The sequence below is a fragment of the Actinoplanes sp. TBRC 11911 genome (assembly GCF_012933445.1).
In the GTDB taxonomy this organism is placed as follows: Bacteria; Actinomycetota; Actinomycetes; order Mycobacteriales; family Micromonosporaceae; genus Actinoplanes.
Genome location: NZ_JABBNC010000052.1, coordinates 1 through 53,257, shown reverse-complemented (window position 1 = coordinate 53,257; position 53,257 = coordinate 1). Strand labels below are relative to the sequence as shown.

The 53,257-nt window shown below is 68.8% G+C and carries 59 protein-coding genes, 3 tRNA genes and 1 pseudogene; 26 read left to right on the top strand and 37 right to left on the bottom strand.

Annotation, left to right across the window (positions count from 1 at the left end):
- Nucleotides 1-479: 479 nt before the first annotated feature.
- Entirely contained in the window at nucleotides 480-1,322 is an 843-nt protein-coding gene (locus HH310_RS40915; protein WP_169181151.1) for a Rieske 2Fe-2S domain-containing protein, read from the bottom strand.
- Between the two features lie 61 nt (nucleotides 1,323-1,383).
- Here HH310_RS40915 and HH310_RS40910 point away from each other — a divergent pair, with 61 nt between their 5' ends.
- Nucleotides 1,384-1,803, top strand: a complete 420-nt coding sequence (locus HH310_RS40910) for an ATP-binding protein (RefSeq protein WP_169181150.1) — start codon at nucleotides 1,384-1,386, stop codon at nucleotides 1,801-1,803.
- Here HH310_RS40910 and HH310_RS40905 read toward each other — a convergent pair.
- Nucleotides 1,800-3,158: an NAD(P)/FAD-dependent oxidoreductase gene (locus HH310_RS40905; RefSeq protein ID WP_169181149.1), complete on the bottom strand. Its 1,359-nt coding sequence runs from the start codon at nucleotides 3,156-3,158 to the stop codon at nucleotides 1,800-1,802. The genes HH310_RS40910 and HH310_RS40905 overlap by 4 nt on opposite strands.
- 40 nt (nucleotides 3,159-3,198) lie before the next feature.
- Here HH310_RS40905 and HH310_RS40900 point away from each other — a divergent pair, with 40 nt between their 5' ends.
- Entirely contained in the window at nucleotides 3,199-4,227 is a 1,029-nt protein-coding gene (locus HH310_RS40900) for a serine hydrolase domain-containing protein (RefSeq protein ID WP_169181148.1), read from the top strand.
- A 146-nt stretch (nucleotides 4,228-4,373) separates the two neighbouring features.
- Here HH310_RS40900 and HH310_RS40895 read toward each other — a convergent pair whose 3' ends face one another.
- Nucleotides 4,374-5,690, bottom strand: coding sequence for a deoxyribodipyrimidine photo-lyase (locus HH310_RS40895; RefSeq protein ID WP_169181147.1), 1,317 nt, complete (start codon nucleotides 5,688-5,690; stop codon nucleotides 4,374-4,376).
- Complete coding sequence (locus HH310_RS40890) at nucleotides 5,690-6,583, bottom strand: phytoene/squalene synthase family protein (RefSeq protein WP_169181146.1); 894 nt, start codon at nucleotides 6,581-6,583, stop codon at nucleotides 5,690-5,692. Before HH310_RS40890 ends, HH310_RS40895 begins: the two co-directional genes overlap by 1 nt.
- A gap of 67 nt (nucleotides 6,584-6,650) precedes the next feature.
- On the opposite strand from HH310_RS40890, the gene HH310_RS40885 reads away from it, so the two are divergent.
- The 9 genes and pseudogenes from HH310_RS40885 to HH310_RS40850 all read left to right on the top strand — a co-directional run bounded on the left by HH310_RS40885 (nucleotide 6,651) and on the right by HH310_RS40850 (nucleotide 12,686).
- A complete protein-coding gene (locus HH310_RS40885) occupies nucleotides 6,651-7,796 on the top strand; it encodes a polyprenyl synthetase family protein (RefSeq protein ID WP_396027576.1) in 1,146 nt (381 codons plus the stop codon).
- A 19-nt stretch (nucleotides 7,797-7,815) separates the two neighbouring features.
- Nucleotides 7,816-9,297, top strand: coding sequence for a phytoene desaturase family protein (crtI, locus tag HH310_RS40880; RefSeq protein WP_169181145.1), 1,482 nt, complete (start codon nucleotides 7,816-7,818; stop codon nucleotides 9,295-9,297).
- Nucleotides 9,294-9,881 (top strand): isopentenyl-diphosphate Delta-isomerase, encoded by a 588-nt coding sequence (gene idi, locus HH310_RS40875; protein WP_169181144.1) that lies wholly within the window; start codon nucleotides 9,294-9,296, stop codon nucleotides 9,879-9,881. The genes crtI and idi overlap by 4 nt, the downstream gene beginning before the upstream one ends.
- Nucleotides 9,871-10,788, top strand: coding sequence for a MerR family transcriptional regulator (locus HH310_RS40870; RefSeq protein WP_169181143.1), 918 nt, complete (start codon nucleotides 9,871-9,873; stop codon nucleotides 10,786-10,788). The genes idi and HH310_RS40870 overlap by 11 nt, the downstream gene beginning before the upstream one ends.
- A gap of 153 nt (nucleotides 10,789-10,941) precedes the next feature.
- A tRNA-Glu gene (locus HH310_RS40865) sits at nucleotides 10,942-11,014 on the top strand.
- 59 nt (nucleotides 11,015-11,073) lie between these two features.
- A tRNA-Asp gene (locus tag HH310_RS40860) sits at nucleotides 11,074-11,147 on the top strand.
- A 14-nt stretch (nucleotides 11,148-11,161) separates the two neighbouring features.
- Nucleotides 11,162-11,238: transfer RNA gene (locus HH310_RS40855), tRNA-Phe, on the top strand.
- A pseudogene (locus HH310_RS45935) lies at nucleotides 11,229-11,516 on the top strand (hypothetical protein); the annotation flags it as partial. The gene HH310_RS40855 and the pseudogene HH310_RS45935, both read left to right, overlap by 10 nt.
- A gap of 213 nt (nucleotides 11,517-11,729) precedes the next feature.
- Complete coding sequence (locus HH310_RS40850) at nucleotides 11,730-12,686, top strand: hypothetical protein (protein ID WP_248294903.1); 957 nt, start codon at nucleotides 11,730-11,732, stop codon at nucleotides 12,684-12,686.
- A 271-nt stretch (nucleotides 12,687-12,957) separates the two neighbouring features.
- Here the strand turns inward: HH310_RS40850 and HH310_RS40845 are convergent, their stop codons facing one another.
- From HH310_RS40845 to HH310_RS40830, 4 genes are all read right to left on the bottom strand, one after another.
- Entirely contained in the window at nucleotides 12,958-13,236 is a 279-nt protein-coding gene (locus HH310_RS40845) for a hypothetical protein (protein WP_169181142.1), read from the bottom strand.
- A gap of 91 nt (nucleotides 13,237-13,327) precedes the next feature.
- A complete protein-coding gene (locus tag HH310_RS40840) occupies nucleotides 13,328-13,927 on the bottom strand; it encodes a hypothetical protein (RefSeq protein WP_169181141.1) in 600 nt (199 codons plus the stop codon).
- Nucleotides 13,912-14,136, bottom strand: a complete 225-nt coding sequence (locus HH310_RS40835) for a hypothetical protein (RefSeq protein ID WP_169181140.1) — start codon at nucleotides 14,134-14,136, stop codon at nucleotides 13,912-13,914. Before HH310_RS40835 ends, HH310_RS40840 begins: the two co-directional genes overlap by 16 nt.
- Before the next feature lie 161 nt (nucleotides 14,137-14,297).
- Nucleotides 14,298-14,861 carry a hypothetical protein gene (locus HH310_RS40830; protein WP_169181139.1) on the bottom strand — a complete coding sequence of 188 codons (564 nt, stop codon included), beginning with the start codon at nucleotides 14,859-14,861 and terminating at the stop codon, nucleotides 14,298-14,300.
- Between the two features lie 133 nt (nucleotides 14,862-14,994).
- Between HH310_RS40830 and HH310_RS40825 the strand changes: the two genes are divergently transcribed.
- The 4 genes from HH310_RS40825 to HH310_RS40810 all read left to right on the top strand — a co-directional run bounded on the left by HH310_RS40825 (nucleotide 14,995) and on the right by HH310_RS40810 (nucleotide 16,809).
- Nucleotides 14,995-15,231 carry a hypothetical protein gene (locus HH310_RS40825; protein ID WP_169181138.1) on the top strand — a complete coding sequence of 79 codons (237 nt, stop codon included), beginning with the start codon at nucleotides 14,995-14,997 and terminating at the stop codon, nucleotides 15,229-15,231.
- A 52-nt stretch (nucleotides 15,232-15,283) separates the two neighbouring features.
- Nucleotides 15,284-15,913: a DUF433 domain-containing protein gene (locus tag HH310_RS40820; protein WP_169181137.1), complete on the top strand. Its 630-nt coding sequence runs from the start codon at nucleotides 15,284-15,286 to the stop codon at nucleotides 15,911-15,913.
- Between the two features lie 2 nt (nucleotides 15,914-15,915).
- Nucleotides 15,916-16,272 (top strand): DUF5615 family PIN-like protein, encoded by a 357-nt coding sequence (locus HH310_RS40815; RefSeq protein WP_169181136.1) that lies wholly within the window; start codon nucleotides 15,916-15,918, stop codon nucleotides 16,270-16,272.
- Between the two features lie 78 nt (nucleotides 16,273-16,350).
- Nucleotides 16,351-16,809 carry a hotdog domain-containing protein gene (locus HH310_RS40810; protein WP_169181135.1) on the top strand — a complete coding sequence of 153 codons (459 nt, stop codon included), beginning with the start codon at nucleotides 16,351-16,353 and terminating at the stop codon, nucleotides 16,807-16,809.
- A 194-nt stretch (nucleotides 16,810-17,003) separates the two neighbouring features.
- On the opposite strand, the gene HH310_RS40805 is transcribed toward HH310_RS40810, so the two are convergent.
- A complete protein-coding gene (locus HH310_RS40805) occupies nucleotides 17,004-18,239 on the bottom strand; it encodes a styrene monooxygenase/indole monooxygenase family protein (RefSeq protein WP_169181155.1) in 1,236 nt (411 codons plus the stop codon).
- Between the two features lie 150 nt (nucleotides 18,240-18,389).
- Here HH310_RS40805 and HH310_RS40800 point away from each other — a divergent pair, with 150 nt between their 5' ends.
- The gene (locus tag HH310_RS40800; protein ID WP_211193268.1) at nucleotides 18,390-19,232 is read left to right on the top strand and encodes an alpha/beta hydrolase fold domain-containing protein; all 843 of its coding nucleotides are present in this window, start codon (nucleotides 18,390-18,392) and stop codon (nucleotides 19,230-19,232) included.
- Nucleotides 19,233-19,277: 45 nt separating this feature from the next.
- On the opposite strand, the gene HH310_RS40795 is transcribed toward HH310_RS40800, so the two are convergent.
- Genes HH310_RS40795 through HH310_RS40785 form a run of 3 tightly spaced genes read right to left on the bottom strand, consistent with a single transcriptional unit; the run spans nucleotide 19,278 to nucleotide 21,569 of the window.
- On the bottom strand, nucleotides 19,278-20,003 hold the full coding sequence (locus tag HH310_RS40795) for an NYN domain-containing protein (protein WP_169181134.1): 726 nt from the start codon (nucleotides 20,001-20,003) through the stop codon (nucleotides 19,278-19,280).
- A 10-nt stretch (nucleotides 20,004-20,013) separates the two neighbouring features.
- Nucleotides 20,014-21,210 carry an RNA polymerase sigma factor gene (locus tag HH310_RS40790; RefSeq protein WP_169181133.1) on the bottom strand — a complete coding sequence of 399 codons (1,197 nt, stop codon included), beginning with the start codon at nucleotides 21,208-21,210 and terminating at the stop codon, nucleotides 20,014-20,016.
- A complete protein-coding gene (locus HH310_RS40785) occupies nucleotides 21,198-21,569 on the bottom strand; it encodes a YciI family protein (RefSeq protein WP_169181132.1) in 372 nt (123 codons plus the stop codon). The genes HH310_RS40790 and HH310_RS40785 overlap by 13 nt, the downstream gene beginning before the upstream one ends.
- A gap of 99 nt (nucleotides 21,570-21,668) precedes the next feature.
- On the opposite strand from HH310_RS40785, the gene HH310_RS40780 reads away from it, so the two are divergent.
- On the top strand, nucleotides 21,669-22,100 hold the full coding sequence (locus tag HH310_RS40780) for a nuclear transport factor 2 family protein (protein ID WP_169181131.1): 432 nt from the start codon (nucleotides 21,669-21,671) through the stop codon (nucleotides 22,098-22,100).
- 274 nt (nucleotides 22,101-22,374) lie between these two features.
- Here HH310_RS40780 and HH310_RS40775 read toward each other — a convergent pair whose 3' ends face one another.
- The 5 genes from HH310_RS40775 to HH310_RS40755 form a co-directional block, all read right to left on the bottom strand.
- The gene (locus HH310_RS40775) at nucleotides 22,375-23,082 is read right to left on the bottom strand and encodes a hypothetical protein (RefSeq protein ID WP_169181130.1); all 708 of its coding nucleotides are present in this window, start codon (nucleotides 23,080-23,082) and stop codon (nucleotides 22,375-22,377) included.
- 171 nt (nucleotides 23,083-23,253) lie between these two features.
- Nucleotides 23,254-23,745, bottom strand: coding sequence for a hypothetical protein (locus HH310_RS40770; protein ID WP_169181129.1), 492 nt, complete (start codon nucleotides 23,743-23,745; stop codon nucleotides 23,254-23,256).
- Complete coding sequence (locus tag HH310_RS40765) at nucleotides 23,729-23,935, bottom strand: hypothetical protein (RefSeq protein ID WP_169181128.1); 207 nt, start codon at nucleotides 23,933-23,935, stop codon at nucleotides 23,729-23,731. Before HH310_RS40765 ends, HH310_RS40770 begins: the two co-directional genes overlap by 17 nt.
- Nucleotides 23,936-24,172: 237 nt before the next feature.
- Nucleotides 24,173-24,619: a hypothetical protein gene (locus tag HH310_RS40760; RefSeq protein ID WP_169181127.1), complete on the bottom strand. Its 447-nt coding sequence runs from the start codon at nucleotides 24,617-24,619 to the stop codon at nucleotides 24,173-24,175.
- Between the two features lie 81 nt (nucleotides 24,620-24,700).
- Nucleotides 24,701-25,354: an HAD family hydrolase gene (locus tag HH310_RS40755; RefSeq protein WP_169181126.1), complete on the bottom strand. Its 654-nt coding sequence runs from the start codon at nucleotides 25,352-25,354 to the stop codon at nucleotides 24,701-24,703.
- Between the two features lie 38 nt (nucleotides 25,355-25,392).
- Between HH310_RS40755 and HH310_RS40750 the strand changes: the two genes are divergently transcribed.
- Nucleotides 25,393-25,704, top strand: a complete 312-nt coding sequence (locus tag HH310_RS40750; RefSeq protein ID WP_169181125.1) for a hypothetical protein — start codon at nucleotides 25,393-25,395, stop codon at nucleotides 25,702-25,704.
- Here the strand turns inward: HH310_RS40750 and HH310_RS40745 are convergent, their stop codons facing one another.
- Both HH310_RS40745 and HH310_RS40740 read right to left on the bottom strand, forming a co-directional pair.
- Entirely contained in the window at nucleotides 25,705-26,094 is a 390-nt protein-coding gene (locus tag HH310_RS40745) for a hypothetical protein (protein WP_169181124.1), read from the bottom strand.
- 50 nt (nucleotides 26,095-26,144) lie between these two features.
- Nucleotides 26,145-26,564 (bottom strand): PaaI family thioesterase, encoded by a 420-nt coding sequence (locus tag HH310_RS40740; protein ID WP_169181123.1) that lies wholly within the window; start codon nucleotides 26,562-26,564, stop codon nucleotides 26,145-26,147.
- Nucleotides 26,565-26,655: 91 nt separating this feature from the next.
- On the opposite strand from HH310_RS40740, the gene HH310_RS40735 reads away from it, so the two are divergent.
- On the top strand, nucleotides 26,656-26,904 hold the full coding sequence (locus HH310_RS40735) for a hypothetical protein (protein WP_169181122.1): 249 nt from the start codon (nucleotides 26,656-26,658) through the stop codon (nucleotides 26,902-26,904).
- Here HH310_RS40735 and HH310_RS40730 read toward each other — a convergent pair.
- From HH310_RS40730 to HH310_RS40705, 6 genes are all read right to left on the bottom strand, one after another.
- A complete protein-coding gene (locus HH310_RS40730) occupies nucleotides 26,901-28,172 on the bottom strand; it encodes a PrsW family intramembrane metalloprotease (RefSeq protein ID WP_312034651.1) in 1,272 nt (423 codons plus the stop codon). The genes HH310_RS40735 and HH310_RS40730 overlap by 4 nt on opposite strands.
- Nucleotides 28,169-28,735: a hypothetical protein gene (locus HH310_RS40725; RefSeq protein WP_169181121.1), complete on the bottom strand. Its 567-nt coding sequence runs from the start codon at nucleotides 28,733-28,735 to the stop codon at nucleotides 28,169-28,171. The genes HH310_RS40730 and HH310_RS40725 overlap by 4 nt, the downstream gene beginning before the upstream one ends.
- Before the next feature lie 72 nt (nucleotides 28,736-28,807).
- A complete protein-coding gene (locus HH310_RS40720; protein WP_169181120.1) occupies nucleotides 28,808-29,374 on the bottom strand; it encodes an RNA 2'-phosphotransferase in 567 nt (188 codons plus the stop codon).
- Complete coding sequence (locus HH310_RS40715; protein ID WP_169181119.1) at nucleotides 29,371-30,147, bottom strand: bifunctional 2-polyprenyl-6-hydroxyphenol methylase/3-demethylubiquinol 3-O-methyltransferase UbiG; 777 nt, start codon at nucleotides 30,145-30,147, stop codon at nucleotides 29,371-29,373. The genes HH310_RS40720 and HH310_RS40715 overlap by 4 nt, the downstream gene beginning before the upstream one ends.
- A gap of 115 nt (nucleotides 30,148-30,262) precedes the next feature.
- On the bottom strand, nucleotides 30,263-30,472 hold the full coding sequence (locus HH310_RS40710) for a BldC family transcriptional regulator (RefSeq protein ID WP_014687221.1): 210 nt from the start codon (nucleotides 30,470-30,472) through the stop codon (nucleotides 30,263-30,265).
- Nucleotides 30,473-30,755: 283 nt separating this feature from the next.
- Complete coding sequence (locus HH310_RS40705) at nucleotides 30,756-31,595, bottom strand: hypothetical protein (protein WP_169181118.1); 840 nt, start codon at nucleotides 31,593-31,595, stop codon at nucleotides 30,756-30,758.
- Nucleotides 31,596-31,749: 154 nt separating this feature from the next.
- Between HH310_RS40705 and HH310_RS40700 the strand changes: the two genes are divergently transcribed.
- Together HH310_RS40700 and HH310_RS40695 are read left to right on the top strand one after the other, a co-directional pair.
- Nucleotides 31,750-32,826: a Glu/Leu/Phe/Val dehydrogenase gene (locus tag HH310_RS40700; RefSeq protein WP_169181117.1), complete on the top strand. Its 1,077-nt coding sequence runs from the start codon at nucleotides 31,750-31,752 to the stop codon at nucleotides 32,824-32,826.
- 182 nt (nucleotides 32,827-33,008) lie between these two features.
- Nucleotides 33,009-33,224, top strand: a complete 216-nt coding sequence (locus HH310_RS40695; protein WP_169181116.1) for a DUF3073 domain-containing protein — start codon at nucleotides 33,009-33,011, stop codon at nucleotides 33,222-33,224.
- Between the two features lie 127 nt (nucleotides 33,225-33,351).
- Here the strand turns inward: HH310_RS40695 and amcA are convergent, their stop codons facing one another.
- The 5 genes from amcA to HH310_RS40670 all read right to left on the bottom strand — a co-directional run bounded on the left by amcA (nucleotide 33,352) and on the right by HH310_RS40670 (nucleotide 38,056).
- Nucleotides 33,352-33,567: a multiple cyclophane-containing RiPP AmcA gene (gene amcA, locus HH310_RS40690; RefSeq protein ID WP_169181115.1), complete on the bottom strand. Its 216-nt coding sequence runs from the start codon at nucleotides 33,565-33,567 to the stop codon at nucleotides 33,352-33,354.
- The gene (gene amcB, locus HH310_RS40685; RefSeq protein WP_312034653.1) at nucleotides 33,536-34,639 is read right to left on the bottom strand and encodes a cyclophane-forming radical SAM peptide maturase AmcB; all 1,104 of its coding nucleotides are present in this window, start codon (nucleotides 34,637-34,639) and stop codon (nucleotides 33,536-33,538) included. Before amcB ends, amcA begins: the two co-directional genes overlap by 32 nt.
- A gap of 175 nt (nucleotides 34,640-34,814) precedes the next feature.
- A complete protein-coding gene (purM, locus tag HH310_RS40680; RefSeq protein WP_169181113.1) occupies nucleotides 34,815-35,963 on the bottom strand; it encodes a phosphoribosylformylglycinamidine cyclo-ligase in 1,149 nt (382 codons plus the stop codon).
- Between the two features lie 32 nt (nucleotides 35,964-35,995).
- Nucleotides 35,996-37,594, bottom strand: a complete 1,599-nt coding sequence (purF, locus tag HH310_RS40675; protein ID WP_169181112.1) for an amidophosphoribosyltransferase — start codon at nucleotides 37,592-37,594, stop codon at nucleotides 35,996-35,998.
- A gap of 87 nt (nucleotides 37,595-37,681) precedes the next feature.
- Nucleotides 37,682-38,056: a sterol carrier family protein gene (locus HH310_RS40670; protein WP_312034650.1), complete on the bottom strand. Its 375-nt coding sequence runs from the start codon at nucleotides 38,054-38,056 to the stop codon at nucleotides 37,682-37,684.
- A 235-nt stretch (nucleotides 38,057-38,291) separates the two neighbouring features.
- Between HH310_RS40670 and HH310_RS40665 the strand changes: the two genes are divergently transcribed.
- Complete coding sequence (locus tag HH310_RS40665; protein WP_169181110.1) at nucleotides 38,292-40,238, top strand: carboxypeptidase-like regulatory domain-containing protein; 1,947 nt, start codon at nucleotides 38,292-38,294, stop codon at nucleotides 40,236-40,238.
- A gap of 119 nt (nucleotides 40,239-40,357) precedes the next feature.
- Here HH310_RS40665 and purL read toward each other — a convergent pair whose 3' ends face one another.
- The 5 genes from purL to HH310_RS40640 form a co-directional block, all read right to left on the bottom strand.
- Entirely contained in the window at nucleotides 40,358-42,988 is a 2,631-nt protein-coding gene (purL, locus tag HH310_RS40660; protein ID WP_169181109.1) for a phosphoribosylformylglycinamidine synthase subunit PurL, read from the bottom strand.
- Complete coding sequence (purQ, locus tag HH310_RS40655) at nucleotides 42,985-43,695, bottom strand: phosphoribosylformylglycinamidine synthase subunit PurQ (RefSeq protein ID WP_169181152.1); 711 nt, start codon at nucleotides 43,693-43,695, stop codon at nucleotides 42,985-42,987. The genes purL and purQ overlap by 4 nt, the downstream gene beginning before the upstream one ends.
- Nucleotides 43,692-43,934 (bottom strand): phosphoribosylformylglycinamidine synthase subunit PurS, encoded by a 243-nt coding sequence (gene purS, locus HH310_RS40650; RefSeq protein ID WP_169181108.1) that lies wholly within the window; start codon nucleotides 43,932-43,934, stop codon nucleotides 43,692-43,694. The genes purQ and purS overlap by 4 nt, the downstream gene beginning before the upstream one ends.
- A gap of 335 nt (nucleotides 43,935-44,269) precedes the next feature.
- Nucleotides 44,270-45,691 carry an adenylosuccinate lyase gene (purB, locus tag HH310_RS40645; protein WP_169181107.1) on the bottom strand — a complete coding sequence of 474 codons (1,422 nt, stop codon included), beginning with the start codon at nucleotides 45,689-45,691 and terminating at the stop codon, nucleotides 44,270-44,272.
- Complete coding sequence (locus tag HH310_RS40640; protein WP_169181106.1) at nucleotides 45,688-46,950, bottom strand: MFS transporter; 1,263 nt, start codon at nucleotides 46,948-46,950, stop codon at nucleotides 45,688-45,690. The genes purB and HH310_RS40640 overlap by 4 nt, the downstream gene beginning before the upstream one ends.
- 97 nt (nucleotides 46,951-47,047) lie before the next feature.
- On the opposite strand from HH310_RS40640, the gene HH310_RS40635 reads away from it, so the two are divergent.
- Nucleotides 47,048-47,500 carry an SCP2 sterol-binding domain-containing protein gene (locus HH310_RS40635; RefSeq protein ID WP_169181105.1) on the top strand — a complete coding sequence of 151 codons (453 nt, stop codon included), beginning with the start codon at nucleotides 47,048-47,050 and terminating at the stop codon, nucleotides 47,498-47,500.
- Nucleotides 47,501-47,627: 127 nt separating this feature from the next.
- On the opposite strand, the gene purD is transcribed toward HH310_RS40635, so the two are convergent.
- On the bottom strand, nucleotides 47,628-48,869 hold the full coding sequence (gene purD / locus HH310_RS40630) for a phosphoribosylamine--glycine ligase (protein WP_169181104.1): 1,242 nt from the start codon (nucleotides 48,867-48,869) through the stop codon (nucleotides 47,628-47,630).
- Nucleotides 48,870-48,987: 118 nt separating this feature from the next.
- On the opposite strand from purD, the gene HH310_RS40625 reads away from it, so the two are divergent.
- On the top strand, nucleotides 48,988-50,280 hold the full coding sequence (locus HH310_RS40625; protein ID WP_169181103.1) for an adenylosuccinate synthase: 1,293 nt from the start codon (nucleotides 48,988-48,990) through the stop codon (nucleotides 50,278-50,280).
- Between the two features lie 2 nt (nucleotides 50,281-50,282).
- Nucleotides 50,283-51,248 carry a diacylglycerol kinase family protein gene (locus HH310_RS40620; RefSeq protein ID WP_169181102.1) on the top strand — a complete coding sequence of 322 codons (966 nt, stop codon included), beginning with the start codon at nucleotides 50,283-50,285 and terminating at the stop codon, nucleotides 51,246-51,248.
- A 53-nt stretch (nucleotides 51,249-51,301) separates the two neighbouring features.
- Here the strand turns inward: HH310_RS40620 and HH310_RS40615 are convergent, their stop codons facing one another.
- A complete protein-coding gene (locus HH310_RS40615; RefSeq protein ID WP_169181101.1) occupies nucleotides 51,302-51,724 on the bottom strand; it encodes a DUF3151 domain-containing protein in 423 nt (140 codons plus the stop codon).
- 71 nt (nucleotides 51,725-51,795) lie between these two features.
- Here HH310_RS40615 and HH310_RS40610 point away from each other — a divergent pair, with 71 nt between their 5' ends.
- Nucleotides 51,796-52,998: an LOG family protein gene (locus HH310_RS40610; protein ID WP_169181100.1), complete on the top strand. Its 1,203-nt coding sequence runs from the start codon at nucleotides 51,796-51,798 to the stop codon at nucleotides 52,996-52,998.
- Nucleotides 52,999-53,257 lie beyond the last annotated feature (259 nt).

Here is a 53,257-nt window from a genome sequence, read left to right as displayed (position 1 = left end):
GTGGAAAATCATCCCAGCAACAAAAAGTTGCCAAAGGAATCCAAGCCGGAATAAAACCGGCCCGGGGTAAAAATCATTCTTGGCACTGGCTTTACAAAGCACCCTGTTGAGTTCTCAAAGAACAACCACACACCGGAAACTCGCACCCTTTGTCGGGCCCGTGCCCCCGGGGCACTCGTTCAACATTACTAGGTCTTCCTGGCCGTGTCAACCGGTTTATCCCGGTTGGTGCCTCTCTGCCCTAGTACATCCCCCGGATCTAGGCGCGCAGCATTGCCGCGTTCCAAAACTCGAAGGATTTGGCAGGAACGGCCGTTTCGGATCTCTCCGCTGCCGCCCGTTTCCCTGCCGGCTCGCAAAACATTACAGGGTGGTTCCCCACCCTCCAAATCGGCCCCCACTCTCCGGCATCCCCGCAGGTCAGCCCCGCGACACCATGGCAAAGGCCGAGTGGATGCCGGAAAACGGTAGACGGAGGGTTACGGCTGACGAACCGAAACAGCCCCGTCAGCCACCCGAACCTCGAGCGTCGGCTGGTCACTCCCGGCCGGTCCGTGGATCACCCGGCCGTCGGAGAGCCGGAACGTGCTCCCATGCCACGGGCACACCACACAGGTCTCGGACCCGACCCCCACGACTTCTCCCTCACCGAGCGGCCCGGTCTCGTGCCCGCACCGCTCGATCATCGCGGTCAGGCGATCCCCCGCCCGGTAGAACAGCACGGACACGTCACCGACGCTGCGCACCGCGGGCTTCCCGTCCGAGAACGACGCCAACGGCCCCACCTCGGTCCACTCCTCCGGAATCCGGCCGAGCTCGGGCGCCGCCTGGTTGACCCCACCGCTCTGCGCGTACGCGAGATGCCCGCCGAGATACGCGGCCACCGACCCGACCGAGATGCCGGCATAGCTCAGAGCTTTCCCCGACCTCCCGCGAAGGCGCGCGACCAGCGACGCCGTACAGAGCCCCACCAGCACCGCGTTCGACGCCGCGTGCACCAGCCCGACCCGGCGCCGCGCGTGCGTCATCTCCGACCAGTCGGTCCAGCCGGCCGCGATCGCCGGAACCGAGCTGGCGACACCCACCGCGACCAGGACCGTCGACGACCGCCGCCGGCCCGGCAGCAGATCGAGGATCGCCGACGAGACGAACGCGCCGATCGGCAACTGGACGAGCCCCGGGTGCAGGGGATGCCCCAGCCACGTTCCGTGGAGCAGATCTCGCACCCTCTGCGGGCGTACGGCTGCGGAGATCGCCTTTTGCAGTGTGTCGCTGACGCCGTCGAGCGCCCGCGCCTCTTCCAACCGGCTGACTATCTGCATTTCTGACGTTTTCCCCCGGTCGGAACGGTGAAACGCCTGACTCGCTGGGTACAGGATCGGCATGGCGCGAGCTCAGGGACCGAGTCTGCGGGTGGCACATGGCGTCCGCGAACAGCGGCTCGACCTGCGGTTCAGCGCCGACGATCTTCTTGCGGTCCGGGGCGGGGTGGAGGCGTACGCGTCGGAGCTCGGTCCCCGGGAGCTGGTGGAAGACGTCGTGCTGGTGGTATACGAGCTCGCGACCAACGCCGTCCGGCACGGCGGCGGGTATGGCCGGCTGAACCTTTGGCGCGAGAACAACCGGTTTGTCCTCCGGGTGAGCGACGACGGTCCGGGGCTGGCCGATCCGCAGGCCGGAATGGAGCCGCCCGGGCCGAACATGTCGGGAGGGCGCGGGCTGTGGATTGCCCGGCGGCTGTCCGCCCTCAACATCGACACGGGCCCGTGCGGCACCACCGTGACCGCCGCGATGCCCAGCTAGAGCGACTTCAACGCCTCCCCGAACCCCCGGTGGAACGTCGGGTATGCCCAGATCGTGCTGAGCAACGTGGACACCGGGACCTCGGCGTGCACGGCGACCGAGATAGCTCCGATCATCTCGCCCCCGGCCGGTCCGGCGGTCGTTCCGCCGACCAGTACTCCGCGGTCGTGATCGGCGATGAGCTTGATGAATCCCTCGTTGCCCGGCCCGTGGATGAATCCGCGAGTGGTCGCCGTCAGCGGCACATACCCGACGCGTACGTCGATGCCCGCCGCCCGCGCCTCGGCCTCGGTGAGCCCCACCGCGCCGATTTCCGGATCGATGAACGTCACCCTGGGTCGCGCCCGGTAATCGGCCGCCGGGCCGCCTTCGCCGAGGATGTCGCGCACCGCGATGTCGGCTTCATACATAGCCATGTGGGTGAATACACCGTTCCCGGTGATGTCGCCGACCGCCCACACCTTTTCGCCGGCTCGCATCCATTCGTCAGTTCCGATGAAACGAGCGGTCGTGTCGATGCCGAGGTGCTCCAGGCCGAGGCCGCGCAGCCGGGCCGCGCGCCCGGCGCAGACCAGCAGTTTCTCGGCGCTGATCGTGGTGGAGTCGGCGAGCGTCACGGTGAAGCCGTCGTCGTACTCGACCTTGGCGGCGTGCACCCCCTTGTGGATCTCGATTCCGTCGGCCGCGAACACCTGCTCGGCGACCTGCGACGACTCGGGCTCCTCCATGGCCAGCAGCCGGCCCGACCCCTCAATGATCTTCACCTGTACGCCGAAACGGGCGAACACCTGCGCCAGCTCGCTTCCGATGGCCCCGCCGCCGAGCACGATCATCGATTCCGGCAGGGTGGCGGCCTCGACCGCGTCCCGGTTCGTCCAGTACGGGGTGCCGGCGAGTCCCTCGATCGGCGGGATCACGGCGTGCGTGCCGGTGGCGACCACGATGCCGCGCGTCGCCTCGAACGTCTGGTCGCCGACCTCGACCCGGCCCGGTCCGGTCACCTCGGCGGTGCCCCGTACGAAATGGCCGCCCTTGCCGGTGAATCGGTCGACCGCGACCTTGTCGTTCCAGTCGTCGGTCGCCTGTTCCCGGATCTTCTTCGCGACCGGTCCCCAGTCCGGACTCACCGTCGACGCGCCGGCCACCAGGGGGATGCGCCGCGCCTCGGCAAGCGCCGAGCCGGCCCGCACCATGATCTTGGTGGGAATGCATCCCCAGTACGGGCATTCGCCGCCGACCAGCGTGTTCTCCACCCCGACGACGTTGAGCCCGGCGACGGCCAGGCGCCCCGCGACCTCCTCGCCGCCCACGCCCAGACCCATGACCACCACGTCGACTTGCCGCGTCTCGCCCATGATGTACAGCTAAGCACCTGATCGGGTTACGGTGCGCCGCATGGAGGGCTTCATCGCAAAGGGTTTCGAAGGCGTCGGCGAGGCTTTCGCGGCCGAGCCCCGCGGCGGTTCCGCGTTGACCGTGCTGCGGCACGGCGAGCCCGTGGTGGAGGTGTGGGAGGGCTGGCGCGACGCCGGGCGGACCACACCCTGGGACGCGAACACGCTGGTCAATGTCTATTCGGTGGGCAAGCCGGTGATCGCGGCGGCGGTGCTGATTCTGGTCGCGCGCGGTGCGATCGTGCTGGACGCGCCGATGTCCAGCTATTGGCCGGAATTTCAAACCCCGGCCCGCGTACGCGACGTCGTGTCACACACTGCCGGACTTCCGGCGTTCCCGGTGCCGCGCCCGGCGTCCGCGTGGGCCGATTGGGACGGGCTGTGCGCCGATTTGGCCGCGGCCGAGCCGGAATGGGAGCCGGGCACCCTCGCCGCCGAGCACGCCCTGACCTACGGACATCTGCTCGGCGAGCTGATTCGACGGATGGACGGCCGCGAACCGGCACTGTTCGTCGCGAACGAGATCGGGCTCGATTTCGGCTTCGCGTTGTCGGACGCGGACATCGCCCGGTGTGCCGAGTTGGAATACGACGCCCCCGATTGGCCGGCCCGGATGCTCGGCGAACCGGATTCGGTGCACGCCCGGGCCGTCTCCAATCCGGCCGGCGCCCGTGATCTGGCCGTTCTGAACAGCTCCCGCTGGCGTAAGGCCGCGGTGCCCGCCGTCAATCTGCATTCCACCGCGACCGCGATCGCCCAGTTCTACGCGCGAGTCCTGGACGGCACCCTTCCCGAGCTCGCCGTACCGGCGTACGAGGGGATGGATCTGTTTCTGGAAACCGAGGTGACGTGGGGCCTCGGCGTGCAGATCGAGGAGGACGGCACGTGGGGCCAGGGCGGTCTGGGCGGCAACGCCGGCTGGGCGGATCCGGCGGCCGGCCTGGCGATCGCGTACGTGACGCGGCGGCTGGGCGATTTCGCCGCGGTGGATCGGATAGAAAACGCGCTCGGAAGTCTCATCTCCGGCTAGCGGCCGCCGATTCTGAACCCTCGCGGAAGAGGGATCACCCAAGGCGCCGTGAGGGGGCGAACGCGGGCAGGGCTGGTGCCCGTCGTCCTCGCGGCAGCCGGTCCGCGCCGCCCTTCATCGGGGCGGCGCGGATTCCTCCGTTCGCGTCACGGCCGCAGCCACACCGCCTCGTCACGATGTGATTCGAGCGGCGCCGGATAGTCGAGGCCCTTACGGACGTCGGCCGGCAGGCGCCACGGCTGGTGCACGGCGGCGCCCTCAATTCCCTTGAGCTCGGGTACGTAACGCCGGACGTACGCGCCGTCCGGATCGAAGCGCTGCGCCTGCCGGATCGGGTTGAAACGGCGGTACGGCTTGGTGTCGTTGCCGGTGCCGGCCACCCACTGCCAGTTCCCGGAATTGTTCGGGACGTCGCCGTCGAGCAGCCACCGGAAGAACCAGCGCAGACCGGGCCGCCAGTCGATGCCCAGATGTTTGGTGAGAAACGCCGCGGTGATCAGGCGTGCCCGGTTGTGCATCCAGCCTTCGGCGCGTAACTGGCGCATTCCGGCATCCACCACCGGAACCCCGGTGAGGCCGTCCTGCCAGTGCTTCAGACCGTCCGGGTCGTCGCGCCACTCCAGGTCACCGGATTTGCGATAGGCCGTCGTCGAGATCTGCGGGAAAGCCAGCGCGACCTGGTAATAGAAATCGCGCCAGCAGACCTGCCGCACGAAAGCTTCGTTCCCCGGTACGGCGTTGGCGAGCGACAACGGCGACAGGCACCCGAATCGCAGGTACGGGCTGAGCCGGCTGGTCGCGTCGGCGGGCAGATCGTCGTGGCCGTCGGCGTACCCGTCGTGGCGCCGGCGCCAGGCCGCGAGGCGTCGGCGGGCCTCGGTTTCGCCACCCTCGGCGGCGTCCGGCGAGTCGCCGTCGGGCAGGGCCGGAAGGCGCCCGGGCGAAACACCCTGCGGCATCGGGATTTTGCGCGGTGTCACCACCTCGTCGCGCCACTCGGCGGCATGCCACGCCCGGTAGTAGGGAGTGAAGACGCGATACGAATCGCCGCCGCCCGGTTTCAGCGCGCCCGGGTCGACGACGGTCAATCCCGGAAAGAGCTTGAGCGCGATGCGATGCCTGTCGCATTCGGCCCGCAGCCGTTGCTCACGCTTGCGGGCGTACGTGCTGACGTCGGCCGCCAGACCCACCATTGTCGCGTCCGTCTCGCCGGCCAGCCGAATCGTCTCGGCCACCGGATCGCCGGAGCGCAGCACCAGATCGGCGCCCTTCTCACGAAGCGTGGACCTCAGGTCGGCGAGGGACTGATGCAGGAAGCGGTTGCGGTTCGCGGACAGGCCGCCGAGCGCCGGGTCGAGGACGAACAGCGGCACCACCCGGTCGGCGTTCGCGCACGCGGCGGCGAGCGCGGGATTGTCGTGGACGCGCAGGTCGCGAGTGAACAGGACGATCGCCGTACGCATCAGGCGGCCACCCGGACCGGGGTCCCGGTGCGGGTCAGCAGGCTGCGCACGGCGACCGCGGCGCGCCGCCTGTTCGGCACCGTGGCGCGCCGGGTGAACACGTCGTAGCCGGCCGACTCGACCTCGTCGAGGATGCCCGCGTACAGCGCGAACGCGGTGCGCATGCAGGCCTGCGAGGCCGGGTCGAGCATCGTGATGCCGGGTGCCGCGGCCGCGTAGTGACCACGGGCGCGGCTCACCTCGTACCGGATGAGGGGTTTGACCTTGGGGTTGCCGGGGCGCAGGTCGTCGGGCGTCAGGTCGAATCGGGACAGATCGGCCAGCGGCAGGTAGACGCGGTCGCGCTCGAGATCCTCGGCGACGTCCCGGATGAAATTCGTCAGCTGGAAGGCGAGCCCCAGCTCACGGGCGGGCTCGCGGGCGGCGGCGGGGGTCGCGGAGCCCAGGATCGGCAGCATCATCGTGCCGATCACGGCGGCCGACCCCTCCATGTACGCCAGGAGGTCGTCGTACGTCTCGTACGTGGCGATCGTGAGGTCCATCTCCATGCTGCGCAGGAAGGTCGAGAAGTCGGCGACGTCGAGGTCGAACACCGCGATCGTGTGCAGCACCGCGGGCAGCAGCGGATCGTCGACCGGCTCACCGTGCAGTCCGGCGACGAACCGGTCCGACCACGCGGTCAGCCGAGTGGCCCGTTCCTCCGGCGAGAGCACCGCGGTCTGGTCCACGATCTCGTCGGCATACCTTGTGAACCCGTACAGCGCGTGCACGTGCCGGCGTTTCCACGCGGGCAGCAGCCTGGTCGCCAGATAGTAGGTGCGGCCGTGCCGTCGGTGCAGCTCACGGCAGCGTTCGTAGGAGGCATTGAGATCAGAGTCGTGGATATCAGCCATCGCTACCCTCCAGCGAAATCGACGCACGAATCGACGCAACTCTCGAACCTAGGGTACGGTACATCCCGTGGCTCAGAACACGCTTGAGGAAAACCGGCCGCCCGGGGCATCCCTGGCCGCCGCGACTCCGCGCGCGCTGCAAGACGCCATCGAGGGCACTCTGGCCGATTTCCTGGCCGCGCAGATTGCCGGCCTCGACGGCATCGACCCGGCCGTCGGCGGCTTCGCCCGCACCGCCCGTGACCTGGTCATGGCCGGTGGCAAACGGCTGCGGCCGACGTTCGCCTACTGGGGCTGGCGCGGCGTGGCCGGCCCGCGCGCACCGCTCGCACCGGTGCTGCCGGCGCTCGCCGCGCTCGAGCTGATGCACACGTTCGCGCTGATCCACGACGACGTGATGGACCGCTCGGCGACGCGGCGCGGGATGCCCACCGCGCACCGGGTCTTCACCGCACGGCACGTTCGTCGGGCCGGGCACGGCGATCCGGACCAGTTCGGTGCGGCGTCCGCGGTCCTCGTCGGTGACCTGTGCCTGGTGTGGGCCGACCAGTTGCTGGCCCGCGCCGAACTGCCCGCCACGACGCTGTTCGGCGTCCGGTCCTGGTATGACCGGATGCGCGTGGAAGCGGTCGCCGGGCAATATCTCGACGTGCTCGGCGAGACCGCGCCGCAGGAGTGGTCGCTCGAGCGGGCGCTGCTCGTCGCCCGCCACAAGACCGCAAGCTACACCGTGCAACGGCCCCTCCAGTTCGGCATGGCGCTCGCCGGTCGCGCGAAACCCGGCACCGAGGAGGCGTACGGGCGGTATGGGCTTTCCGTCGGCGAGGCCTTCCAGCTGCGTGACGACCTGCTGGGCGTGTTCGGCGACCCGGCGGTCACCGGCAAGCCGTTCGGCGACGACCTGCGCACCGGCAAACCCACCGCCCTCCTCATGATCGCCCGCCAGCGCGCGACCCCGGCGCAGCACGCCGAGCTGGCCATGGACCCCGCCGGAGCCGTCAACCCCGCCGACGGCTCCGGTGGGTTCAGCCCGGCTCAGATCGTGCGCCGCGCCCAGGTCATCGCGGAGACCGGCGCACCCGCCGCGATCGAGGCGATGATCTCGGAACGGGTTGCCGACGGGGTCGCCGCGATGGCCGAGGCCCCGATCGAGCAGGAGGCCCGCGCGGCCTTGATCGACCTCGCCGTCCGCGCCACCCACCGACCGGCATGATGGTGGCGGAGGTGCGCGGATGCGAAGCGTGACGGGACCGACCGAGCATGTGGTGATCGTCGGCGCCGGCCTGGGCGGCCTGGCCAGCGCGCTGCACCTGGCGGCGGCCGGCCGCCAGGTCACGGTCGTCGAGCGCGAGTCGGTGCCCGGCGGGCGGGCCGGTCGGCTCAGCCTGCGGGGGTACGAGTTCGACACCGGCCCGACCGTGCTGACCATGCCGTCGCTCATCGAGGAACCGCTGGCCGCGGTCGGCGAGAAGCTGTCCGACTGGCTGGAGCTGATCCCGCTCGACCCGGCATATCGGGCCTATTACCCGGATGGCTCTACCCTGGACGTGCTCACCGACACGGTCCGGATGGCCGGCGAGATCTCCCGCGTCTGCGGCCCCCGCGAGGCCGACGGATACCTTCGGTTCGTCGACTTCGCCCGGCGTCTCTGGCTGCTCGAGCGCGACCACTTCATCGCCCGCAATCTCGACTCGCCGATCGACCTGCTCAACCTCAACCTGCTGAAACTGCTGGGCATGGGCGGGTTCCGCCGGCTGCAACCGAAGATCAACGACTACTTCCGCGACCCCCGTACGCGTCGGATCTTCTCGTTCCAGGCGATGTACGCGGGGATGGCGCCGCACGACGCGCTGGCGATCTATGCGGTGATCGCGTATCTGGATTCGGTCGCCGGCGTCTTCTACCCGAAGGGCGGCATGCACGCGGTGCCGAAGGCGCTCGCCGGGGCGGCCGAGAAGCACGGGGTGGTCTTCCGCTACGACACCGAGGTCACCAAGGTCGAGACCCGCAACGGGCGCGCCACCGGGGTGATCACGGCCGGTGGCGAGCGCATCCCGGCCGACGCCGTGGTGCTCAACCCCGACCTGCCGATCGCGTATCGCGACCTCCTGCCGGCGACGAAACAGCGCCGGCTGCGGTTCTCGCCGTCATGTGTGGTTCTTCACATCGGCTCCACACATGCGTACGGAAAGATCGCTCATCACAACATCCACTTTGGTACGACCTGGCGTGCGACCTTCGACCAGGTGATCCGTAAAGGGCTGCTGATGAGTGACCCGTCCCTGCTGGTGACGAACCCCACACGCACCGATCCGGCCACCGCCCCACCCGGCCGGCACACCTACTACGTCCTGGCCCCCGTCCCCAACCTCGAAACCGGCCCGATGAACTGGCGCGGCGAGCTCGGCTCGCGCTACACGTCCGCCCTGGTCCGTACGCTGGAGAAGCGCGGATACGTGGGCTTCGGTGACGGCATCGAGGTCCAGCGCACCATCACGCCGGCCGACTGGGCCGATCAGGGCATGGCCGCGGGCACCCCGTTCGCGGCCGCGCACACCTTCGGGCAGACCGGCCCGTTCCGGCCCGCCACCCTGCACCCCACCCTGGAGAACGTGGTCTTCACCGGATCCGGGACGCAACCCGGCGTCGGGGTGCCGATGGTCCTGATCTCCGGAAAGCTGGCCGCCGCACGCATCACGGGGGAGTTATCGTGACCGACCGCGAATCGCAGAAGGTCGAGCTCGTCGACACGTCCGGACACCCGATGGGGTCGACGACGGTGGACGACGCACACCAGGCCCCGGGCCGCTTGCACCGCGCGTTCTCGGTGTTCCTGCGCGACCCCGACGGACGAGTGCTGATCCAGCAGCGGGCCGCGGTCAAGACCCGGTTCCCGCTGCGCTGGGCCAACTCCTGCTGCGGGCATCCCGGCCCCGGCGAGGAGGTGGCCGCCGCGGCCCGACAACGGCTCATCGAGGAGCTGGGCGTCACGAGTGTGCCGCCGCTGACCGAGGTGGGCGTGTATACGTATTTCGCGGAGGATCCGGCCACCGGGCGGGTCGAGCACGAGTACGACCACGTCCTGGTCGGCGAGATCCCGGCCGGGCTGACGTTACGACCCGACCCGGACGAGGTGGCCGGCACCCGATGGGTCACCGTTGCGGCCCTGTTGGGCGAAATGGCGCGCGACTCACGGGCGTACGCACCATGGTTGTTTGGCGTGACAACCCGCCTGGCCGAAGCAAGTCCTGGCGGTATGCCGCAAAGCGATGTGCCGGAGCGGTCGGGTGGCCGATGAGGGCCTGACGGCCGGGGCGGTGGCGCGGCGCCTCGGCGTCGCGGTCACCACACTGCGCACATGGCATCAGCGGTACGGGCTGGGGCCGAGTGAGCACGTGCCCGGTCATCACCGGCGCTACAACACCGAGGATCTCGACCGCCTCGAGGTGATGCGCCGGCTGACCAACCAGGGGGTCGCTCCCGCGGAGGCGGCCGCCTGGGCACGACGTACGCCGCCGCCGGCCGAGTTCGCCTTCGTGGGCGGCGGTTTCCTGGGTGGCGGGGCTCCGGCCGGTGGTGGTCACACCATCGCGCTCGGGCCCGCCACGCCGGCCGCCCGTGGTCTCGCCCGAGCCGCGATGCGGCTGGACGCCGGGGCGATGCGCGACATCCTCGAGACGGTCGTCGCCGAGCAGGGTGTGATCGGCGCCTGGAGCGACGTGATGATGCCGGTGCTGATCGGCATCGGCGAGCGCTACCACGCCACGAAACGCTTCATCGAGGTCGAGCACCTGGTCTCGCGGGCGGTGACCGAGGTGCTGGGCGCGATACCCCGGCCGGGTGACACCGCGCGCGTGCTGCTCGCCGCGGCCGACGAGGAACAGCACACCCTGCCGCTGGAGGCGCTGGCGGCTGCGCTGGCCGAGGCCGGGGTGCCCACCCGTTTCCTCGGCCCTCGGGTGCCGCCGCCGGCGCTGGCCGAGGCAATCGCGCGTACCGGCCCGGCCGTGGTCGTCGTCTGGTCGCAGCTGCCGTCCACCGGCGATCCCGGCCAGCTCATCCTCATTTCCGACCTCCCGCACCCGCCCCTGATGATCGCCGCGGCCGGCCCCGGCTGGCCCGGCCATCTGCCCGCCGCGGTGCTCCGGCTGTCCGCGCTGGACCAGGCCGTCGAAACGGTCCGCGTCGCGGTCACCCCGGCGTAGCTTCTCTTTGCCCTGGTCAGAGCCTCGCCACGGCGAAGGGGATACCGGTTTGAAGAGGCGGTGGCGGATCACGTATGCTTTCCAAGCCTCAAGCGGGGGCCCGGTTGGGGTCGACACTGGCGGGGATTGCAGACGTGCAATACTTGCGGAGTTGCCCTCATCGTCTAGTGGCCCAGGACGCCGCCCTTTCAAGGCGGTAGCACGGGTTCGAATCCCGTTGGGGGCACTGGTAAGTTAAGCGGCGTAAGTCGCGGAGCTACCAAGCAAGGCAGAGTTACAGAGCAAGGTCCTGTGGAGCAGTTGGAGTGCTCGCCGCCCTGTCAAGGCGGAGGTCGCGGGTTCAAGTCCCGTCAGGACCGCAACACAATTCCAAGGCCAGGTAGCTCAGTTGGTACGAGCGTCCGACTGAAAATCGGAAGGTCGGCGGTTCGACCCCGCCCCTGGCCACCAGGCAAAACGTTGGCCCCGGAGATCGCTCCGGGGCCTTTTTTGCTAGGGGGAATGCTAGGGACGGACTTACGCCCCACCTCGTCGCCGAAGCCGCACGACTGCCTCAGCGCTCGCGTCGCCGGCCTGCAACGCAGGCGCCCACATCGACAGACCACGCCCGGAGCGGGAGGCAGGGGAGCAGCGACCTCATCTCAGTCGGCGAGACGCCCGCGCCCGCTCAGGTCGCTGCCGCGTTCGGCATCGAGAAGGGCGCACCGGTGGTGACTCGCCACCAGTTGCTCAAGCTCGACGGCGAGCCGGCGGAGTTGGTCTGGACCTACTACCCGTATGCGCACCTTCAGGGTGGTGTTCACCGAGAACGAGCGACCCATCGAGGTCCAGGTGATGATCAAAGCTGGTCAGCTCTACGAGATCCAGTACGGCCTTCCCGAGAGCGGCGACTGACTAGCCAGAAGCGCGCGGTTAAGGCCGCGCCGAAAGGAAAGGCAACGATGCCGGAGACCTTCAACCGCCAGCTAATGCTGTTGGAATTGCTCTACGAGAATCCGATAGGCGCCGATGGATCGGTGCCAGCAGTCGTATCTCTTTTCAAGGAACGTCCCAGCGACGACGAGCTTCACAGTAACGTGATGACCCTCCGGGCTCTGCGAGACGATGGGCTTGTCGAGCTATTCGAAGCGATGGGATTTGATGGCGACTCGGCGTTTCTCACCGACGATGGTCGCCTTGCGGTTGAACGAATACGTGCCAAGCGAACAAACCCTGGCGCTCGCAGGTCGGCCGCAGAGAACGGGCTACTCATATACCTGCACAGACAGGACCCGAATGGAGTCGGCTGGACTCGTGTAGCGGACTTCCTAGCGGCTGACGACTCGATGTTTCTGGGTGTTCGGCTCCCTGAGGATCTTGTCTACCGAGTGGCCGAGCAACTGGTCAGGGTTGGCCTCGTCCAAGAGGGTATTACTGTTGCTGAACTCGGCGGAGCCCCGCTCACCGTACGCCTCACTAGAGACGGTCGAGAATGCGCTGAATCGGATGACGACGTGAAAGACTTCCTAGGGCACCGGGACCGGCCTGCGCCCTCACAGAACTTCACCATCAACGCCACGTCGGGGAATGCCTTCAACTGGGGTGCGAACGTCTCGCAATCCGTTACCACCACGACGGCGACCGGACTCGCCGGCGACGAGCTCAAGGCTCTAATCCAGGCGATCCTGGAGGCGGTGCCCGCGCTCGGGCTAACCGAGGAGGGGCGGCGAGAGGTTACTGCGAGCGCGCAAGCCGTTGAGGGCGAGCTTGTGCGGGCCGAGCCCGATCAGGGCATCGTACGTACGCATTTGCGCCGCATCCTTGAGGCTGTCAACGCGGAGGTTGGTTCGCAGTTGGGGCAGCTACTTGCCGCTCAGATCAAGCTACTGATGGCTGCGATGGGGTCGCCGATCGATTAGGCACCCCACGCGCCTCCGTCGTCATCTGGCGGACCCAGCTGTTCTGGTCGGGCTTGAACACCCGACGGAACTCGGCGATCTGCTCGCGGGTGAACTTGGGGCTGTCGGCGACGGCCAGCGCGACGAGCCGGTCTTCCAGCTCCTCCAGCGCGGCGGGGCTCAGGTCGCGTCTTCGATTGGTTGGCACCCACAGCTAACGACCGAACTTCGATGTGGACTCGACCGGCGATCGATCTCCGCCGTGATCGCAGCGTGACGCCCTGATACTGATCTACGTGATTGATTCAAGGTCGAGCACGCTCACGCTCGTCTTCGAATGTTCCGGCCTCGCCGAGTGCCGACGTGCGGCGTGCGCATTCTTTCGCTCGGCGTCACTTTGCTTCCCATGAGATCGGCCGGCATCCACCGCAACTGAGTCGGTCGGGGCCTGGAACTCCTCGTGTAGCGGCGCGAGCAGCCTCTGCAGCGTGTCGAACTGGGTGCTCGTGTACGCCGGTGCCTGGGCCGCGCAGTAGTCGAGCAGCTCCTGGGTTTCCGCGTCGATGGTCAAGATGCAGGATTCCTTGTGGTCGTTTCGCCTGGGACAACAGCCCAACGAGCGACCTGTGGATATCGCGCCGATGACGGACTGGCCCGGCGCCCTATGCCCACGCCACCCACGGGCCAGATGGCGGCGGCTCCACCTTCAGTCGCAACACCCAGTGCCCGCGCGATTCATGGCCAGTGGCCGCAATCGCCTCACCGCACTCGCACGTCCAGGGCTCACCGGGATCGTTGCTGATCGCAGGGAAGAACCGCATCTCCACCTCGGCGGGAGCCACCGTCTTGCCTGCTTCGAACAGCCAGGCGCGAATTTCGGTTCCGGCCGGAAGGGTGGTGCCCGGCGTCACCACCAGCGGGGATCTGCTGCCACCCTCGAATATCAGGTCGCCGTGCATCCTGTACGTGCGTGGCAGGGTGCCGACCAGGAATCGATCATTTTGCGCGACCCGCTTACTGGAGTCGGTGACGAAGTTGAACCAATCGGCCCGTGGCGCTAGGTCTCGATGATCGCGGGCCAACTCGACCCTGGCGACGCGCCCTGCGGCGTCGGCTGACCGCTTGGCGTGCCGGACCGACAGCCCAGCAACGACGAGACTGCCGACGCTGATAGCGGCAGCGCCGACAGCGACCCAAAGCCCAGCCACATCCGTATTGCTGGCATCTTCGGCCAGCCAATGCGCGATCACCGGTTCCAGCACTGGCAGTTGAAGGTGTGCCGACCGACGTAGTAGCGGCGCTCGCCGCGGTTCTCCATGCTGTTGGAGTCCATCGGTTGAATGGTCACAGCAGTCCCGCAACGCGGGCAGGCCGGCCGGATCGCCCGCACTTCGGCGTAGGTGTAGAGGTCGGTGGTGTTCTGACCGACGAGGTTGCCGGTATCAGGGTCAACGGTGATCCGTGCGGGCATCGGCGCACCATACAGACTGCGCGGCGATCATGCATGCAGCCATGCCGGTCTGATCTTCGGGTAGCTCCGCTTCGCTCAGATCGCCATCGACAGTGATAGCGCCGTGCCAACTCGAAGCCGGACCCCTGCATGGTCATCGACACCATGCAGGGGTCGGCACTTCACACGGCAGTGTGCGCTTCTTCCAGTCCCCGACTGTTCACGATCAAGCTCTGGATAACCTTCCGGCGTCCCCTGCCTGGCTGGTAGTTGAGCGTCCCGAATCCCTTGCGTGCCGGCGCTTTCAGGGTGGGGCGTCCGGTCTGGCCGACGTGCACCGTGTGGTTGCCGCTGACCGCGGCGACCTGCAGAGCGCGGCGCTGAGCGTCGGCGATCGGCGCGAGGTGGGCACCGGCGAGGGTGGCCCGTACCTGCCGCGCTTCGCCGGCCGGGACGGTGTCGAGGATCTGCTTCACCTCGGCCAGCAGCAGCTCGGACGGCTTGGCGGCGATGATGTCGTCCACGTGCGTGCCCTGGTGGGCGGCGAGGGCAATCCGACGGCACTCGGCCCACGCGGCCTTGGCGTTGTCGTACGCCCCGCAGAGTTCCTCGACGCGGTAGGTGCCCTGGTAGACGGTGACCGTCCAGGTGTACATCATCCGGCGGTAAGTGATGGTGAGGGCGCGTCCGCCCTGGCCGTAGGTGCCCGCGACGATGTCGGCGGCTTCGTTGATAGCGTTGTTCATTGGATCGGCTCCCTGGTGGATCAGGTTGTCGGTCTTGGCCCTGGCGGTGGTAGGACACTCGCTGGGGCTTCTTCGTTCGCGCTAAGAATCCTTAAAGGGTACCCCTTAGGGAATCAAGGGGTACCCTTTAAGGATGACCTACGAAGTGGCTGACCTCCCGATCGCCGAAGCAGACCGACTTGCTCGCCAGCAGGTCGAGCGCCACCGCCAAGAGATGAGTCGATGGCGTCAGATACGTGCAGCAAGGGTGGCCCAGGAGCGCAGAACCCGATCTGTCGGCGAGATCGCTGAGGCCATCGGCGTGACGCAACAGGTGGTGTATGAGTTGCTGCGGGAGGCCCGTACGCCCCCAGCGGGCCGACCGGAGTGATGGGGCGGTTGTTGGGTATCCCCGATGTCGCTGAATGTGTCAGGCTGCCATCATGCCCGCCGTTGACAGCCTGATTGCCTTCCCCGAGAAACGGGCCGCCGAAATTGCCGGCGTCAGCCTTAGCAAACTCGTGTACTGGGACCTCACTCAGGTCGTCCGACCGGCCGTCAAGCGTCGGCTAAGCCTGCGCACCAACGTCCGCCTCTACGACTTCGACGACGCCGTGGCTCTGCTCGTTGTAGCGGAGCTCCGACAGCGCGGCCTCTCACTTCAGCACGTCCGCAAGGTCGTGAAGCACCTTACGGATCGCGGCTACGAACGTCCGCTCACCGATCTCGTGTTCGCCACCCACGGCAAGGACGTCTATTTCCAGCACCCAGATGGCAGCTGGGAGGGCGGCGCAACACCCGACCAGCTCGTCTTTCACCAGGTATTGAATCTTGAACTCATTAGGGCGAGGGTCCGCGCCGGAGCGGGACGGCAACCCTCGGAGGTCGGGAAGATCGAACGCCGTCGCAAAACCATGGGACACAAGCCCGTCTTCGCAGGAACCCGCATACCCGTCGATACCGTTCTCCGATGGCTCGATCACGGGCGCACAGAAGAAGAGATCATCGGAGCATTTCCGGACCTGACCATGACGGACATCGAAGCGGCACGAGCTAACGCAGCGAGTGCCTGACGGTGTTTTTCCTCCTCGACCACGACATAGACGCCGGGGTCGGCAACGTGCTGCGCGGCGCAGGACACGCCTGCGAGACCGCAAGCACCGTTGGCCTCGCCACGGCAGACGATGACCAACTCTCCGTCTTCGCCGACAATCACAACGCGATCCTTGTGACCCACGACAAGGAGGCCATTCGACGCCGACGGCGCAACACGTTCGGTCGCCACATTTGGATGGCCTGTGTCGACCTGGAGGCAGTCCAAGTCATGACCGACAATCTTGGCGACGTTGAGACGTTGATCGTCACCCGTGACGCGATCGTCCTTCGGGTTTCAAAGGAAGGCGTTACGCCCTACCCAACAAGGTGGAATTGAAGGCGAAAGGTACGCGATCTGCGCGTACCGCAGCGGCGGCCGGCCGTTAGGGATCATGCTAGGGAACTGCTCCCGTTTGTGCCGAACCACACCAGGCACTACCTGGTATCGCTTCAAGCCGTCCGCAGGTCAGCCCGTATATCCCGGTGGTGCCCGGACACGCCCGGTGATGGGCTGGATACTGAAAATCTGAAGGTCGGCGGTTCGACCTTGGTTGATCGTGCGGTTCTCTCGTTTTGGAAGTCGAGGGGGTACCACGCCGCGGATGAGGGGTTCGAGGACTCGTTTCAGCTAGTTCGGGAAATAACGATTACGTTCGATCGTCCAGTGCGGCGTTATGGGATGATCCTGGTGCATGTCTGGGTCGAGCGGCTCGGCGCAACCAGCTACAGCCACGGATTTCGGATGGTGTCGTTGGACGGGGCCGAGGAGTATGCGCACGGCGTGCGCACTCTCGTCAAGATCAATCCAACTACACAGCGTTCCGCTCCGTGGTCGGACCTCGCTCGTGAAGTTCTGGGTGAGCTGATTGCTTGAGCACCGCACGCGGCCCGACAGCACCCAGTCTGACCTGCCGTTGCTCACGGATTGCTCACTCGCCTCGGTTCCGGCGTCCGGCCGCCACGCCGCCCTTCTAGTCTGTTCGATCGTGCGCGGCGCCGCCGGACGACCAACCGGACCGCCTCCTCAACCGATGTCCCTCCGGACCGGACAGACGACGGTGACGTGTATCAACCCTGCGTCACAGACGTGAGGTAGGCCTGGGCCGCATCCGGGTCGAAGAACCACTCGTCGAGGTCGGCCGGGTCGTCGAACGCGTTGGCGAACCGGTCCGCCACCGGCTGGGCGGAACCGGCCGCACCGATCAGCTGCAGCACATGCTCCGGCGGCGGTGCGAGCATGGCGTTGGTCCATGTCGTGACGGGCTCCGCGACCTGCCAGTACCGGTCGAAGGCCGCCTCCATGAACGCGCGGTCGAACGGCTTGTCGCCGTGCTCGAGGATGGCTGCCAGGTAGACGGCGGCGCACTTGGCCGCACTGTTGGATCCCTGGCCGGTGATCGGATCGTTCGCGACGACGACGTCGGCGACTCCCAGGACGAGCCTGCCGCTGGGCAACTCGGCCACCGGGTGCCGCACGACCGGGATCATCCTGCCGGAGAGCACCGCGCGCTTGTCGGTCAGCTCTACCCCATTCGCGGCACGCTCGTGCTCCCACGGCGTGAAGGCGCGCATGAGCTCGAGGGTGCGCTCCAGATGCTCGGCGGGATCGCGGACGTCGCCGAAAACGTCCAGCGGACCGCCGGGCACGCCCTCCCAGAACAGGATGTCGCACGGGCCGGACGCGGTCAGGCAGGGCATGACGAACAGTTCGCCGGCACCGGGGATGAGGTTGGCGCGCACGGCTTGGAAGTCGTACTCGGGCCGGGGCGCCAGACCGTGCACGTACGCCACGGCCAGCGCGCGCTGCGGAGAGTCGTAGGGCGAGCGCGCGGAATCACGTTCGAACAGCGATGCTGTCCCACCCCGGCCCGTGGCCACCAGCACGAGGTCGTAACGCGCCGACATCCGGTCGATTTCCGCCGCGTCGGCCGTGCGCACGATGACCTGGCCGCCTCGCGCGGCGAAGGTCTCCAGCCAATGCGCCATCTTCAGCCGTTGGTCCACCGATTGCGCGGGTCCGTCGAGATTCCCCACCCAGTTGATCACTCGGGCGGCGTCGGGGCCGGCCACCGAGATCCCCAGGCCGTCGATGCGCGGGGCCTGGTCCGTCCAAAGGTCGAGACCGAGAGAGCGCTCGGTTGCGACGGCGTTCGCGAACATGACCTGCGTCGAGAGGACGTTGCCTGCCCGGACGTCGTACGGACCGCGATCGGTCATCACGGTGACGTCGTATCGGCGTGCCTGCAATCCGAGGGCCAGCTGCAGGCCCGACTGCCCCGCTCCGATGATCAATATGGTGCGCACCCAGATCTCCGCTCTCCGTTGTTCGTCGCAAGAACGTTTATTCGTCGCACGAACGTTGGCCGGCACGCCCGCTTCACCCGGACGCTTATGACCCCCGCCACCGCCGTAATCCGGTTGCGGGCGAGCGTCGCTCACCGTTGGATCGGCGACATGAACGTCGACAAGATCCCCTGCTCTGCCGACGAGCGGGCTGCACTGCTTGCCACGATGACCGGCCTCGGTGGGCGCGATCTGAGCCTGCCGGTGGGTGCGTCGATCGAGGCGCCGCTGCCGGTTGGGGAGCATTGGGTGACCGCGGCCGGTGCGTCGGTTGAAAACGGTGTGATTGTTTACGTGCACGGTGGTGGGTTCACGCACCGCAATCCGCCCCTGATGAACCTTCTCGCCGAGCGGATCTCGCAGGCGACGCGGCGGCCCGCGCTGGTGGTGCACTATCCGCTCGCGCCGGAAAATCCCTATCCGGCGCCGCTCGATGCGGTGGTCGACATCTATCGGGCCCTGCTCGGCCACATCCCGGCGGACAAGGTCGTGTTCTTCAGCGAGTCGTCGGGGGCCGCGCTGGCGCTGTCAGCGATGCTCCGGCTGGAGGCCGCGGAAAAGCCGGCCGGGGTCATCACCGTCTCGGCGGTGACCGACCTGTCGTTGCAGAGCGCCTCGATCGACACGAACACGGCCTCGGATGCCGGGGTCACCCGCGAGTTGCTCGCGTCGTTCATCGGTGCCTACCTGGCCGGAGCACCCGCCGATCAGGCGCCGCAGTCGCCGATCTTCGGGGATCTACGGGAGATGCCGCCGCTGCTGCTCGCCGTGGGCGGGGCAGAGGCACTGCTCGACGACACCATGCGCTTCGGCGAGGCCGCTGCCACGGTGGGGGTGGAGACGCGGATCGACGTGTACGAGGGGATGCCGCACGCGTTCTCTCTGTCGACCTTGGACGAGGGGCATCCCACGGGGCGTGAGCTGCTCAACCGTGTGGGCGCCTGGGTGAGATGAAGAAACCCGGCCCCACGAGTGGACCGGGTGTGTAGTGAGTTCAGGCTACCAGCCCTCGGGCCTGGTCAACGCGTCCACCGGGTCGGGAAGCTGCGACGCCCGGAAGTCGTCGGCGGTCAGCGTGCGCCACCAGTGCCGGCCGACGCCCTCGTCCGGCTTCCCGCGCAGGGCGCCCGCCGTGTAACTGTCCGTCGGATTGATGACGCCGACCGGGACCTTCGTACGGGCGTACCGGATGGGGAATTTGAGATCGCTGTCGTTGGAGATCACGATTGCCGCGTCAACCGTGCTGGTCAGGACGTCGACCAGCAGGTGTGAGGCCACGTTGACGTCGGAGCCCTTCTCCTCGCGGTGGGCGTAGGAGACCATGAACACCGCGTCCGGGATGGGCTTGCCCTCGGCGTCCTGCACGACGATCGGCCACTGCGGGTGCACCACCTCGGGCCGGCCGCTCTGCACGGAAGCGCGAACCGCGAGCGGTGACTGCTTGACCCGCGCCACATACGTGCCGAACTCGATGTGATCGACCGACCTCGCGGCCCGTAGCGCCCGCAGATAGATGTCTTGATCGTGGTAGCCGGACGCGTTGGTGGCCGCGTCGATCACCGCGGTGCAGTAGGTGATCTTTGCCAGGTGCGAGTCCGGCCAGGTCAGGTGGCGGTTGAGCAGCGCCCGTATGTCCAGCCAGCGCCACCCGGGAGTGCCACGGCCGCAGAGGCTCCGACCCCCGTAGTAGAGGTTGAAACCGTCGACGTAGGCACCGATGCGCACAGGGCGCAACCTACAGCCGAGCGGCACGTGTTTCCAGGTAACGGCGTTCCGGAAGACTCAGTGTGAGGCGCGCCGCATGCCGATATTCGTTCCGTGCCCGGTCGCGGTCACCCGTCCGGTCGAGCAGGTGCGCACGGATCGCCGCGACCCGGTGATGGCCGGCGAGCGCGGGATCGGCGGCCGCGTCCTCCAGCGCTTTGAGGCCCGCCTGCGGTCCATTCACTTCCGCGTACGCCACCACCCTGTTCAAGGTCACCATCGGTCCCGGGGCAAGCGCGTTCAGCAGGTCGTACAGCGCGAGGATCTGTGCCCAGTCGGTGTCTGAAGATCGTTCCGCCTCGTCGTGGACGGCCGCGATCGCCGCCTGTATCTGTAACGGCCCTACCGGCGTACGTTGCAAAGCGTCAGTGATGATCTCGATTCCCTCGGTGATCGCCGACCGGTCCCACCGCGTGCGATCCTGCTCGGCGAGCGGTACGAGTCCACCGTCCGGACGCGTACGGGCCGGTCTACGTGCGTCCGTGAGCAGCATCAACGAGAGCAGACCCGCGACTTCACCATCGTCCGGAAGCATCGCGCGCAACTGCCGCGTCAGCCGGATCGCCTCGGTCGTCAACTCCACGCGATGTAACCGGCTGCCCTCACTCGCCGTGTGCCCCTCATTGAAAATCAAATACAGCACCTGCCGTACGCCGGTGAGCCGCTCGCCGAGTTCGCCGGCGGCCGGCATGACGAAGCCGGCGCCGCTCTCCCGGATGCGACGCTTCGCTCGGCTGATTCGTTGACCGACCGTCGCCTCCGGGACCAGCAGCGCCCGCGCGATCTCCGCCGTGCTCAGCCCGCCGACCGCCCGTAGGGTGAGCGCCACCTGCGACACCGCGGTCAGGGCCGGGTGGCAGCAGAGCAGCAGAAGCGTGAGCTCGTCGTCACCGCGTACGTCGGGAACGGGATCGGGAGGCAGCGCCTCGCGCCGACGCCGTGCGGTCTCGTTGCGCAGCAGTTCGACGCGACGGCGGGCAGCGACCCGGATGAGCCAGGCCCGCGGATCGTCCGGCACGCCCTCGGCCGGCCATTGCTGCGCGGCCGCCAGCAGCGCCTCCTGCACCGCGTCCTCGGACGTGTCGAAGTCGCCGTAGCGGCGGACGACGGCGGCCAGGACCTGCGGCGCGGTTCGGCGGAGCAGGTCGTCGAGGTTCAGAACTCCCATCCGCTCATGTCCAGCACCGGGCGCACCTCGACCTCGGTGTGCAGGGCGTCGGGCACCTTCGCGGCCCAGCCGATCGCCTCCTGCTCGCTCGGGCAGTCGATCAGGTAGAAACCGGCCAGATGCTCCTTGACCTCGGCAAACGGCCCATCAGACGCGATCGTCTCGCCGTTGCGCACGGAGACCCATTTGGCCAGCGTCGGGTCGGCAAGACCCTCGGAGGCGACGTGCACCCCCGCCTCGATCATCTCGTCGGTCAGTTTCAGGTGACCGACGCCGAAGTCCATGCGCTCCGCGTCGGACATCTTGTCCCACGCTGCCAAGCTGCGAGGATTGGACTGAATGAGGATCAGATATTTCATGGTCCGCGCTTCCTCTCTACCGGCTCTCCCATCTTCATGTCGAAACCGGCGGCGTGGCTTCGACGTAGCGGCGAAAGTTTCTTCGAAAGGTGGTTTGCCGTGAGTGCTGAGCAGGAAATTCGCGAGGTGATCGAGGGTCGGGCGGCCGCGATGACGTCGGGTGACGCCCGGGCCGTGCTGGCCTACTACGTCCCGGAGTGGGTGCAGTTCAGCCTGGCTCCGCCGCTGAAGCAGCGGGCCGAGAGCGGCGACCCGGGCCCGCTGACCGCGTGGCTGGCCACGTTCCAGGCGCCGCCGAAGCGCGAGGTGACCGAGCTGGAGATCCACGCGGACGCGAACGTGGCGTACGCGACCAGTATCGAGTCGATGAGCGCGACTCCGGTGGGTGGCGACGAGGAGTTCACGCTGTGGTACCGGGTGACGGTCGGGTTGCGCCGGGTCGACGGGCGTTGGCTGATCGCGCACGAGCACCAGTCGGTTCCGTTCTACATGGACGGTTCGTTCCGGGCATCGGTGGATCTGCAGCCGTAGGCGGTGCCGGCTCGTTGTACCGGCATGGATGACGAGCACATCGTGGGGCCTGGCTTGACGGCGGCGCTGATCGCGGCGTTCCTCATCGCGTACGGGGTGTTCATCGCCGTCGTTCTTTACCGACGGTGAACTACAGCCCTGTACTTTCCGCCAAGATGTTGCCGCTGACCTGCGGTTAAGTAATCGTGGAGTGAGGTCAGGCCCCTGGTCGGCGGAAGCCATGAGTCACTGACGGTCATACTCACCCGCCGGCCGGGTCTGGGACTTTTGTCCGTCAGGCCTCGATCATGATCACTGCCGAGCCGGCCAGGACGGTCCGCCCGAACTGATACGAGAAGCCGGCGGCGCTCGCCCCGGCCCGCTTGTCCGCCGGCCGATGCCTCGCGCGGCCCGGCTCGGGCAGCTGGCCCTGATGATCGGCGATCGCGGTGGACGCAGCCAGGAGGGCCCAACCGCCCCACGCCCGCGTCAACGGGTCGGGCGTGGAGGCGTGCACCGCGCGGGCGACGGCGGCCGCGGTACTTTGTGCGACGCCCGGCTCGCAGGTGGCATCGGCGCGCGCGGCCCGCAGTTGCGGCGTCGGCGCGGGCGGCGCGGTGTCGCGGTGCTCCGCGAACGGCACCGACGGGTGGTTCACGTCGTAGCGGCGGATCAGCTCGTTCGTGACCGCGAGCAGCATCATGCTGGGCAGCGCCGCGGCGGCCAGGTGCCCGAAGGCGATGTCCGGCCGCTGCGCCTGCGCCGCGGTGACCGACATCTGCGCTCCGGTGCCGCAGACCAGGATCAGCAGGCGGGCCGCGCTGCTGTTCTCGACGCCGGGCAGCAGATCGCAGAGCTGATCCGTGACCGGACGTCGCAGGATGTCGGTGATCGGCCGCACCTGCGCCAGCGGCAGCCCTAGGGCCTCACCGATCGCCTCGTCCGCTTCCCGGCCGCGGCCGTAGGGGTCGGCCGTCCTACCACCTCTGCGAAACAGTCCCATCCTTCGATCATTGTCGATGGGGGCAAGGTGATGGCTGAGCCGGTCGGCCCGTTGCCCTCCAAGCGTCGCCGAGTTGGCAGACGCCGGGGAGGCCGTGAAGGCCATCGCTCGCACTCAGCATCCCGACCCATAAATGCCCTAGGCGATCCGACGGGCACGCCACAGATTCTCTCAGCGCTTCTTCCCTCGTTCGGACCGACGACCCTTGGCCGATCCGATAGGCACGACGGGTGCGGCGACCTGGTCGGGTTCGCGAATTTCGTAGCCCGCATCGCGTAGCTCCAACACGGCTGCCAACGGGTCGCGACGGATTGCTGCGCGAAGCTGGCGCCGCTGAAACTTCTCGCGGCTCGCCGCGAGCCGGTTCCTGGTGCCTGGCTTCGGGTCGAGAACGCCCTCGTCGATAAGCATTTCCAGGACGTCCTCGATGGACGGTCGGTAGCGCCGGCCACCGGTTGGAAGGTGCAGCTTGCCCAGGCTCCCTCGTTCTTTGCCGCTCGCGACGAGAAGCGCGTCCCAGGCCTCGCTGCGCGCATTTATCTGTACGTGGGCATCCGGGTAGTCGACCTTGTCACGCTCATAGTCGTCCGTTGTGTTCAGCAGTCCCTTCAGCTCGTCCACGAAGGTGCGTGCGATCGCAACCAGGCTAGCTTCGCGAGTCACCAATCATCACCCACAGCTCACGAGCGGCCGTGGACTGAAAATCTCGTTCCCGCGCTTGGCGGCGCAGCTCGGCCAAAGTAATCCCGAGCGCAGCGAGCTCCTGTTGGACAAAGTCGGCCCAATCGTCCTTGGACGGCTTGAAGACCTGAACCTCGTCGTCGGCTTGTGAAGCGGTCGCCGGTGGAGTCATGGTGCGCCTTCCCAGTGGGTGGTCCGAGGGCCTCGCTCGACATCCTCACGATAAGGACTGGGTACGACGTTTTGGTTGGTCCACAAGTATCGAACGTGAGACAACCTACACTCACAGGCACCCAAACCCTACCCCCAGTACAGAACACCTCGGCTAGTCAGCAAGCACGCAGCTGCCAGCAATACCAACTAAAGGTGACCAATCGGCACACGCGCCATCACGCCGAGAAAGCGGCTTTCAGTCGGGATCGACAACGCCGTGGTGTGCGCACGCTGCCTGAAACGCGTCCAACTGCCGGATCAACGGCTCTGGGACATCGCGGCCCGTCCCGGGCGGCACGGAACGCCTCAACATGTCCGCCACCCTCGTGCCCTGCTCACGGATGTCGGCGTAACGGGAGCCGGCGAACACCTCCCGCAGCCGCCGGTGGCCCTGCTCGGTCAGCGGCTCGCCCGGTTGGATCTCGCTGTCGCCGTCGCGCAGATCCATGCACGCCTGGATGCCGGAGTCCCGGAAGATGACGTTCTTGTCGTGCAGCACCCAGAGCCCACCGGCCAGCACCAGGACAGCAGCAGGGATGAGCCAGCGCGGCCGTTTGACCGGCCGCAAGTGTGGCGGCGGTGTCGGAGCCTCGAAAACGGCGTCTGTCTGCCACTCGCGGTGGTGGTAGGGGTTCAAGGTCATGGTGGCTCCGCGGGCCGGTCGCGGGGCTGGCGGCGGCCGAGTACCAGCCCTAGGGCCCGGCCGCATGGCATTCAACTGCGATCAATGCGTGCCGGTGACGGCCGAGCCGGTCGGATCGACTCGCCGGATCACCTCGCGCAGGGCCTCGGCCCCCGTCTCCGCGACCACGTCCGGGTGACAGGGCAGACCGGCCGGCCATGGCTGGCCCGCCGAGACCCACGCCGTACGTAAGCCAAAGCTCGCCCCGCCGCAGATGTCGTACGCGGGATTGTCGCCGACCATCCACTCGGCGGGGCGGCCGGCGGCCGCCTGGGCCAGCGCGAAGATCTCGGGGTCCGGCTTGCGTACGCCGGCCGCCTCCGAGATCGTCCAGCCGGCGACCAACAGGTCCAGGCCCGTGCGCCGCAGCTTGGCCTCCTGCTGGGCGACCGACCCGTTGGTCAGCACCCACGGGACGAAACCGGCCGCGGCCGCCGCGCGCAACGCGGCCGTGACCGACGGGTCGGGCTGCAGCTCGTCGACCATGCCGGCGCGCAGGTCGGTCAGCACCGGCGCCAAATCCACGCCGAACCGCTCGGCGATGCGCTGGGCGAGCGCCTCGCGCGGCTCGTAGCCGTCGCGGTCGGCCTCGATGAGCCAGGGCGTCTGCGCGACCCCGTACCGGGAATCGGACCATCTCTTGAAGGCAGCCCGCCGATCAATCAGAGTGTTGTCCAGGTCGACAAGTAACAGCATGTATCGATCTTTTCACGCTCTTCGGAAGGAGTTATGGCGTGCTGACCTTCACGAGTGCGGCGGAACAGGCGGCCTGGACCCTGGCGGAAGCCCTCAGCGACAAGGCCTTCGCGGCCATGAAGAGCGCCGAGGAGGCCGCCGAGGCCTTCCGGTCGGGCCGGATGGCGATGCGGCGGCAGTTCAAGGCTCGCGGCATGTCCGAGGTGGATGCCAGCATCCGCTGGAAGGGGACGGCTCAGGCACAGAACGCGCTGGCCGACCAGGAGTGGTATATGTCCGAGGCGAACATGTACAACAGAGCCGCAGCGGTACAGTACGCCAAGGCCCTCTATCTGAAGGGCCGGCAGTAGTCAGGCGGCCCGGTGGCGCAGGGTGGCGACCGTCGAACCGGCCAGGGCCAGCAGACAGTCGGGAAGCTGACCGTCGGCGATGGCCGCCCCGAACAGCGCTTCGCCGTTGGCGACGTCGCCGTTCATATACGCGCTGACGAACCGCGCCACCCAGCGCTTGTCGTACCGCGCGTCGTCGATGCCGGGGAAGTCGAGCGTCCAGGCGCCGCCGGAGGGGACCTGCCCCACCATCGTGGCTGCCAGGCACCAGGCGACATCCCAGGCGCCGACGACGCCGGAGCGGTCGACCACGGCGTCGAAGGTGCCGACCACAGCATCGCTATCGCCGCTGAGCGCACTCGCAAGCACGAGCGCCGCGTCGTCGAAGGCGTGCTGTGGAACGTCTGTCACGTGAGAAAAGGTACGTGGATCGGTCAAGGTTTGCCCGTCGACGAACAAAATCAGGCCCCGCGAAGCAGGCAGGTGATGCGGGCGGTACAGACTCGCTCGCCGCTCTCGTCGGTAATGACGATCTCGTAGGTCGCCATGGTGCGGCCGCGGTGCACCGGGGTGGCCACCCCGGTGACCACGCCGGAGCGGGCCGCCTTGTGGTGGGTGGCGTTGATGTCGACGCCGACCGCGAACGGCCGGTCCACGGTCTGGCCGTGCATGACCGCGCCCACCGAGCCGAGCGTCTCGGCCAGCACGCAGGACGCGCCGCCGTGTAGCAGACCGTACGGCTGGGTATTGCCCTCGATCGGCATGGTGCCGACCACGCGCTCCGGTGCCGCCTCGGTGAGCTGAATGCCCATCCGCTCGCCTAGGGTGCCGCCGCCCCCGGTGGCGAATAGATCCCGAACACTGTCGGCCGCTATGTCCATTCGATGAACGTTACAGGTGGGCCGCCTGTCGCGTGTTTGTGAGTTCGGCCCTACTCTCTCCCCGACCCGCATCTATTCAGCAGGAGGCACCATGACCGAGCCGCAGGAGACCGTCGAGACCCGCGGTGACGACCGCGTCGACCTGATCGCCACGGACACCACGGGCGACGGCAAGCCGGACGTCTGGGTCGCCGACACCGACGGGGACGGCAAGCCCGACCTGTTCCAGTTCGACACCGACGGCGACGGCAAGGTCGATGTGACCATGGTCGATCTCGACCAGGACGGAAACCCCGAAGCGGTCGTCGAGGGCGACGGCGGCGTGCCGCCGCAGGCCTAGGCGCCGCCCAGCGCGGACAGCGCCACCCAGAGCACGGCGATCGCCACGACGGTGCTGAGTACGGTCCAGGCGGTGTGCTGCCAGGACCGCGGCCCGGCGACGCCGTCGGCGTGGCCGAGCAGCACCATCAGGTCGCGCTGCCGGCGGATCTCGTCGGCGCGGTGCCCGGTGGTGCCGTCCCGGCCCCGGCTCAGCTCCACCGCCAGCCGTGCCTGGGCGCGCTGTAACCGGCGCACCGCGATTCTGGCCCGCCGCCCGGCTTGCGCTCCGGCATGCCGGCGGGCCGCCGCCCGCCGCGCTCCCGAGCCGAGCACCGCGAGTTCGCCCGCGGTGATCAGTTCGGGATCGCGGAGCGTGGCGAGCTGCCCGACATAGAAGTCGGCCTCGCGGTCGTGCACGTGCCGCACCAGCCACAGGATCAGCAGCAGTGGCGGCAACCCCTTGAGCAGCAGCACGCCCAGCAGCGCCAGCGGTCCGTTACCGAGGCCGTCGCTGAGCAGCGGCGAGTTCCACAGCATGTGCGAGGCCCAGGCGCCGAGGACGGCGAGTGCCGCGACCCCGATCCGGTGGCCGGCGGTGCGGTCGCGGTGCAGCACCAGGTATCCGATGCCGGCGCCGGCCAGCGCGCTGAACAGCGTGTGACTCCACACCCCGGACAGGAAGCCGCGCAGCAGAAACGTCTCGATCACCGGCTGCAGGTGGTCGCCCTGCCCGGCCAGCGCGACATTGCCGACGGCGAAGACGATGTTCTCCACGATCTGGAAGCCCAGTCCGACCATCGCGCCGTAGACGACGCCGTCGAGCACGCTGTTCACCTGTGCGCGGGCGATGAGCACGATCGCGACCACGCCGAGCGTCTTGGCGATCTCCTCGACGGCCGGCCCGGCCAGCGCCGCTCCCCAGTCCGCGGCCAGGTGTGGCGACCAGAGCTTGGCGATCAGGTCCTCGAGCGCCGCGCTGGCCGGGATGGACACCGACGTCGCCACCACCGCGCCCCAGGCGAACGCCACCACCAGCAGCTCGGTCGGCTCGCGCTCGAGGAAGTCGAGCTCCGAGACAACGACCCAGAACGGCACGGCGAGCAGGGCGAACAGCACGACGGCGGTCACTGTTGCTTTCGGGTACGCCTCGACGAAGCGCCCGGCGACCTGAGCCATCCGTCCGGCTCCCACTGCTAGCAGGGCCGTCACCACCCAGAACGCGGGCACTTCGAGCAGGCCGGACGCGCGAATTCCGTCCGCGGCGGGCCGCACCGCCGTCGGGGTCACTGCTGCCGCCCGTCGTGGCGCAGGGTCCGGGTGCTGCGGTCGATGAGCGGCAACGCGCGCCCGAGGTCGAGCTCGCCGCCGCTGATCGTGACCTCGATGGTGAGCCCGCCGGTGACGAAGACGGCGTAGCGGCCGCCGCGACCGGGTGCGGTGTATCCGCCCTGAATGCCGGCGAGCCCGGCGGCGGTATTCACCGCGAGCTGCCCGCCGGTCACCTGGTACCCGGATGTGCTGGTGATCCGCTGGCGTAATCGGGTGGCGGCGTTCTCCAGGTCGCCGGCGAACGGGCGCACCGCGATCGCGTACCGCACCGAGCCGAGATGAAACAGCACCGTGCCCTGGTCGTCGCCGGGGCGGGTCTCGGAGACGTCGAGTGTGGCACCCGGCGGCGGGATCACGGTGACCGCGGCGCCCACCAGATAGGGATCCATCGCCGAGACCGCCCGGTCGTTGGGTAACGCGCGGTCGACGGCGGGTAGGCCGAAAGCCAGGGCGGCGAGGGTGGCGACGACACCGAGCGCACCGAGGAGATTCGTCAGCTGACGCCGGGTAGTCCTCGCCATGCCTCCACGCTAGTGGGTGACGGCGCGATCACGCTGCCATCCACCACTGTGGAGAGAAGACAAGACTATATATTACGGATTTGTCCGTTTTAGCGATAAATACTGAGGCGGAACGGTGACGGCCAACCAAACGCCGTTCTCGCTGCGATAGAACTCGTGCCCGTCGTCGTTCATCGCGCCGGAATCCACCTCGAAGATGGCGACCGCGGCCGATCGGCGACGACCGACCACCAGGGCGGTCGGCACATCGGTCGAAAGGTGCACATGATGCCGGCTACGCGGACGCAGGCCGTCCCGCCGAATCGACGACACGTTCTCCTCCGGTGTGCCGTGAAAAAGCACGGCTGGCGGCCGGACGGGCGGCAGATCGAGATCAACGGCCACCCGGCGCGAGTGCCCCTGGCTGGCCCGGATCCACTCGGCGCCGTCGTCGCGGCGGGCCACGGCGAACCGGGATTTGTCGTTGCCCTCGACGATCACGTCGAGCTCGGCGCGGCTCAGGCGCAACGCGGCGAGCAGGTCGGCGACCGGCACCCAGCCGTTCGCGTCGAGCGTGAGGCCGGCGGTCTCCGGCCGATGCCGCAGAACCATCGAGATCCGGCGGCTGACCCGCACTTGTTCGCGGGTGAGTACGGTCATGCAATCAACTCCATGACCGCAACGTAATACGGACGATCCTGCTCGTCGACGGATTTCAGGCGCCACCGGGTGCCGTCCAGCAGCTCGGCCAGTTCGGCGACCGAGCAATTGAGATAGTCGAACCACTCGGTCGCGAGCAGGCGGTAGCGCAGCCGCAGCCGCAGCTGGCCGCCGAGCCGCCCCCGGTCCTGGTTGCGCCGTTGATACGAGACGTGCACCGGGTCGGTGGTGCCGTACGGGTCGGTGCCCTGCGCGATGATCCGGGCGCCCGGGTTGGCCAGCCTAGCCAGCGCGTCCAGGAAGATCGGCGCGCGTTCCCGGCTCTCGATCAGCCCGAGATTGTTGCCGAGCAGCAGGAATGTGTCGTAGCGGGCGGGGGCCGAGGCGTACGCGTCAATGGTGTTGAGAACGGTGTCGCGAAGGCCGCGCCGACGGGCGATCTCGATCGCGCCGCGGGAGGTGTCCAGCCCGGTCACCGGCATGCCACGCCGCTGGATCTCGATCGCGGTCCGCCCGGCACCGACACCGATGTCCAGGACGTGCCCGCGGATCAGGCGCAACGCCCGATGGTCGTGCGGCTGCCACTCCGAAGGTTCATCCAAATAGTGATCCACCGGCGCGCCGTTGATCAAACCGTCGTCCCGCTCGATAACCTCGATCACAGGTCGCGGCACCCGGCCGCCGGCCAGCGGTCGCGGGCCGACACCGGTGCGCACCGCGAACGCGTCGCGGATCATCTCGCCGAACACGTCGCCGATCGGAGGCTCGTCCATGCTCCTCAGCTTCGACGAAGTACCCAGCGGGCGTCAGGCGGAAGAACGAAGAAGGGGCGATCGCCTTCCCCAGCGTTCGCCCCTTGCAACGATTTTTCGCCTCGACTGAGGTACGTCAGTCGCCCTGGCGCTGCGTGGGAATCTGCCCCTGCAGCAGGGCGCGAACCTCCGACTCCCGGTAACGACGGTGGCCGCCCAGCGTCCTGATTGCGCTGAGTTTGCCGGCCTTCGCCCACCGGGTGACAGTCTTCGGGTCGACACGGAACATCGACGCCACCTCGGCCGGTGTTAGTAGCGGCTCAGGATCGTGCGTACGCGATGCCATCGGTCACTCCTCCACAGGTACCTAAAAAACATCGGCCGGGGTCCCGCCGGCCGGTGCGTCTCTCATGGTCCGGCTAGTCCCCGATGTCCGACATGGGCCGAACGGACGAACGTCCCCAGATAGACGGATGAAGCATGCCCGATTTTTGCGTGTTTTCTACGCCAGATAGTGTCGCGTTTAGACCGATTATCACGCTTCGCCTAGCGCCCATCACGAAGCGTACTCACTTCGGGAGCGCTTCCACGGGCCGGGAATCCTGCCCGTCTGTCCCTATTTTCCCTGCTCAGTTACACCGCTCGAGAAGCTGGACGGATCGCCACCGTTCCACGAGCTTCTCGTAGGCCCCGGAGGCGCTGTCGGCGTCACCGCGGGACAGTGCGGACAGCCCGGCCGCCACCAGTCCGGGTGAATCATCCGACGCGAGGTCGTCATCCGGGAGAAGGTTGACCAGGCCGCCGTAGTCAAGCTCGACGATCGACCGCGGATGGAACTCCTCCAGCCAGCGGGTGCCCTCCTCGACCGCGTCGGTGATCGGGGCGTCGCCCAGCGCCTTGCGCAGCACCGACACGCCTCGATGCGCGCGCCGGCGGGCCTTGGAGATCTCGGTGCGATACCGCAGGGTCCGCTGCCCGCCGGAGAGCACGATCTCGCGCTCCTCGAGATCGACGAAGACGAACCACCGCAACGGCACACCCCACGTCGCGATCTGCTCGTGCACCCGCGGCACGCCCTGCTCGAGCACCTTGGCGCCGCTGCGCCAGTCCTCCACGACGGCCTTCGCCTGGCCGGCCAGGATCGGCGGCACGAAGGCGTCGGCCAGCACGCTCGGTACGCCGTCGCGTGCGTTCAGCGCGGCCTCGGCCACCCGCAACCGCAAGTTCCAGGGGCAGACCAGCAGGGTGTCGCCCCACTCCATCACGTACGCCTCGTCGGGCAGATCGGGCAGTCGCGTCCACCCGGCGCCGAGTGCCTCGAGCACCGCCGTACGCTGCTTCACCGGCCCGTCGACCAGGCCCAATGCACGCCCCTCACGGGCGTAGCGCCGCCAGAAAACCTGCCGCTCACGATCGAAGGCGGTCAGCGGCTCGTAAACCCGTAGGTACGACGCGAACAGTGACGGCACGGCGCGATCCTTTCACGAATTCGCCGCGTTGGAACTTCCCACGCAGTCGTAATCACGACGGTCACATCCGACTACGCTTCGCTCATGTCCGGCAGACCCCGCCGGACCGACGGCCCCACGAAGGCCGGCCCCCCGTGAGATCAGGAGAACGGCAATGGGTGTGTTCGACTCCGACGGCACCGACGCCAGCGGGCACGAGCAGGTGGTCTTCTGCCAGGATCGGCAGACGGGATTGAAGGCCATCATCGGCATCTACTCCACGGCTCTCGGGCCGGCGCTCGGCGGCACCCGTTTTTACCCCTATGAGAGCGAAGAGAACGCTCTTGCCGATGTGCTGAAACTCTCGCGCGGCATGGCGTACAAGAACGCGGTGGCCGGCCTCGATCTCGGTGGCGGCAAGGCAGTCATCTGGGGCGATCCACAACGGGTCAAATCCGAGGGTCTGCTGCGGGCGTACGGGCGGTTCGTCGAGTCGTTGAACGGCCGCTACTACACGGCGTGCGACGTCGGCACCTACGTCCCGGACATGGATGTCATTGCGCGCGAGACCAAGTACGTGACCGGTCGCAGCCCGGAGCACGGCGGCGCCGGCGACTCCTCGATCTTGACGGCCTGGGGCGTGTTCCAGGGCATGCGCGCCGCGGCCGAGCACGCCTGGGGGCGTCCCACGCTCGCCGGTCGCACGGTCGGCATCGCGGGGCTGGGCAAGGTCGGCAAATATCTCGCCGGTCACCTGATCGAGGACGGCGCCTCGGTGGTCGCCACCGACCCGAACGAGGTCGCGCTGGCCTGGGCGCGCGAGACGTACCCGCAGATCGAGCTGGTCGCCGACACCCACGCGCTGATCACCTCGGACATCGACGTGTACGCCCCCTGCGCGCTCGGCGGCGCCCTGGACGACGACACGGTGCCCGTTTTACGCGCGAAGGTAGTTGCGGGAGGTGCGAACAATCAGCTCGCCCACCCCGGCGTCGAGAAGGCCCTGACCGACCTCGGCATCCTGTATGCGCCCGACTACGTGGTCAACGCCGGCGGGGTGATCCAGGTGGCCGACGAGATCGGCGGCTTCAACTTCGAGCGGGCCAAGCTGCGGGCCACCGGGATCTTCGAGACCACCAAGCGGATCCTGCGGCTCGCCGACGACGAGGGCGTGTCCCCCGCCGTCGCCGCCGACCGGCTGGCCGAGCAGCGGATGTCAGAGATCGGTCGGTTACGGTCGATCCACCTCTGAAGTCGCGTTTTCGGCACCGCCGCGCGTCTCGGAGCCAAATTCCGCGACGCGCGGCAGTGTCACACGCAACCCGAGGTGCCGAAGGCGGCATCGTCCATGTACCGTAAGACCCACGAGAGATGCCTGACGTCATCGGGGCCCGCCTTTGGGCTGCCCCGAATTCTGTGCGAGGGGGTCGAGCCATGGGGCGCGGCCGTGCTAAGGCCAAGCAGACGAAGGTGGCCCGGGAGCTGAAGTATCACTCCCCGAACACCGACCTCACCGCCTTGCAGCGCGAACTGGCGGGTGCCGGTAAGTCCGACCGTCACTTCGACGACGACAACGACGAGTTCGTCGATGACGACGAGGACGACGCTGAGGACGACCAGGACTCCTGGTCGCCGACAAGGCGGCGCTGACCCGTATTGCACAGAGCACGCGGCATACCGCGTGCTCCCGTGTGTGTCGCGGTCATATTCCGACGGTTCCAACACGAAAGCCCACGCGGGCGCCTAGCTCGCGTGGGCTTCGGACCGGCTCTCCCCCTCAGCGGGGGCGGTTGTTCCAGTTGTAGAACGTCGGGATGTTCTCGAAATGGTTCCAGGCGCAGACCGCCGAGCCGTCTTCCGGCGTGCCCTCGGCACGGTCCCGCCGCGCCGACTCCGCCTCGGCGATGAGCGCGGACAGCCCGGCCCGGGTGTCGTGCACCCGCGCCGTCACCGGATCGTCGTCAGACGGCCGTGGGCTCGTGATCTCGGGCATGGTCCAGCACTCCCTCCAGTAGGCGAATCTTGCTGTTCCGGCAGTGGTCGGTCTCGGTGATGTCGAACCGGCCCTGCTCGAAGAAGCGGTTGGCCGCGTGGGCACCGCCGCAAAAGCCGAAATATGGACAAGTCGCGCGGCATGCCTCAACACCGCTGACAAACTCGGCGATCCACGGCGTCGACGCGGCCCCGGCCAGGATGTCGGCCAACCCGGTCGTCAGCACGTTACCGCTGGTGAAGTCGCCGTACCGGGGGTCGTGGAAACCCGCGAGCTCGGGCGAGAGCAGCACGACCGAGCCGTCATACGCGATCGTGGGGATCGGGTCGAGACGGCGCGGCAACAGATCATCGGCGGTGCCGTCGAGCACCGCCGAGGCGTACCGCAAGGACCACTCGATCTCACGCAGATGAATGCGGGGGTCGCGGCGCCAGGCCGCGACCAGCTCGGCCCAGAAGGCGGTCACGTCGGCCGCCGCATGAGCGTTCGCCCGGGTGTTGACGCCCTCGAGCTCCTCGACGTTGATCCCCAGCACCTCGCAGCCGAGGCCGAGGAAATAGTCGTAGAGCTCGGCGGCGAGACCCGGTCGCGGGTCGCCGACGACGCAGAGCGCGGAGAACGGTATGTCGTGCCGGTGGAGCGCTTCGACGCCCCGCATGATCCGGTCGTATGCCGGTTTGCCCCCGCGGGTGATCCGTTCACCGTTGCGCGCCTCGGGGCCGTCGACGCTGACGCTGACCCGGATCGCGTGCTCGGTGAAGAACTCGCACCACGCGTCGTCGATCAGGGTCGCGTTCGTCTGCACGTGGTGTTCCACGCCCGGACCGAACGGCGCGATCAGCGCACCCAGTCCGTCGCGGCCGGCGGCCAGCGGCTCGCCACCGTGCCAGACGACCGAGAACCGGCCGTCGCGCGACCAGGGCTCGACCGCCTCGGCGACCGCGCCGGCCACCTCGACCGGCATCCGGTGATCGTCCCGGCGAAACGGCAGATAGCAGTAGGAACAATCGAGGTTGCAGAGGGTGGTGGGTTGCATGACCACGTAGGTGGGAACGGCCGAGATGCCACGCATCCCGTTCCATCGATCAGCCATGTCGCACCCCCGTCCGTGCGCTCAGGCTAGGCCCGCCGGTCCAACCGCACGAATGATCCGCATGTGTCGGACATCGACACACGCGGATCATTTCACGTTTGCCCTATTGCGAGCCAGAGTCGGCGTTTTTTCACCTTCGGGTGATCCTCGGTGATCAGCCCCGGGTGTACTGACCCATCATCTGCACCTCGCCGGTGCCCTCGATGACCTCGCCGACCTGCCACGCCTCGACGCCGCGGCCGGTCAGGTACGCCATCGCGCGGTCGGCGTCGTCCGAGGAGACGATCGCGAACATGCCGACGCCCATGTTGAATGTCGCCTCCATCTCGTGGTCCTCGATCCGGCCCTTGGCCTGGATGAGGTCGAAGATGGGCTGCGGACGCCACGTCGAACGGTCGACCACCGCGTCGGCGTTCTCCGGCAGGACGCGGACCAGGTTGCCCGGGATGCCACCGCCGGTGATGTGCGAGAAGGCGCGCACGTCGGCCTCCTCGATCAGGCCGAGGCAGTCCTTCGCGTAGATCTTGGTCGGAGTGAGCAGCTCCTCGCCGAGGGTGCGCTGCGAGCCGAAGTCGTCGACCACCGACTCGAGCCGCATCCGGCCGGCGCCGAGCAGCACGTGGCGGACCAGTGAATACCCGTTCGAGTGCAAGCCGGACGACCGCATCGCGATCACCGCGTCGCCCACCTCGACCCGCTCCCGGCCGAGGATCTCGCTCTCCTCCACCACGCCGACGCCGGTGGCGGACACGTCGTACTCGTCGGGGCGCAGCACGCCGGGGTGCTCCGCGGTCTCGCCGCCGAGCAGCGCGCAACCCGCGTACCGGCAGCCGTCCGCGATGCCCGCGCCGATCTCGGCCACCTTGTCCGGCACGACCTCACCGCAGGCGATGTAGTCGAGCAGGAACAACGGCTCCGCGCCGCAGGCCACCAGGTCGTCGACAACCATCGCGACCAGGTCGATGCCGATCGTGTCGTGGATGTCGAGCTGCTGCGCGATCACCAGCTTAGTGCCGACACCGTCGGTCGACGAGGCCAGGATCGGGCTCTTGTACTTCTGCGTGTTCAGCCGGAAGAGGCCGGAGAAGCCGCCCAGGTCGCCGAGCACCTCGGGCCGGGTCGTCTTCTTCACCTTCGACCGGAGCAGCTCGACCGCCCGGTCGCCGGCCTCGATCGAGACCCCCGCCTCCGCGTACGTCACCGCGCGCTTGCGGGCGCCGCGGCCCGCGCCCGCCGTCCACGGCTGGCGGTCGGCGTCGCCGGCCCCGTTCGAACCGGCGTTGCGCTCGGACACGTGCGTCACGTTCTCCCCTTTAGCGGTGCTTTTGTCTTCAGTCACGGGTGGTGCAGGGCGTTCGCCCCGCCCGGACTCGCGACCAGCGGTCCGGCGCCCTGGTTACCGTCGCCGTACTCGCGCGCGTCGTACTCGCTCTCCAGCTCGGAGACGGCCACGTCGGACGTCGGCTCGGGCATTGCCGCCCGCTTGCCGACACCCTCCAGCAGGTGCTTTCCAATCAGGTTTCCGGCCGGGAGCTCGATCGGGTACTCCCCGGTGAAGCACGCCATGCACAGCCGTGACTTGGGCTGCTCGGTCGCCTGCACGAGACCGTCCAGGGAAACATAGCCCAGGGAGTCCGCCCCGATCGAGCGGCGGATGCCGTCGATTTCCAAGCCGTTCGCGACCAATTCGGCACGGGTCGCGAAATCGATGCCGTAGAAGCAGGGCCACTTGACCGGCGGCGACGAGATCCGCACGTGCACCTCGAGGGCGCCGGCCTCACGCAGCATGCGCACCAGGGCCCGCTGGGTGTTGCCGCGGACGATCGAGTCGTCGACGACCACCAGACGCTTGCCGCGGACCACCTCGCGCAGCGGGTTCAGCTTGAGCCGGATGCCGAGCTGGCGAATCGTCTGCGAGGGCTGGATGAAGGTGCGGCCCACGTACGCGTTCTTGGTCAGGCCGGCGCTGTACGGGATCCCGGAGGCCTCCGCGTACCCGATCGCGGCCGGGGTGCCCGACTCCGGCACCGGGATCACCAGGTCGGCCTCGACCGGGTGCTCCTTGGCCAGGCGGCGGCCGATCTCGACGCGGGCCGAATACATGTTCCGGCCGGCGATCGTGGTGTCCGGGCGAGCCAGGTAGACGTACTCGAAAAGGCAGCCCTTCGGCTCGGGCGCGGCGAACCGGCTGGACCGCAGGCCGTGCTCGTCGACGGCGAGCATCTCGCCCGGCTCGACCTCACGGACGAAACTGGCACCGACGATGTCGAGGGCGGCGGTCTCGCTCGCGACCACCCAGCCACGCTCCATGCGGCCGAGCACCAACGGGCGTACGCCTTGGGCGTCGCGCGCCGCGTACAGCGTATTCTCGTCCATGAACACCAGGCTGAAGGCGCCCCGCAGGGTCGGCAGGACCTCGAGCGCCGCGGCCTCGACCGACAGATCGGGGCGGCTGGCCAGCAGCGTCGTCATGAGCGCGGTGTCGGTCGTGGCGCCGTCCACCTCGAGACCGCGGTCCGCGACCTCCTTGGCCAGCTCGGCCGTGTTCACCAGGTTGCCGTTGTGGCCCAGCGCGATCGTCGTACCGGCCGTGGTGGCGCGGATCGTCGGCTGCGCGTTTTCCCAGCCGGGACCGCCGGTCGTCGAATAACGGGTGTGACCGATCGCCAGGTGGCCGCGCAGGCTCGCCAGGGTCGGCTCGTCGAAGACCTGGGACACCAGGCCAAGATCTTTGTAGACCACGACCCCGGAGCCGTCACTCACAGCGATCCCGGCAGCTTCCTGGCCGCGATGCTGAAGGGCGAACAGCCCGAAATACGTAAGTTTCGCGACCTCTTCCTCGGGAGCCCAGACACCAAAGACGCCGCAGGCATCCTGGGGGCCACGCTCCTGTGGGTCGAGATCGTCGGTCAGTCGGCCGTCGCCTCGGGGCACCTGCTTGCTCCCTCATGCTGTCTGCTCAAACTTGCTGGCCTGCTCCGACGGACCAGTGTACGCGAGCGCGCGGGCGACGGCTGGGCGTCACTCAGCGCCCGGGAACGGATACAGCGGGAGGTATTCGGAAAGATCAGTGCGGATCCCACTGGCACGAATCCGACCATCACCGACCGCATCCACCCAGTGCACACGATCCGTAGCGACGAGCAACCACGTGACCGGATCCGTCTCGACCACATTGGGCGGTGTGCCGCGAGTATGCCTGGGACCTGCGACACACTGAATCGCACCGAAAGGCGGAATTCTGACCTCGACCGAACGGCCAGGCGCTCTTCGGGACAACTCGCCCAGGAGTTCGCGGGTGGCGTCACGCAACGCCGCACGCTCGGGTTCCGCGCCTTGATCCAGCGCGTCCAGCGCTCGGGCAACGGCCGCGGATTTATTGTGCGCAGGGGACACGTCGGGACGATACGGCCCGGTCCGCCGAGATTGGTATGCGGCCCTGGGTCGCGCGATGAACGCGAGACAAGGCATAGTGGCCGACGGTGTTTTAGTCGCGGGACGTAATCGGACTCCTCAACGGAGTCCGGACGACCGGAAGGCGGTGGATGTGAAAGCGCACCTTCGAGCCCGGGCAACCCAGGCCGGTGTGCTACTGGCGATGGTCGTCGGCGGCGTTGCCGTCGCGCCAGCCATGGCGCTCGCAGACCCTACCGTGGGGATCAACCTTCCAGGTCAAGTCGTCTCCGGCGGCACCGTGACCCTGTCCTACACGGTGAAGCCGGATCAGCAGGGCAACGGGCAGGGCAACGGCGAGGGTCCGTTCCAGGCTCAGATCCAGGTCGACACCGGCGGCCTGGGCTGCAACGGCAACGGCTGCAGCCCCGGCTCTCTCCAGCTCGGCCCGGACGGTCAGTCGTTCTCGGCGCAGTTGAAGGCGCCGAACGTGGGCGACGGCCAGACCCGATCGTTCACGGTCTCGGTCAACGTCAATATCCAGGGCCAGGGCAGCCAGCGGCAAAGCGCGACGCTCACGGTCAAGGGCGCGGACAAGCCGCAGACTGTGGCGGGTGTCACCGGCACGGTGTCGGATCAGAACGGCAACCCGATCCCCAACGCCGACGTCGGTATCCAGGACAGCAACGGCGGCCAGCAGAGCACCAAGACCAACAACTCGGGCCGGTTCGCCTTCCGCAGCACCGACTCCCGGCCGATCGCGCCGGGAAACATCTCGGTGGGCGCGAGCAAGGACGGCTTCAACGTCGCGACCGTGCAGCGCACCGGCCAGGCCGGCAGCACGCTGAACGTCTCGCTGACGTTGAAGAAGCTGGTGGCGGCCACGCCGTCGTCGGCGACCCCGTCGGTGTCCGCCTCGGCCACCACCGACCCGACCGAGGACGCGACCGCGGACGCGCCGACCGATGACGCGACCACGCCGGCCCAGGTCGACGCGGAGAACACCTCGGCGTCCGACGACAGCGGTGGCGGCGCGTCGTGGCTCTACATCATCATCGGCGTTCTGCTGGTGGGTGCCGGTGTCGGCGCGATGGTGCTGGTCTTCCTGCGCCGCAAGAACAGCGGAAACAACGGCGGCGGCGACGATGACGACCCGACCAACATGAGCCCGGGCGGCGGCGCGGTGCCGCCGAGCCAGGGCCGGTTCAACGACGCGACCCGGGTGGGTGCGCCGGTCGGTGCCGGTGCGGCCGCGCAGACCATGGTGGCGCCGCGCGCGGGTGCGCCGATGGCGGACGCCCCGACCATGATGCACCGGCCGGTTCCGCCGGAGGACGAGTTCCCCGATCCGTACGGCGCTCCGACCCCGCCGCAGGGCGGCTACCTCGGTGCCTCGTCGGCCGGGTGGGACGACCAGGGCGGCGGCTACGACCAGGCGACGCAGTACGGCGGGGCCCCGGACAACGGGTACGGCCAGTACGGCGCCGACGACGGCGGGCAGTACGCCGCCGGTGCCACCGGGCAGTACGGCGGCGGCCAGCAGCAGCCGCCGCAGATGTACAACGAGCCCACCGGTATGTACCGGCCGGCCGACGAAGGTTACGGCGACTACGACCGCGGCGGCTACGGAAACGCCGCCAACGGTGGCGGCGGCACCTACGGCGGCGCGGCACCCGCGAGCGGCGGCCAATACGGCGGCGGCGCGGCCGGTGGCGGCGGTCAGTACGGCGGCGGCGCGGCGGGCGTCGGCGGTGGCCAATACGGCGGCGGTGCCGCAGGCGGCTACGGCGACCAGGGTGGCTACGACCAGACGACGGCGTACGGCGGTGGCCAGCCCACCGGCACGTACGGCGGCGCGGCACCTGCGGGCGGCCAATACGGCGGCGGCCAGTATGGCGGCGGAGACAACCAATACGGCGGCGACGGCGGCCAGTACGGCGGCGGCGCGGCCGGTGGTCAGTACGGCGGCGGCCAGTACGGCAGCGAGCAGCAGCAGTACGGCGGCGACCAGGGCGGCTACGACCAGCGCGGCGGCCAGTACGGCGGCGGTCAGGGCCAAGCCCAAGGCCAGTACGGTGGCCGCGACGACCAGTACGACGAGCAGACCGGTTACGACCAGCGCGGTGGCTACCGTGGACAGTCGTCCCGGCCGGGCCAGCGCCGCTCCTCCGAGTGGGACAACTGACCTAAGAGCAAGCCGAGATCGGCCCCGCCCCGGAAACGGGCGCGGGGCCGATCACTTTTTGCACATAACGCACAAAAAACCCGGCCGACGTCCCGCGAGGGGAACGCCGGCCGGGGAGATCAGTCCTGGTCGTCGTGGTGCTCGGTCAGCTCCAACGTGACGGACCGGCCCTCGTCGGCGGGCACCGGGTCCTTCACCTCGGCGACCGACGCCGCCGGGATGCCGTCCGCCTCGATCGGCGCCGCCGTCTCCATGGCCGGACCGGCAGCCGCCGCCTCCAGCACCTCGTCGCCGCGGTCCTGCCCCGCCGGTGCGGTCGGGTCGGCGGCGTGCTCCGGGTCGCCCTGCCGGTTGGCTAGTTCGGCCGCCCCACCGAACAGCTTCGGCAGCGTTGCCGACCACGCCTCGCGCACCTCGTCCAGCGGGATGCTGAACTCGTCGCGCACCTCGAGGACCGGCTCGTGCTGCGTCACGCCGATCGGGTTGCAGGTCACGCCGAACTCCGCGGCCAGCGCGACGAACGCCTTGTCGTGCCCGCGCGGCACCGCGACCAGCGCCCGGCCGGCCGACTCGCTGAACAGGTAGACGAACGCGGAGGTGCCGTCCTGCGGCAGCGACACGCGCGCGCCCACGTTGCGTCGCAGCGCGCTCTCCACCAGCGCCTGCGAGAGGCCGCCGTCGGAGAGGTCGTGCGCGGCGCTGACCAGGCCGGACTGCGACGCCCGGGCCATCAGCGCGCCCAGCCGCTGCTCCTTCGCCAGGTCCACCTTGGGCGGACGACCGCCGAGGTGGCCGTGCGTTACCCAGGCCCACTCGGAGCCGGACAGCTCGACGTCGGTGTCGCCGAGCAGGTAGAGCAGGTCACCGTCGCCGGTCGGCGCGGTGAAGCCCATCGGGACGCGGCGGGCCACGTCGTCGAAGACGCCGAGCACGCCGACCACCGGGGTCGGGTGGATCGCCGCGGCCCCGGTCTGGTTGTAGAAGCTGACGTTGCCGCCGGTCACCGGGGTGCCGAGCTGCTGGCAACCGTCCGCCAGACCGCGTACGGCCTCGGCGAACTGCCACATCACGGCCGGGTCCTCCGGCGAGCCGAAGTTCAGGCAGTCGGTCACCGCGACCGGCTCGGCGCCGGTGACGGCCACGTTCCGGTACGCCTCGGCGAGTGCGAGACGCGCACCCTCGTACGGGTCGAGACGCGCGAAGCGCCCGTTGCCGTCCACCGCGAGCGCCACGCCCAGGCCGGTCTCCTCGTCGATCCGCAGCACGCCGGAGTCTTCCGGCTGGGCCAGGATCGTGTTGCCGAGCACGTACCGGTCGTACTGCTCGGTGACCCACGTCTTGTCGGCCAGGTTCGGCGAAGCCGCCATCCGCAGCACCGTCTCGCGCAGCTCGTCGCCGGTGCTCGGGCGGGGCAGCGTCTCCGCCTTGTCCGCCTGCAGCAGGATCAGGTCGGCGGGCTCGCGGATCGGGCGGGCGTAGACCGGCCCGTCGTCGGCGAGTGATCCGGGCGGCACGTCCACCACCACGTGGTCGTTCCAGCTGATCACCAGCCGGCCCGGTGCGCCGCCCTGCGCCGGCCCGGTCACCTCGCCGATCGCGGTGGCCCAGACGCCCCACTTCTTGGCGACCTCGAGCACGCGGTCCAGGTTTTCCGGGGTGACGATCAGAAGCATCCGCTCCTGCGACTCGCTGGCCAGGATCTCGGTGGGCGACATCGAGGCCTCGCGCAGCGGCACCCGCTCGAGCCAGACCCGCATGCCGGTGCCGGCCGCCGCCGCGGTCTCGGACAACGCGCAGGTCAGACCCGCGCCGCCGAGGTCCTGAATACCGGCGACGAGGCCGGCGTCGTACAGCTCGAGACAGCTCTCGATGAGCAGCTTCTCCATGAACGGGTCGCCGACCTGCACCGACGGGCGGCGCTGCTCGGCCTCCTCGTCGAAGGTGGCGGACGCCAGCACGGAGACCCCGCCGATGCCGTCCCGGCCGGTCCGCGCGCCGAGCAGCACGACGACGTTGCCGACGCCGGCCGCTTCCTTGTGCTGCAGCCGCTCGACCGGCAGCACACCGATGCTCAGTGCGTTGACCAGCGGGTTTCCCTGGTACGTCGGGTCGAAGACGACCTCACCGCCGATGTTCGGCAGGCCCAGGCAGTTGCCGTAGCCGCCGACCCCGGCCACCACGCCGGGCAGCACCCGCGCCGTGTCCGGGTGATCGGCCGCACCGAAGCGCAGCGGATCCATCACCGCGATCGGGCGGGCGCCCATGGCGAGAATGTCGCGGACGATGCCGCCGACGCCGGTCGCCGCGCCCTGGTACGGCTCGACGAAGCTCGGGTGGTTGTGCGACTCGACCTTGAAGGTGACCGCCAGGTCGTCGGAGATCTGCACGACGCCCGCGTTCTCCCCGATGCCCGCCAGCATCCGGGTGTTCTGCGGCGTCTTCTCACCGAACTGACGCAGGTGCACCTTGCTCGACTTGTACGAGCAGTGCTCGCTCCACATGATCGAATACATCGCGAGCTCGGACGCGGTCGGACGGCGGCCGAGGATCTGCCGGATCCGGTCGTACTCGTCGTCCTTTAGCCCGAGCTCGGTGTGCGGCTGGAGCTCGTCCGACGTGTGTTCCGCCCGCTCGACCGTGTCGGGTCCGCCGTCGTACTCGTTGACCAGCACGTCCGTGGCAGCAAAGCCCGACGGCTTGCCCTCGGGCGCCTCCGCGCCGCTGGTCGCCGTGTCCGGCTGCGTGGTCATGACTGTCCCCCTGCTTGCTGGCCGCCCGCGGACGCCCCGGCCAGGGCCCGCAGGACTGAGGTGAAGAAGCCGAGGCCGTCGAGCGACGGACCGGTCAGCGCCTCCACCGCGTGTTCCGGGTGCGGCATGATGCCGACGACGTTGCCGGCCTCATTGGTGATCGCCGCGATGTCGCGCTGCGAGCCGTTCGGGTTGCCCCGGATGTACCGGGCGACGACCCGTCCCTCGGCCTCGAGCTCGTCCAGCGTCCGCTGGTCCGCGACGAAGCAGCCCTCGCCGTTCTTGACCGGGATCAAAACCTCCTGGCCGACCAGGAATCGGCTGGTCCAGGAGGTGTTCGCGGTCTCGACGCGCAGGTACTGATCGCGGTTACGGAAATGCAGGTGCTGGTTGCGGGTCAGGGCGCCGGGCAGCAGGTGGGCCTCGCAGAGAATCTGGAAGCCGTTGCAGATGCCGAGCACCGGCATGCCGCCGCGGGCGGCGTCGGCGATCGACTCCATCGCGGGCGCGAAGCGGGCGATCGCGCCTGTGCGCAGATAATCCCCGTACGAGAAGCCGCCCGGAAGCACCACCGCGTCGACGCCCTGCAGGTCAGAGTCGCCGTGCCAGAGACGAACCGCGTCCGCGCCGGCGATGCGCACGGCACGAGCCGCGTCCCCGTCGTCCAGCGAGCCCGGGAAGGTGACCACACCGATCCGCATGATCAGGCGACCTCTACCACGTGGATGTCGAAGTCCTCGATCACCGGATTGGCGAGCAGTTTGTCGGCGATCTCGCGCGCACGGTCCAGATCGGGTTCGCCTTCGAACTCGATCTCGATCCGCCGGCCGATCCGGACCGAGGAGACATCGGTGACGCCGAGCCTGGGCAGCGCGTTTGCGACCGCCTGGCCCTGCGGATCGAGGATCTCCGGCTTGAGCATGACGTCGACCACGACGCGAGCCACGGGCACTCCTGACTGATAGGTGTAAGCATCGCGAGCCTACCTTGTGACCCTCGCCAAGAGCCCATCGCCCGGTGTCGCCAGGGCAACACCACACCCTCTGAGCAGGCAGTCTCGACAGTGATCACAGATCAATGATCGAGCGCGGCAGCTCATCCATCACACGGTGATATGTGGCAACTGGAGGGTTGGCCGTGTTGCTACCACCTCGTACCGTCAGGACATCGATCTCCGATGAGCCGGCGGCGGTCGCCCCCACCGCCGCCCGGCACCTTGAATTCCGCCGGGGTGCGGTGCGAGGGTCGAGCTCCGCCGCACCTCGGCGGCGCCAATCCGGCTCAGAGAATGGGTGCGGGCGCGTAACCCGCTGCCTGCGGGTGCGCCGCGACGATCGTCGCCACCCGGTCGGCCACCTCGCTGACCTGCGACGGCGCCGCACCGACGAAGGCGGCCCGGTCCGCCACCAGCGTGTCGATCTCGGCCCGGCTCAGGTGCAGTCGCTCGTCCGCGGCGAGCCGGTCGAACAGGTCGTTCACCAGCACGCCCTTCTCGCGCATGGCGAGCGCCACCGCGACCGAGTGCTCCTTGATCACCTCATGTGCCACCTCGCGGCCGACGCCCTTGCGCACCGCCGCCACCAAGATCTTGGTGGAGGACAGGAACGGCAGGAAGCGGTCGAGCTCACGAGCGATCACCGCGGGGTAGGCGCCGAACTCGTCGAGCACCGTGAGGAACGTCTGGAACAGCCCGTCGGTGGCGAAGAACGCGTCCGGCAGCGCGACCCGGCGCACGACCGAGCACGAGACGTCGCCCTCGTTCCACTGGTCGCCGGCCAGTTCGCCGATCATGGACAGATAGCCGCGGACGATGACGGCGAGCCCGTTGACCCGCTCGGACGAGCGCGTGTTCATCTTGTGCGGCATCGCCGACGAGCCGACCTGGCCCGGCTTGAAGCCCTCGGTCACCAGCTCCTGGCCGACCATCAGCCGGATCGTGGTGGCCAGCGACGACGGCGCGGCCACGACCTGCGCCAGCGCCGAGACCACGTCGAAGTCCAGCGACCGCGGATAGACCTGCCCGACGCTGGTCAGCACCCGGTTGAACCCGAGATGCGAGGCCACCCGCTGCTCGAGCACGGCCAGCGCCTCGTAGTCGCCGTCCAGCAGGTCGAGCTGGTCCGCCGCGGTGCCGACCGGGCCCTTGATGCCGCGCAACGGATAGCGCCCGATCAGATCATCGAGCCGCTCGTACGCCACCAGGAGCTCCTGAGCCGCCGAAGCGAACCGCTTACCGAGCGTGGTCGCTTGTGCCGCCACGTTGTGCGACCGCCCGGTCATCACCAGATCGGAATGCTCGACCGCGAGGGTGGCGAGCCGGGCCAGCGTCGCGACGACGCGGTCCCGGATCAGCAGCATCGAGCCGCGGATCTGCAGCTGCTCCACGTTCTCGGTGAGGTCGCGCGACGTCATGCCTTTGTGGATCTGCTCGAAGCCGGCGAGCGCGCTGAACTCCTCGATCCGCGCCTTCACATCGTGCCGGGTGACGCGCTCACGTGCGGCGATGGACTCGAGGTCAACCCGATCCAAGACTTTCTCGTACGCCTCGACGGCGCCGGCCGGCACGGACACGCCCAGGTCTCGTTGCGCACGCAGAACGGCCAGCCAGAGCCGCCGTTCCATCCGGATCTTCTCCTCCGGCGACCAGAGGGTCACGAGATCGGCGGAGGCGTAGCGAGCGGCGAGGACGTTCGGGATGGTCACGCCGTCGATTCTCCCACGGGCTTCGCGACAAGCTGCGGGCCTGGTTCGGGCAGCTCGTGACGCAGCGTGCGCACCGCCCGGCTGCTCAGCATCGCCAGCGAGGCCAGCGTGGTCAGCAGGAACGCGCCGATCAGGGTGGTCTCGACCCCGGCGGCACCCGAGATCGGTCCCACCAGCATCTCGCCCACCGGGATCGCGATGAACGAGCCGACCATGTCGTAGGAGTAGACCCGGGCGAGCTTGTCGGCCGGCACGTGTTCCTGCATCGTCGTCTCCCACGCGACGCCGAACTGTTCGATCGTCAGCCCGGCCACCAGAGCCGCCAGAACCAGCACCCACAAGTGCGGATATATCCCGAGGAACAGGACCGGCAGTCCGAAGGGGACACAACAGCAGACCCCGAAGAAGAGCAGCCGGCGGATCCGGAGCCGTAGCGCGATCAACGCCCCGACGATCATGCCGGCGGTCTCCGCAGCCAGCACGAATCCCCAGCCCCGGCGCCCGATCGTGGCATCCGCGACGAGCGGACCGAGGACCACCATGGCCCCGGTCCAGGCCGCGTTCAGCACGCAGAACCCGGCCACCACGACCCAGAGCCAGGTGCGAGAACGGAATTCCGACCACCCGGTCCGCAGATCCAACAGCACGTTCGATCGCGACGTCGCCTCCGCCGCGGGCAAGGCGACGGCGCGCAGCGGGGCGAAACAGAGCGCGCTGATCGCGAACGCCACCCCGTCGACCGCAATGCCGACGCCCGGGCCGGCCGCCGCCACCACGACGCCGGCCAGCGGCGCGCCGAGCAGCGCCGCGCCGTTCAGCGACAGCCGGTTCAGAGCGTTGGCCTGCTGCCGCACGTCGGCCGGAACGGTCTGCGGCAGGATCGCCGCGCTCGCCGGCATGGCCAGCGCACCGACCATCCCGTTCAGCGCGGCAAGGCCGATGAGCAGCGGGATCGTCGCGGTATGGGTGAGCACCAGGGTGGCCACCACGCCCTGAGTGGCCGCCGCGGCGAGGCTCGATCCGACCATCAGCAGGTGCTTGGGCAGACGGTCGGCGAGCACCCCGCCGAAGAGCAGGAACAGAACGTTGACCAGCATGCGGGTGCCGACCACGAGACCGAGGTCGGTGGCCGAGCCGGTCAGATCGAGCACCGCGAAGGCAAGGGCGATCGGGGCGAAGGCGTTACCCAGGGCGTTGACGGTGCGGCCGGCGATCAGACACCGGAAGGGGATGTACCGCAGTGGCGCCAGCGCATTCATTCGGTCTCCCATCGGCAGGTGGCACACTGCACGGCGAAGCAACTTATCGTTACTGTTACTGGCGGGTAGGTTCTGGTCCCGTTCCGAAAGGTTGATGATGACTGATTTCAACCCGGAGTCGCTCAGCACGATCGGCCCCAAGGAGTTCGCGCAGCTCGTCAAGAAGACGCCGGACTCCCAGATCGCCGACGTGATGGGCGGCGACGCACGCACCAAGATCCTCGACGAGGTGTTCGACCGCATGCCGACGCTGTTCCGCGCGGAGAAGGCGGGCAGCACCCAGGCCGTCATCCACTGGAACATCTCGGGCGGGACCGGCGGCGCGACCGACACCTACGAGACGGTGATCGAGAACGGCGCCTGCACGGTCACCAAGGAGCCGGTCCGCGACCCCAAGCTGTCCATGACCATGGACCCGGTCACGTTCCTCAAGGTCGTCTCGGGCGACGGGAACCCGATGATGATGTTCATGACCGGCAAGATCAAGGCCAAGGGCGACCTGGGCCTCGCCGCCAACGTGGCCAAGCTCTTCGACATCCCGCGCGCGTGACCAACTTCTGACCTGGCCCGGCCCGCTTTTGCTGGCCGGGACAGCCCGGTCGGGCGTGAGGAGCTGTTGTTGCACTCAGCGGGGCGCGGCCGCCGGGACCGTTCCGGCGACGGCGTACGTCTGCGAATTATGCCTGGATGCGGCCCTCGACCGCGCCCAACGCGATGTCCGTGCGGAACTGGGCGCCGTCCAAGCGCACGCCGTCCACCAGCGCGTACGCGGAGTCGCGGGCGGCGGCCAGGTCCGGGCCGGTGGCGGTCACGCTGAGCACGCGCCCGCCGGCCGAGACCAGGGCGCCGTCGTCGCGACGGGCGGTGCCGGCGTGGATCACCCCGGGGACGTCGGCGCCGGTGATCACGTCACCGGTCCGCGGCGTACCGGGGTAGTCGGCGCTCGCCACCACGACCGTGACCGCCGCGCCCTCCCGCCAGCGCAACGGCGGGTGCGCGGCCAGCGTGCCGGTCGCCGCCGCCTGCAGCAGGCCACCGAGCGGCGTCTCCAGCATGGCGAGCACCACCTGGGTCTCCGGGTCGCCGAAGCGGGCGTTGAACTCGATCACCTTCGGGCCGTCCGGCGTCAGCGCGAGGCCGACGTAGAGCAGCCCGGCGAACGGGGTGCCGCGGCGCCGCATCTCGGCCAGCGTCGGCTCCACCGTCTCGCGCATCACCCGGGGCACCAGGTCGTCCGGCGCCCAGCTCAGCGGGGCGTACGCGCCCATGCCGCCGGTGTTCGGCCCGGCATCGCCGTCGGCCAGGCGCTTGAAATCCTGGGCCGGCATCAGCGGCACCGCCGCGGTGCCGTCGGTGACCACGAAGAGGGAGACCTCCGGGCCGGACAAATACTCTTCGATCACGACTTTTCCGCAGTCGGCGGCATGCCGCCGGGCGTCCTCGAGCGAGTCGGTGACCACCACGCCCTTGCCCGCGGCCAGGCCGTCGTCCTTCACCACGTACGGCGCACCGAGATCGGCTAGTGCCCGGTCCACGGCGGCCGAGTCGTCGCAGGAGTAGGAGCGCGCGGTGGGCACGCCCGCCGCGGCCATGACCTCCTTCGCGAACGCCTTCGACCCCTCCAGCCGGGCGGCCGCGGCGGTCGGTCCGAAGCAGGCGATTCCCTTGGCGCGTACGGCATCGGCGACCCCGGCCACCAGCGGCGCCTCCGGTCCGATCACCACGAGGTCGGCGGCCAGCTCGACGGCGAGCGCGGCGACCGCTGCCGGGTCGGTGGCGGTGACCTGACGCAGCTGGGCGACCTGAGCGATGCCGGGGTTACCCGGGGCCGCGGCCAGGAAGTCGACGGACGGGTCGGCGGCGAGACCGATGGCCAGAGCGTGCTCGCGGCCACCGGATCCGATCAGAAGTACGCGCACGGCCGCCGATCCTACCGGCGAGCTCCTTCCGCACGTCGCACAGCTGGGACGTCGCGTAAACTTCGGCAGTACCCGGGCACTCCCGAGTACGACCTGTTCGACGGAAGGCGTCACGGACGTGCCGGTGATCGTGTTGGTCGGCGCCCAATGGGGCGACGAGGGCAAGGGCAAAGCCACTGACCTGCTGGGCGACCGGCTTGACTACGTGGTCAAGTTCAACGGCGGCAACAACGCGGGTCACACCGTGGTCATCAACGGTGAGAAATACGCGTTGCATCTGCTGCCCAGCGGCATCCTGACGCCCGGCGTGGTCCCGGTGATCGGCAACGGCGTCGTGGTGGATCTCGGCGTGCTCTTCGAGGAGATCGACGGGCTGGAGGCGCGCGGCATCGACACGTCGCGCCTGCGGATCAGCGCCAACGCGCACGTCATCCCGTCGTACAACCGATCGCTCGACAAGGTCAGCGAGCGTTACCTGGGCGCCCGCCGGATCGGCACGACCGGCCGTGGCATCGGCCCGACCTACGCCGACAAGATGAACCGCGCCGGCGTGCGCATCCAGGACCTCTTCGACGAGTCGATCCTGCGGCAGAAGGTCGAGGCGGCGCTCGGTTTCAAGAACCAGGTGCTCTCGAAGATCTACAACCGCCAGGCGGTCAAGCCCGACGACGTGGTCAAGGAGCTGATCGCGTACGCCGAGCGCCTGCGACCGTACGTGGCGGACACCGCGCTCGAGTTGTCCGAGGCGCTCGACGACGGCAAGGTCGTGCTCTGCGAGGCGGGTCAGGCCACCCTGCTCGACGTCGACCACGGCACCTATCCGTTCGTGACCAGCTCGAACGCGACAGCGGGCGGCGCCTGCACCGGCTCCGGCATCCCGCCGACCCGGATCGATCGCGTGGTCGCGGTGCTCAAGGCCTTCACGTCCCGGGTCGGCGAGGGCCCGTTCCCGACCGAGCTGCACGACAAGTTCGGCGACTACCTGCGCGAGGTCGGCCAGGAGTACGGCACCACCACCGGCCGTCCGCGCCGGATCGGCTGGCTCGACCTGGTCATCGGCCGGTACGCGCAGCGCATCAACGGGGTCACCGACTTCGCCCTGACCAAACTGGACAATTACGACGGACTGGACGAAATTCCGATCTGCGTGGCGTACGAGGTCAATGGGGTTCGGCACGAGGAGATGCCGATCAACCAGACCGACTTCCACCACGCCGAGCCGATCTACGAGACGATGCCGGGCTGGAAACAGGACATCTCCGGCTGCCGCACCTTCGAGGACCTGCCGAAGGAAGCGCAGAATTTCGTCGAGTTCGTCGAGCAGCGCGTCCGGGCCCGGATCTCGATCGTCGGCGTCGGGCCGGGCCGGGAAGCGGTCATCGAGCGGCATTCGGTGCTGAGCGGAGTCTGATCATGTACGACGTCGTGTTGCTCAGCCTCGCCGAGGGCGGCGCCGCGGACTCCTGCGGCGGCGCGTGCGGCGGCGCATGCTCCATCTTGGAAAAGACGTCCTGCGCCACCCCGCGCGTGCCGGTCCTGGAGTGCGCCGACGCGCTCACCGCGGCCGGCGCCCGGGTCGAGATGATCACCGCGGGCTCGGACAAGGAGATCGACGAGGTCATCGCGCGCCTCGACGGGCCACCGCGCGCGGACGGGCTGGACTGGCCGGACACGGACAGCAAGACCCGGCTCGTCGTCGCCGCCTCCACCGACGGTCAGTTGCGCGCCGTCGTGCGCCGGCTCGTCCGGCGGTACGCTCCGCCGCCGAGCAAGCGTCCGGCCGAGCTCGCCGGCGACCGGACCGTCCCGGACCTTCCGCCGATCGCGATCCTGCCGCTCGACGTCACCAACGCGACCGACCTGGCCGCGCAGCTCGAGCTGCCGCGCACCCCGAAGGGGGTGGCCGAGGCGGTGCTGAACGGCCCGGTCCGTCGGCTTGACCTGCTGCGTAACGACGGCGGTTCGGTCACCGTGGACGGCGCACTGGTCGGCGGATCCGACGACGACGGCCGCGCGGTGCCGTGGCGCGGCCGGGTCGAGGTGGACGACGCGGTCCTCTCCGACGGCGAGGAACCGATCCTGGCCGCCGTGGTCGGCAACGCCGGCGCGTACGCGGAGGTCGACGGCATGCGACTGCTCGCCGAGGGCGACCCCACGGACGGGTGGGTCGAGGTGGCGGTCGCCGTCCCGCAGGTCGTCAAGCAGCGGTTCCGGGGCACCCGCGTACGCCTCGAGGTCCGCCGGGCGCGGGGCCGGGCCGTTTCGGTGCTGCCGCGCGACGGCGAGGTGCACTTCCTGGACGACGGGGTCGCGGGATCGATGAACCGCAAGCGTTCCTGGTGGACCGAGGCCGGGGCCTGGGCGGTGTACGCGAGCTGACGGCCGGCGCCGGGCGGCGGTCCTTCACCGCCCGGCGATGATGTCGTGCACGGTCAGGACAGGGCGTCCGCGGCGGCCGGGTCGCTGTCGCGCAGGAATTGAGCGCAGCGGGCTGCCTCGTCGGCCTCCCCGATCTCGGCGGCGGCCTGCGACAGCGTGTGCAGGCAGCGGAGGAAGCCCTGGTTGGGCACGTGCGACCAGGGAATCGGCCCATTCCCCTTCCAGCCGTTGCGGCGCAGCGCGTCGAGGCCACGGTGGTACCCGGTGCGGGCGTAGGCGTACGCGGTCACCGGTTCGTCGGCGGCCAGCGCGTCGGCGGCCAGCGCGGCCCAGCCGCCACTGAACGCGGGGTGGGCAGCCGCTACGGCTTTGTAGGCGGCGGTGGTTCCGGTCTCTTGTGCCCCGGCGAGGGCCTTCTCAGCCTCGTCATCGGCCGGCAGCAGGGTGGCCGGCGGCTCGGGAAGGAGGTTCTGCATGGCTCTATTCAACCCTGCGGCGCATCCCAGCCGGCGGCCAGCCTGCGCAGCCGGTCGCTACCCTACGGGTCATGCCTGGCGATCCACTTCAGCCCGTTCTCGGCGGGGATGTTCCGTTCGACAGCACCGCCTTCGAGGTTGAGTCGCGGGCCGAGTTCGACGTCCACTTCGTCCGGCGGTCGCTGGCCGGGCTGGTGATTCTGGGGCTGCGGCTCGACCTGGACCCGCCCGACTTCGCCGGGGTCGACGTCGCGGACACGCTGTTCGTGGGGTGTCGGCTGGCCGGTCCGGAGGTCGAGATCGACCTGATCCGCCGGGGCGCGCACCTGGTGCCGCCGTTCGAGGCCCGGCCCTACCCGACGCACCCGGCCACGCTCTATACCCCGGAGGACCTGTCGTTCGGGTTCGCCGAGGGTGGCTTCGCCGGCATGTACGACACAGTGGTCTACCAGCACTTCGTCGACCACGGTGGGGCCGCGCCGGACATTCGGGAGGCGCTCGCCCAGCGACTGCACGACGCGGGAATCGACAACGCGCTCGGTAAGGCGCTGGCCACCTGGGTGGGGTCGCACAACGCCGCGCACGCGGTCGGGATCATGGGCGGGCACGCGGCGGCGCGCGGTTCCGAGGCGTACCGGATGGCGGCGACCCTGGCCTGGCGGCTCGCGTCGATCGGACGGCTCGTGGTCACCGGCGGCGGGCCGGGCGTGATGGAGGCGGCCAACCTCGGCGCGTACTTCGCGGCGCGGCCTGCGCCTCAGTTGCAGGTGGCGATCGACATGCTCGCGGCGGCACCGCACTTTCCGGACCACGACCCGTACACCGCGGCGGCGATCGCGGTGCGCAAAAGGTATCCGGCCCCGCCGGCCGCGGTCACCGATGTGCTCGGCAAGCTGCGGCACGGCGGACTCGCCCTGCCCACGTGGCTCTACGGACACGAGCCGGCCAACCTGTTCGCGGGTCAAATCGGAAAATACTTCTCCAACGCCGTACGGGAAGACTCGATTTTGCGTCTTTCCCGCGGTGGCATCGTGTTCGCGCCGGGGTGGGCGGGCACGGTTCAGGAGATCTTCCAGGCGGCGACGAAGACGTTCTATCAGACCGACGGGCCGTCCGGGGCGTTCGTGTTCCTGGGCGTCGAGCATTGGCGTGCGCTGCCGGTCGAGGCGCTGTTACGGCCCCTGCTGGCCAAGTCGCCGCACGGTGATCAGTCACATCTGGTCGTGGTGACCGACTCGCTGGACGTGGCGATGGCCGCGTTGTCGATGTCCTAGACGTCCGCCACTCGCAAGGGCTCGTTCCCGCCGATCGGAGCGCCGACTCGGATTGGGACGGCGCCCGGTCAGTGGCGCGCGGCACTTCCATCATGTGGGATCGGCGGCCGCCCACTGGGATCGGCGACCACGTTCTGGACCCGGCGTCCGCGATGTGGGAGTCTCGTCCATTGTGGAGGGACCTTTTGTCAAGTAATACGGCTTTTGGTCCGTGGGCTTTACCCGCCGGATGTGAACCTTGGAGAGTTATGGCTCGTAT

What these genes read in the sequence shown, in the direction of transcription:
- HH310_RS40725 (WP_169181121.1), bottom strand. Translation starts at nt 28,735, where the DNA reads ATGGCGAGGACTACCCGGCGTCAGCTGACGAATCTCCTCGGTGCGCTC.
- HH310_RS40635 (WP_169181105.1), top strand. Translation starts at nt 47,048, where the DNA reads ATGACTGATTTCAACCCGGAGTCGCTCAGCACGATCGGCCCCAAGGAG.
- HH310_RS40765 (WP_169181128.1), bottom strand. Translation starts at nt 23,935, where the DNA reads ATGACTCCACCGGCGACCGCTTCACAAGCCGACGACGAGGTTCAGGTC.
- HH310_RS40820 (WP_169181137.1), top strand. Translation starts at nt 15,284, where the DNA reads ATGCCCGCCGTTGACAGCCTGATTGCCTTCCCCGAGAAACGGGCCGCC.
- HH310_RS40720 (WP_169181120.1), bottom strand. Translation starts at nt 29,374, where the DNA reads ATGACCGTACTCACCCGCGAACAAGTGCGGGTCAGCCGCCGGATCTCG.
- HH310_RS40740 (WP_169181123.1), bottom strand. Translation starts at nt 26,564, where the DNA reads ATGGACATAGCGGCCGACAGTGTTCGGGATCTATTCGCCACCGGGGGC.
- HH310_RS40710 (WP_014687221.1), bottom strand. Translation starts at nt 30,472, where the DNA reads ATGGCATCGCGTACGCACGATCCTGAGCCGCTACTAACACCGGCCGAG.
- HH310_RS40640 (WP_169181106.1), bottom strand. Translation starts at nt 46,950, where the DNA reads ATGAATGCGCTGGCGCCACTGCGGTACATCCCCTTCCGGTGTCTGATC.
- amcA (WP_169181115.1), bottom strand. Translation starts at nt 33,567, where the DNA reads ATGCCCGAGATCACGAGCCCACGGCCGTCTGACGACGATCCGGTGACG.
- HH310_RS40905 (WP_169181149.1), bottom strand. Translation starts at nt 3,158, where the DNA reads ATGGGCGAGACGCGGCAAGTCGACGTGGTGGTCATGGGTCTGGGCGTG.
- HH310_RS40790 (WP_169181133.1), bottom strand. Translation starts at nt 21,210, where the DNA reads ATGGGAGTTCTGAACCTCGACGACCTGCTCCGCCGAACCGCGCCGCAG.
- HH310_RS40800 (WP_211193268.1), top strand. Translation starts at nt 18,390, where the DNA reads ATGAACGTCGACAAGATCCCCTGCTCTGCCGACGAGCGGGCTGCACTG.
- HH310_RS40610 (WP_169181100.1), top strand. Translation starts at nt 51,796, where the DNA reads ATGCCTGGCGATCCACTTCAGCCCGTTCTCGGCGGGGATGTTCCGTTC.
- HH310_RS40910 (WP_169181150.1), top strand. Translation starts at nt 1,384, where the DNA reads ATGGCGCGAGCTCAGGGACCGAGTCTGCGGGTGGCACATGGCGTCCGC.
- HH310_RS40700 (WP_169181117.1), top strand. Translation starts at nt 31,750, where the DNA reads ATGGGTGTGTTCGACTCCGACGGCACCGACGCCAGCGGGCACGAGCAG.
- HH310_RS40715 (WP_169181119.1), bottom strand. Translation starts at nt 30,147, where the DNA reads ATGGACGAGCCTCCGATCGGCGACGTGTTCGGCGAGATGATCCGCGAC.
- HH310_RS40825 (WP_169181138.1), top strand. Translation starts at nt 14,995, where the DNA reads ATGACCTACGAAGTGGCTGACCTCCCGATCGCCGAAGCAGACCGACTT.
- HH310_RS40775 (WP_169181130.1), bottom strand. Translation starts at nt 23,082, where the DNA reads ATGGGACTGTTTCGCAGAGGTGGTAGGACGGCCGACCCCTACGGCCGC.
- HH310_RS40735 (WP_169181122.1), top strand. Translation starts at nt 26,656, where the DNA reads ATGACCGAGCCGCAGGAGACCGTCGAGACCCGCGGTGACGACCGCGTC.
- HH310_RS40760 (WP_169181127.1), bottom strand. Translation starts at nt 24,619, where the DNA reads ATGACCTTGAACCCCTACCACCACCGCGAGTGGCAGACAGACGCCGTT.
- HH310_RS40900 (WP_169181148.1), top strand. Translation starts at nt 3,199, where the DNA reads ATGGAGGGCTTCATCGCAAAGGGTTTCGAAGGCGTCGGCGAGGCTTTC.
- amcB (WP_312034653.1), bottom strand. Translation starts at nt 34,639, where the DNA reads ATGCGTGGCATCTCGGCCGTTCCCACCTACGTGGTCATGCAACCCACC.
- HH310_RS40695 (WP_169181116.1), top strand. Translation starts at nt 33,009, where the DNA reads ATGGGGCGCGGCCGTGCTAAGGCCAAGCAGACGAAGGTGGCCCGGGAG.
- purL (WP_169181109.1), bottom strand. Translation starts at nt 42,988, where the DNA reads ATGACCACGCAGCCGGACACGGCGACCAGCGGCGCGGAGGCGCCCGAG.
- HH310_RS40620 (WP_169181102.1), top strand. Translation starts at nt 50,283, where the DNA reads ATGTACGACGTCGTGTTGCTCAGCCTCGCCGAGGGCGGCGCCGCGGAC.
- crtI (WP_169181145.1), top strand. Translation starts at nt 7,816, where the DNA reads ATGCGAAGCGTGACGGGACCGACCGAGCATGTGGTGATCGTCGGCGCC.
- HH310_RS40895 (WP_169181147.1), bottom strand. Translation starts at nt 5,690, where the DNA reads ATGCGTACGGCGATCGTCCTGTTCACTCGCGACCTGCGCGTCCACGAC.
- HH310_RS40830 (WP_169181139.1), bottom strand. Translation starts at nt 14,861, where the DNA reads ATGAACAACGCTATCAACGAAGCCGCCGACATCGTCGCGGGCACCTAC.
- HH310_RS40755 (WP_169181126.1), bottom strand. Translation starts at nt 25,354, where the DNA reads ATGCTGTTACTTGTCGACCTGGACAACACTCTGATTGATCGGCGGGCT.
- HH310_RS40615 (WP_169181101.1), bottom strand. Translation starts at nt 51,724, where the DNA reads ATGCAGAACCTCCTTCCCGAGCCGCCGGCCACCCTGCTGCCGGCCGAT.
- HH310_RS40835 (WP_169181140.1), bottom strand. Translation starts at nt 14,136, where the DNA reads ATGCCCGCACGGATCACCGTTGACCCTGATACCGGCAACCTCGTCGGT.
- HH310_RS40890 (WP_169181146.1), bottom strand. Translation starts at nt 6,583, where the DNA reads ATGGCTGATATCCACGACTCTGATCTCAATGCCTCCTACGAACGCTGC.
- HH310_RS40915 (WP_169181151.1), bottom strand. Translation starts at nt 1,322, where the DNA reads ATGCAGATAGTCAGCCGGTTGGAAGAGGCGCGGGCGCTCGACGGCGTC.
- HH310_RS40785 (WP_169181132.1), bottom strand. Translation starts at nt 21,569, where the DNA reads ATGAAATATCTGATCCTCATTCAGTCCAATCCTCGCAGCTTGGCAGCG.
- HH310_RS40665 (WP_169181110.1), top strand. Translation starts at nt 38,292, where the DNA reads ATGGCGCTCGCAGACCCTACCGTGGGGATCAACCTTCCAGGTCAAGTC.
- HH310_RS40850 (WP_248294903.1), top strand. Translation starts at nt 11,730, where the DNA reads ATGCCGGAGACCTTCAACCGCCAGCTAATGCTGTTGGAATTGCTCTAC.